The sequence below is a fragment of the Plantibacter sp. lyk4-40-MEA-4 genome (assembly GCF_030209415.1).
GTDB classification, from domain to species: domain Bacteria; phylum Actinomycetota; class Actinomycetes; order Actinomycetales; family Microbacteriaceae; genus Plantibacter; species Plantibacter flavus_A.
The window spans coordinates 109,638-166,236 of sequence record NZ_JARVSA010000001.1 but is presented as its reverse complement, the minus strand read 5'-3'; the positions used below and the strand labels follow the sequence as shown (position 1 = coordinate 166,236).

General features: G+C 67.2%; 50 protein-coding genes and 2 pseudogenes (1 of these 52 running past the window's edge). 32 read left to right on the top strand and 20 right to left on the bottom strand.

What is annotated here, in order from left to right; translation table 11 throughout:
• Positions 1–50: 50 nt before the first annotated feature.
• Complete coding sequence (locus tag QRN44_RS00825; RefSeq protein ID WP_285038053.1) at positions 51–1,484, bottom strand: NAD(P)/FAD-dependent oxidoreductase; 1,434 nt, start codon at positions 1,482–1,484, stop codon at positions 51–53.
• Positions 1,485–1,532: 48 nt separating this feature from the next.
• Positions 1,533–3,008: an APC family permease gene (locus QRN44_RS00820; RefSeq protein WP_175117931.1), complete on the bottom strand. Its 1,476-nt coding sequence runs from the start codon at positions 3,006–3,008 to the stop codon at positions 1,533–1,535.
• A gap of 243 nt (positions 3,009–3,251) precedes the next feature.
• Between QRN44_RS00820 and QRN44_RS00815 the strand changes: the two genes are divergently transcribed.
• From QRN44_RS00815 to QRN44_RS00800, 4 genes are all read left to right on the top strand, one after another.
• Complete coding sequence (locus tag QRN44_RS00815) at positions 3,252–4,709, top strand: aldehyde dehydrogenase family protein (protein WP_175117930.1); 1,458 nt, start codon at positions 3,252–3,254, stop codon at positions 4,707–4,709.
• Positions 4,710–4,896: 187 nt separating this feature from the next.
• On the top strand, positions 4,897–5,349 hold the full coding sequence (locus QRN44_RS00810; RefSeq protein ID WP_056013555.1) for an Lrp/AsnC family transcriptional regulator: 453 nt from the start codon (positions 4,897–4,899) through the stop codon (positions 5,347–5,349).
• Between the two features lie 54 nt (positions 5,350–5,403).
• Positions 5,404–5,754: a cupin domain-containing protein gene (locus QRN44_RS00805; protein WP_121292403.1), complete on the top strand. Its 351-nt coding sequence runs from the start codon at positions 5,404–5,406 to the stop codon at positions 5,752–5,754.
• A gap of 110 nt (positions 5,755–5,864) precedes the next feature.
• Complete coding sequence (locus QRN44_RS00800) at positions 5,865–7,133, top strand: GNAT family N-acetyltransferase (protein ID WP_285038052.1); 1,269 nt, start codon at positions 5,865–5,867, stop codon at positions 7,131–7,133.
• Positions 7,134–7,193: 60 nt separating this feature from the next.
• Here the strand turns inward: QRN44_RS00800 and QRN44_RS00795 are convergent, their stop codons facing one another.
• Complete coding sequence (locus QRN44_RS00795; RefSeq protein WP_285038051.1) at positions 7,194–7,439, bottom strand: hypothetical protein; 246 nt, start codon at positions 7,437–7,439, stop codon at positions 7,194–7,196.
• A 391-nt stretch (positions 7,440–7,830) separates the two neighbouring features.
• Between QRN44_RS00795 and QRN44_RS00790 the strand changes: the two genes are divergently transcribed.
• Complete coding sequence (locus tag QRN44_RS00790; protein WP_147427150.1) at positions 7,831–8,406, top strand: hypothetical protein; 576 nt, start codon at positions 7,831–7,833, stop codon at positions 8,404–8,406.
• Positions 8,407–8,433: 27 nt separating this feature from the next.
• Positions 8,434–9,186 carry an SDR family oxidoreductase gene (locus QRN44_RS00785; RefSeq protein ID WP_285038050.1) on the top strand — a complete coding sequence of 251 codons (753 nt, stop codon included), beginning with the start codon at positions 8,434–8,436 and terminating at the stop codon, positions 9,184–9,186.
• Between the two features lie 3 nt (positions 9,187–9,189).
• Here QRN44_RS00785 and QRN44_RS00780 read toward each other — a convergent pair whose 3' ends face one another.
• Together QRN44_RS00780 and map are read right to left on the bottom strand one after the other, a co-directional pair.
• Positions 9,190–9,690 carry a hypothetical protein gene (locus QRN44_RS00780; protein WP_285038049.1) on the bottom strand — a complete coding sequence of 167 codons (501 nt, stop codon included), beginning with the start codon at positions 9,688–9,690 and terminating at the stop codon, positions 9,190–9,192.
• A 61-nt stretch (positions 9,691–9,751) separates the two neighbouring features.
• A complete protein-coding gene (gene map, locus QRN44_RS00775) occupies positions 9,752–10,528 on the bottom strand; it encodes a type I methionyl aminopeptidase (RefSeq protein WP_285038048.1) in 777 nt (258 codons plus the stop codon).
• Between the two features lie 111 nt (positions 10,529–10,639).
• Between map and QRN44_RS00770 the strand changes: the two genes are divergently transcribed.
• The 4 genes from QRN44_RS00770 (at position 10,640) to QRN44_RS00755 (ending at position 13,375) form a co-directional block, all read left to right on the top strand.
• Positions 10,640–10,936 carry a helix-turn-helix domain-containing protein gene (locus QRN44_RS00770; protein WP_121292442.1) on the top strand — a complete coding sequence of 99 codons (297 nt, stop codon included), beginning with the start codon at positions 10,640–10,642 and terminating at the stop codon, positions 10,934–10,936.
• A 222-nt stretch (positions 10,937–11,158) separates the two neighbouring features.
• Positions 11,159–12,115: an alpha/beta fold hydrolase gene (locus QRN44_RS00765; protein ID WP_285038047.1), complete on the top strand. Its 957-nt coding sequence runs from the start codon at positions 11,159–11,161 to the stop codon at positions 12,113–12,115.
• Between the two features lie 411 nt (positions 12,116–12,526).
• Positions 12,527–13,006 carry a GNAT family N-acetyltransferase gene (locus QRN44_RS00760; RefSeq protein WP_285038046.1) on the top strand — a complete coding sequence of 160 codons (480 nt, stop codon included), beginning with the start codon at positions 12,527–12,529 and terminating at the stop codon, positions 13,004–13,006.
• A gap of 9 nt (positions 13,007–13,015) precedes the next feature.
• Positions 13,016–13,375: a hypothetical protein gene (locus QRN44_RS00755; protein ID WP_147427151.1), complete on the top strand. Its 360-nt coding sequence runs from the start codon at positions 13,016–13,018 to the stop codon at positions 13,373–13,375.
• A 116-nt stretch (positions 13,376–13,491) separates the two neighbouring features.
• Here QRN44_RS00755 and QRN44_RS00750 read toward each other — a convergent pair whose 3' ends face one another.
• Positions 13,492–14,139: an NADPH-dependent F420 reductase gene (locus tag QRN44_RS00750; RefSeq protein WP_285038045.1), complete on the bottom strand. Its 648-nt coding sequence runs from the start codon at positions 14,137–14,139 to the stop codon at positions 13,492–13,494.
• A 334-nt stretch (positions 14,140–14,473) separates the two neighbouring features.
• Complete coding sequence (locus tag QRN44_RS00745) at positions 14,474–15,583, bottom strand: DNA alkylation repair protein (RefSeq protein ID WP_285038044.1); 1,110 nt, start codon at positions 15,581–15,583, stop codon at positions 14,474–14,476.
• Positions 15,584–15,861: 278 nt separating this feature from the next.
• Here QRN44_RS00745 and QRN44_RS00740 point away from each other — a divergent pair, with 278 nt between their 5' ends.
• The 5 genes from QRN44_RS00740 to QRN44_RS00720 all read left to right on the top strand — a co-directional run bounded on the left by QRN44_RS00740 (position 15,862) and on the right by QRN44_RS00720 (position 20,333).
• Positions 15,862–16,686 carry a class I SAM-dependent methyltransferase gene (locus QRN44_RS00740; RefSeq protein WP_285038043.1) on the top strand — a complete coding sequence of 275 codons (825 nt, stop codon included), beginning with the start codon at positions 15,862–15,864 and terminating at the stop codon, positions 16,684–16,686.
• 51 nt (positions 16,687–16,737) lie between these two features.
• Positions 16,738–17,265, top strand: a complete 528-nt coding sequence (locus QRN44_RS00735) for a cytochrome C5 (RefSeq protein WP_285038042.1) — start codon at positions 16,738–16,740, stop codon at positions 17,263–17,265.
• Between the two features lie 373 nt (positions 17,266–17,638).
• Positions 17,639–18,568 (top strand): hypothetical protein, encoded by a 930-nt coding sequence (locus tag QRN44_RS00730; RefSeq protein WP_285038041.1) that lies wholly within the window; start codon positions 17,639–17,641, stop codon positions 18,566–18,568.
• Positions 18,569–18,763: 195 nt separating this feature from the next.
• Positions 18,764–19,321: an OsmC family protein gene (locus QRN44_RS00725; protein ID WP_285038040.1), complete on the top strand. Its 558-nt coding sequence runs from the start codon at positions 18,764–18,766 to the stop codon at positions 19,319–19,321.
• A gap of 115 nt (positions 19,322–19,436) precedes the next feature.
• Positions 19,437–20,333 carry a DUF4190 domain-containing protein gene (locus QRN44_RS00720; protein WP_191941896.1) on the top strand — a complete coding sequence of 299 codons (897 nt, stop codon included), beginning with the start codon at positions 19,437–19,439 and terminating at the stop codon, positions 20,331–20,333.
• 43 nt (positions 20,334–20,376) lie between these two features.
• Here the strand turns inward: QRN44_RS00720 and QRN44_RS00715 are convergent, their stop codons facing one another.
• On the bottom strand, positions 20,377–21,084 hold the full coding sequence (locus QRN44_RS00715) for an MmpS family transport accessory protein (RefSeq protein ID WP_285038039.1): 708 nt from the start codon (positions 21,082–21,084) through the stop codon (positions 20,377–20,379).
• Between the two features lie 168 nt (positions 21,085–21,252).
• Between QRN44_RS00715 and QRN44_RS00710 the strand changes: the two genes are divergently transcribed.
• The 3 genes from QRN44_RS00710 to QRN44_RS00700 all read left to right on the top strand — a co-directional run bounded on the left by QRN44_RS00710 (position 21,253) and on the right by QRN44_RS00700 (position 23,493).
• Positions 21,253–21,807 carry a suppressor of fused domain protein gene (locus tag QRN44_RS00710; protein WP_285038038.1) on the top strand — a complete coding sequence of 185 codons (555 nt, stop codon included), beginning with the start codon at positions 21,253–21,255 and terminating at the stop codon, positions 21,805–21,807.
• Positions 21,808–22,158: 351 nt separating this feature from the next.
• Positions 22,159–22,545, top strand: coding sequence for a hypothetical protein (locus QRN44_RS00705; protein WP_285038037.1), 387 nt, complete (start codon positions 22,159–22,161; stop codon positions 22,543–22,545).
• Entirely contained in the window at positions 22,546–23,493 is a 948-nt protein-coding gene (locus QRN44_RS00700; RefSeq protein ID WP_285038036.1) for an HAD family hydrolase, read from the top strand. It begins immediately after the preceding gene.
• 751 nt (positions 23,494–24,244) lie between these two features.
• Here the strand turns inward: QRN44_RS00700 and QRN44_RS00695 are convergent.
• Positions 24,245–25,180, bottom strand: a complete 936-nt coding sequence (locus QRN44_RS00695; RefSeq protein WP_285038035.1) for a sce7725 family protein — start codon at positions 25,178–25,180, stop codon at positions 24,245–24,247.
• Positions 25,181–25,229: 49 nt separating this feature from the next.
• Positions 25,230–26,102: a sce7726 family protein gene (locus tag QRN44_RS00690; protein WP_285038034.1), complete on the bottom strand. Its 873-nt coding sequence runs from the start codon at positions 26,100–26,102 to the stop codon at positions 25,230–25,232.
• A 236-nt stretch (positions 26,103–26,338) separates the two neighbouring features.
• Between QRN44_RS00690 and QRN44_RS00685 the strand changes: the two genes are divergently transcribed.
• Together QRN44_RS00685 and QRN44_RS00680 are read left to right on the top strand one after the other, a co-directional pair.
• Positions 26,339–26,659, top strand: coding sequence for a nucleotide pyrophosphohydrolase (locus tag QRN44_RS00685; RefSeq protein WP_121292477.1), 321 nt, complete (start codon positions 26,339–26,341; stop codon positions 26,657–26,659).
• 79 nt (positions 26,660–26,738) lie between these two features.
• Positions 26,739–28,451 carry a DNA/RNA helicase domain-containing protein gene (locus QRN44_RS00680; protein WP_350310083.1) on the top strand — a complete coding sequence of 571 codons (1,713 nt, stop codon included), beginning with the start codon at positions 26,739–26,741 and terminating at the stop codon, positions 28,449–28,451.
• A 30-nt stretch (positions 28,452–28,481) separates the two neighbouring features.
• Here the strand turns inward: QRN44_RS00680 and QRN44_RS00675 are convergent, their stop codons facing one another.
• On the bottom strand, positions 28,482–29,576 hold the full coding sequence (locus QRN44_RS00675; protein WP_285038032.1) for an SRA domain-containing endonuclease: 1,095 nt from the start codon (positions 29,574–29,576) through the stop codon (positions 28,482–28,484).
• 278 nt (positions 29,577–29,854) lie between these two features.
• On the opposite strand from QRN44_RS00675, the pseudogene QRN44_RS18585 reads away from it, so the two are divergent.
• Both QRN44_RS18585 and proA read left to right on the top strand, forming a co-directional pair.
• Positions 29,855–30,223: pseudogene (locus QRN44_RS18585) on the top strand (Swt1 family HEPN domain-containing protein); the annotation flags it as partial.
• Positions 30,224–30,442: 219 nt separating this feature from the next.
• A complete protein-coding gene (proA, locus tag QRN44_RS00670; protein ID WP_285038031.1) occupies positions 30,443–36,418 on the top strand; it encodes an anti-phage protein ProA in 5,976 nt (1,991 codons plus the stop codon).
• 56 nt (positions 36,419–36,474) lie between these two features.
• Here the strand turns inward: proA and QRN44_RS00665 are convergent, their stop codons facing one another.
• Together QRN44_RS00665 and QRN44_RS00660 are read right to left on the bottom strand one after the other, a co-directional pair.
• Positions 36,475–37,539, bottom strand: coding sequence for a restriction endonuclease (locus QRN44_RS00665; protein WP_285038030.1), 1,065 nt, complete (start codon positions 37,537–37,539; stop codon positions 36,475–36,477).
• A gap of 75 nt (positions 37,540–37,614) precedes the next feature.
• Complete coding sequence (locus QRN44_RS00660; RefSeq protein WP_285038029.1) at positions 37,615–38,868, bottom strand: hypothetical protein; 1,254 nt, start codon at positions 38,866–38,868, stop codon at positions 37,615–37,617.
• A gap of 594 nt (positions 38,869–39,462) precedes the next feature.
• Between QRN44_RS00660 and QRN44_RS00655 the strand changes: the two genes are divergently transcribed.
• Both QRN44_RS00655 and QRN44_RS00650 read left to right on the top strand, forming a co-directional pair.
• Positions 39,463–39,717, top strand: a complete 255-nt coding sequence (locus QRN44_RS00655; protein WP_285038028.1) for a hypothetical protein — start codon at positions 39,463–39,465, stop codon at positions 39,715–39,717.
• Between the two features lie 257 nt (positions 39,718–39,974).
• Positions 39,975–40,346 carry a hypothetical protein gene (locus QRN44_RS00650; protein ID WP_285038027.1) on the top strand — a complete coding sequence of 124 codons (372 nt, stop codon included), beginning with the start codon at positions 39,975–39,977 and terminating at the stop codon, positions 40,344–40,346.
• Here the strand turns inward: QRN44_RS00650 and QRN44_RS00645 are convergent.
• Complete coding sequence (locus QRN44_RS00645) at positions 40,318–40,767, bottom strand: VOC family protein (protein WP_285038166.1); 450 nt, start codon at positions 40,765–40,767, stop codon at positions 40,318–40,320. The genes QRN44_RS00650 and QRN44_RS00645 overlap by 29 nt on opposite strands.
• Before the next feature lie 24 nt (positions 40,768–40,791).
• Positions 40,792–41,637, bottom strand: a pseudogene (locus tag QRN44_RS00640) (LysR family transcriptional regulator); the annotation flags it as partial.
• Positions 41,638–41,797: 160 nt separating this feature from the next.
• Here QRN44_RS00640 and tdh point away from each other — a divergent pair.
• Together tdh and QRN44_RS00630 are read left to right on the top strand one after the other, a co-directional pair.
• Positions 41,798–42,910, top strand: a complete 1,113-nt coding sequence (tdh, locus tag QRN44_RS00635; protein ID WP_285038165.1) for an L-threonine 3-dehydrogenase — start codon at positions 41,798–41,800, stop codon at positions 42,908–42,910.
• Between the two features lie 49 nt (positions 42,911–42,959).
• Positions 42,960–44,129 (top strand): glycine C-acetyltransferase, encoded by a 1,170-nt coding sequence (locus tag QRN44_RS00630; RefSeq protein ID WP_285038026.1) that lies wholly within the window; start codon positions 42,960–42,962, stop codon positions 44,127–44,129.
• A gap of 98 nt (positions 44,130–44,227) precedes the next feature.
• On the opposite strand, the gene QRN44_RS00625 is transcribed toward QRN44_RS00630, so the two are convergent.
• Positions 44,228–45,406, bottom strand: coding sequence for a Fic family protein (locus tag QRN44_RS00625; protein ID WP_285038025.1), 1,179 nt, complete (start codon positions 45,404–45,406; stop codon positions 44,228–44,230).
• A gap of 152 nt (positions 45,407–45,558) precedes the next feature.
• Between QRN44_RS00625 and QRN44_RS00620 the strand changes: the two genes are divergently transcribed.
• From QRN44_RS00620 to QRN44_RS00610, 3 genes are all read left to right on the top strand, one after another.
• Positions 45,559–46,368, top strand: coding sequence for a MerR family DNA-binding transcriptional regulator (locus QRN44_RS00620; RefSeq protein ID WP_079003366.1), 810 nt, complete (start codon positions 45,559–45,561; stop codon positions 46,366–46,368).
• Positions 46,369–46,427: 59 nt separating this feature from the next.
• Entirely contained in the window at positions 46,428–47,750 is a 1,323-nt protein-coding gene (locus QRN44_RS00615) for a GNAT family N-acetyltransferase (protein ID WP_285038024.1), read from the top strand.
• A 76-nt stretch (positions 47,751–47,826) separates the two neighbouring features.
• Entirely contained in the window at positions 47,827–48,060 is a 234-nt protein-coding gene (locus QRN44_RS00610) for a hypothetical protein (RefSeq protein ID WP_285038023.1), read from the top strand.
• 132 nt (positions 48,061–48,192) lie between these two features.
• Here QRN44_RS00610 and QRN44_RS00605 read toward each other — a convergent pair whose 3' ends face one another.
• The gene (locus QRN44_RS00605) at positions 48,193–48,570 is read right to left on the bottom strand and encodes a bleomycin resistance protein (protein ID WP_121292508.1); all 378 of its coding nucleotides are present in this window, start codon (positions 48,568–48,570) and stop codon (positions 48,193–48,195) included.
• A gap of 38 nt (positions 48,571–48,608) precedes the next feature.
• Positions 48,609–49,445 (bottom strand): dienelactone hydrolase family protein, encoded by an 837-nt coding sequence (locus QRN44_RS00600; protein ID WP_285038022.1) that lies wholly within the window; start codon positions 49,443–49,445, stop codon positions 48,609–48,611.
• Positions 49,446–49,583: 138 nt separating this feature from the next.
• Between QRN44_RS00600 and QRN44_RS00595 the strand changes: the two genes are divergently transcribed.
• From QRN44_RS00595 to QRN44_RS00585, 3 genes are all read left to right on the top strand, one after another.
• A complete protein-coding gene (locus QRN44_RS00595; RefSeq protein WP_285038021.1) occupies positions 49,584–50,339 on the top strand; it encodes a hypothetical protein in 756 nt (251 codons plus the stop codon).
• Positions 50,340–50,485: 146 nt separating this feature from the next.
• Positions 50,486–53,578: a lamin tail domain-containing protein gene (locus QRN44_RS00590; RefSeq protein WP_285038020.1), complete on the top strand. Its 3,093-nt coding sequence runs from the start codon at positions 50,486–50,488 to the stop codon at positions 53,576–53,578.
• A gap of 407 nt (positions 53,579–53,985) precedes the next feature.
• The gene (locus tag QRN44_RS00585) at positions 53,986–54,792 is read left to right on the top strand and encodes a MerR family transcriptional regulator (RefSeq protein WP_285038019.1); all 807 of its coding nucleotides are present in this window, start codon (positions 53,986–53,988) and stop codon (positions 54,790–54,792) included.
• Positions 54,793–54,804: 12 nt separating this feature from the next.
• On the opposite strand, the gene QRN44_RS00580 is transcribed toward QRN44_RS00585, so the two are convergent.
• A complete protein-coding gene (locus QRN44_RS00580; RefSeq protein WP_285038018.1) occupies positions 54,805–55,689 on the bottom strand; it encodes a DUF2268 domain-containing putative Zn-dependent protease in 885 nt (294 codons plus the stop codon).
• A gap of 513 nt (positions 55,690–56,202) precedes the next feature.
• Positions 56,203–56,599: the 3' end of a DMT family transporter gene (locus QRN44_RS00575; protein ID WP_285038017.1), read on the bottom strand. It continues 530 nt past the right edge of the window; only the last 397 of its 927 coding nucleotides appear in the window; its start codon lies off the right edge, out of view; it ends in the stop codon at positions 56,203–56,205.

The window sequence follows — 56,599 nt, the reverse complement described above, 5'->3', positions numbered from 1 at the left end:
ACGCTCCGCCTGTCATGGGTTGGACGGCGGCTCCTGCGTCGGAACCCCGCTCAGGAGTCGAAGCCCAGCCCGACGGCGTCCATCGTGCGGAGCCAGAGCCCACGCTTGCCCTCGTTGCGGTCGGCCCGGGCCATCTCCGACAGCGAGATGCGCGCACCGATGAACGCGAGTGGGTCGGGCGGGAACGGCGTCGGCTTCTTCTGGACGAAGTCCATGGTCGTGCGCTCGGTCGGCGTCCCGGAGAGGAGGTCGAGCATGACGTTCGCGCCGTACCGGGTGGCTCCGACGCCGAGCCCGGTGAACCCGGCTGCGTGGGCGACCTTGCCGCCGTGCGCGGTCTCGAAGAAGGAGAAGAACCGCCCGCAGGTGTCGATCGCCCCGCCCCACTTGTGGGAGAAGCCGAGGTCGGCGAGCTGCGGGTAGGTGTGGGCGAAGTGGGCGGCGAGCTTGAGGAAGGACTCCTCGCGCTGGTCGAACCGCGGCTCGACGCGGCCGCCGTAGTTGTAGACGGCGTCGTAGCCGCCGTAGAGGATACGGGTCGACCCGTTCGCGTCGGTCGTGAGCCGCGAGTAGTGGAAGCGGTTGTCGAGGTCGGAGATGCCCTGCCGGCCCCTCCAACCCAGGCTCTCGAGCTGCTCGGCGGAGAGCGGGTTCGTCATGAGCGCGTAGTCGTAGACCGGCACCGTGTACTTCCGGGCGCTCGGGATGAGGGCCTTGAAGACGTTGGTGCCGAGGGCGACGTGCTTCGCGACGACCGAGCCGTGCGTCGTCGTGAGGGTGACCGACGTCGCGTCGGACCGGATCGAGCGGACGTGCGTGTACTCGTGGATCTCGACACCGAGGTCGAGGCAGACGCGTCGCAGCTCCCACGCCAGCTTCGCCGGGTTGACGAGCGCCGCACCGGTCGGCTCGAACAGGCCGGCCTGGAAGATCGGCGAGTGGACCTCCGCCTGCATCGCCTCGCGGTCGAGGAACCGGGCACCGTGCTCCTCGGCGCTCTCGCGCAACCAGTCGACGTGGTGCGGAGCCGTCGCCGCCTGCAGCAGCCCCGTCTCCTCCCAGTCGCAGTCCATGCCGTACCGGGTGATGGTCTCGCCGATCTCGCGCAGGTTCTCGCGCCCCAGCTCCTCCAGGCGGTCGAACTCGTGCGGCAGGCGACTCTTGCCGTTTGACGAACCGTGGGTGAGGCTCGGCTCGCAGAACCCGCCGTTGCGACCGGACGCCGCCCACGCGATGCGGCGGCCCTCGAGGAGCACGACCCGGCGGTCCGGGTCGCGCTCCTTCGCGAGCAGCGCCGTCCACAGGCCCGAGTACCCACCACCGACGATCGCCAGGTCCGTCTCGACGTCCGCCTCGAGGCGGGGGAGCGGAGCGGGCCGTGCCGGGTCGTCGAGCCAGTACGGCTCCGATTCGGCCGAGGCCAGCTGTTCCCGCAGGCGTGCGGTGTCGGCGAGCTCTTCAGCCAGTTCGTAGGTGGTTCTCATGATGGGTCCCCTGTGGTGCGTGGTTCGGTGCGGTCGCGTGGTGCGCGGTCAGTCGGTGCGGGCGGCGTCGGTGCGTTCGGCGTCGGCACGTGGGGTTCCCGTGGGCGCCCCGCCGGTCCCGAGCCCCGAATCGCGCTTGGTGCTCCGCTGCACGAACAGCCAGATCACGACGCCCAGTGCGAGCAGCCCGAGTGCGATACCGAGCTCGAGGAACCCGCCGTAGCCCGTGGTGGAGAACCCGGTGGCGCCGACGACGAGGATGATCGCGAGGAGCACCGAGAGCACGACCGACAGCGGCACGAAGAAGCGCGGCAGGCGGATCGGGCGGACGGCGTCGGGGCGGTCCTTGCGCAGCAGGAAGAAGCCGGAGACGGCGAAGAAATGCGTGAGGATGTAGCCGAGGTTGCCGGTCACGATGATCGCGAGCGGGTTCTGCAGCACGACGAGGATCACGACGTTCATGACGAGCATCACGTTGAGCGAGCGGAACGGCACACCGCGGCGGTTGAGCACGCCGAGTGACGGGACGGTGACGCGCTCCTTGCCCATGTTGAACAGCACGCGTGAGGCGTCGGCCACCGAGGTGGTCATGATGAGCAGCAGCGAGGCGATGAGGCAGAGCACCATGACGTCCGCAGCGCCGCCGACGAGCGAGGCGAAGCTCGCGACGAAGAAGGTCGCCGGGTTGTCGGCGATCGCCGCTTCACCCGCGTAGCCGCCGAGGGTCAGCGGGATGACGAAGAAGACACCCAGGCAGAAGAGGACGGAGGCCTTGATCGCCTTGGTCGTGTCCTTCACCGAGTCGCGGTACTCCGGGGCGAAGGTCGCGCAGACCTCGATGCCGAAGGTGGTCCACGCCATGATGTACAGCCAGACGATCGCGGTGTGCAGGCCCTCGATGCCCTCGAGCTTCCAGGTGAGGTCGAGCGGTGCCCAGTCGGCGCTGAACAGCGGGAAGACGATGAACACGAACAGCGGGATGAGCAGGATGCCCGCGGTGATGTAGACGAACGCCATCGTGACGCGGACGCCGATGACGTTGATGAGGTACATCACGCCGATGACGCCGAGCCCGATGAGGATCGGAAAGGTGATGGAGATCGGGCCGAGCTGGATCACCCAGTCCTCGTTCGGGAACCACTGCGCCTGGATGAGTGCACCGGTCACCGCGCCGTAGGTGGCGAGGTTGGTGCCCCAGGGGAGCCAGTAACCGACGCCCGTGATCGGTGCGACCCAGGGTGCGCGCGACTTCCACGCTTCAGCCGCGTAGTGCGCGATGCCGCCGGAGGAGTTCGGGAACATGGTGGCGAGCTCGGTGTAGATCCAGTTGACGCCCATCGCGAGGATCATGGAGATCGCCCACAGGACGGCGGCCCCCCAGCCGCCGAGGCCGGTGATGGAGGCGCCGAGGGTGGCGATGAGCGCGGCTGGCATGGTCATCGCCATGGCGAAGCCGTCGAACCAGCGCATCCGTTTCGGCAGGTGCGTGGTCTCGTCGGTGCTGGTGACGTGTTCGGTCGACATGGGCTCTTCTCGATTCGTGGGGGACGGGACGTCGCTGTCTCGCTGCTGGTGCACTCAATGTGCCGAAGAATTGTTGTGACGACAAGATCGTGTCGGTCTCGTTGTTGTAATCGTAACTTTGACGAAACAATACTGCTTGTTCGAGGAATCGCAAGGTCCTAGGCTGATCCCACATTCTCCCGACGACATCCGCACGACGCTGTTCGGCGTCGTCGGCCCAGCCACGACACCAGGAGGTCCGGAATGACCACGTTGCCGACACCCACTCGCACCCAGCTCTTCATCGCCGGCGAGTTCACCGACGGATCCAGCTCGGAGCGCTCGGAGGTGATCAGCCCCGTCACCGGTGACGTCATCGCGTCGATCCCCGTGGCCGGCACCGCCGAACTCGACGAGGCGGTGCGACGTGCGCACGAGGCGCAGCGGGAGTGGCGGAAGCTCGGCGTGTTCAAGCGCGCGGAGATCTGTCACCGGGTCGGCGACGCGATCAACGCCCGCGTCGAGGAGCTCGCCCGCCTGCAGACGCTGGAGCAGGGCAAACCGCTCGCCGAGTCGATCGCCGACATCGCCGAGGCCGCACAGCTCTTCCACCTCCACGCCGAGGACGCCCTCCGTCTCTACGGCGAGACGCTGCCGTCGAGCGACATCGACAAGCGCATGTTCACCTGGCGCGCGCCGGTCGGCGTCTGGGGCATCATCACGCCCTGGAACTTCCCGCTCCTCATGTTCAGCGAGTTCGTCGCCCCGGGCCTCGCGACCGGCAACGCCTGCATCGTCAAGCCGCCGAGCAACACGCCCCTCGCGGTCCTCGCGGCGATGGACTGCCTCGTCGAGGCGGGCGTCCCGGCCGGGCTCGTCAGCGTCCTCCCAGGTGACGGCGCCTTCGGTTCCGAGCTCGTGTCCCACGACGGCATCGACGCCATCGGCTTCATCGGCTCGTCCGCGACCGGCGCGAAGATCGTCCGCACCGCGGGCCTCAAGCGCTCCCTGATGGAGTGCTCCGGCAACGGCCCGATCGTCGTCCTCGAGGACGCGAACATCGAACGCGCCGCGAAAGCCGCCGTCGACTCCGCGTTCTACAGCGGCGGCCAGGTCTGCTGCGCGACCGAGCGGCTCATCGTCCACCACAACGTCCACGACACCTTCGTCGAGGCTGCCCTCGCCTATGCGAAGGCGACCGTACGACTCGGCAACCCGTTCGACGAGGGGATCAACCTCGGACCGCTCAACAACGAGGGCGTCGCCGCGAAGATGGACCGCCACCTCGACGAGGCCCGCTCGCTCGGCTTCGACATCCTGCTCGGCGGCGGTCGTGCCGCGGGCCACCCGACGGACCTCTACTACGACTTCACGATCGTCGACGGCGTCTCTGAGGACAGCCTGCTGTCGCGTGAGGAGTCGTTCGGTCCGGTCCTCCCCATCCTCACGGCCAAGGACGACGACGACATCCTCCGCATCGCCAACGCCGACGCGCTCGGCTTGCAGTCCGCGGTGTTCACCGAGAGCCTGTCGAAGGCCTACCGCTTCATGGAGGAGCTGGAGACCGGCCAGGTCATCGTCAACGACTCCAACGGCTGGTGGGACATCAACATGCCGTTCGGTGGCGCGGGTGGCAAGGGCACCGGCTGGGGTCGGATCGGCGGCATGTACACGCTGCACGACATGACCGACCTCCGCACCGGCGCGATCCACGTCCGCTAGTCGGACCGATCCGCCGATCGTCGACCTCCCTCGGTCTGCTCGATCGGCGTCGCCTCGGCTGACTGCCCGCGTTCGGGTCGGTCGGCCGGGGCTCGTGGCTCGGGTGGGGCGGACACCGCACCCGAGCCGCACGGCTTCCCTCGCTACGCTTGCCAGATGACCATCCGCCCGCTGCCGGAGGAGCCACATGAACGACCTTGACGACATCGACCGTCGGCTGATCGCGATCCTGCAGCAGGACGGACGGAAGGCGTTCTCCGAGATCGCCACCGAGACCGGGCTTCCGGCGTCGTCCGTCCGCTATCGGATCCAGCGACTCGAGGACACCGGGATCCTGCAGATCGTCGGCATCGCGAACCCGCTGTCGATCGGCTTCGACCACCTGGCGCTCATCGGCATCCGCTGCGAGCCGGGGATGGCGCGCGGGGTGTGCCAGGAGCTGTCGAAGCACGCGGAGACGAGCTACGTGGTGCTCACGAGCGGCGGCTTCGACGTGATGGTCGAGGCCGTGTGTCGTGACATGGACCACTACAAGACGTTCCTCCTCGACACCCTGCAGCCGACGCCCGGCGTGCGGTCGACCGAGACGTTCTTCGTGCTCGAAGCCCACAAGCTCGCCTACGGCTGGGGCGTCGGGTAGGCCGTCGGCCTGCGCCGACCCCGCTCGTCTCCGACCTGCTCAGAGAGGTACCTCATGACCGATCACCTGCTCGCCCCCAACGCGGTGCTCCAGGGCGCTGACATGGCGCTCGCCGACAACCCGCTCGCGCCCGAGGACGTCGTCTCGGGGTCGCCGCGGAGCGGGATCGTGTCGCTCGCGGCCGTCGGTGACACCGAGGTCGGCGTCTGGGAGTTGGGTGTCGGCGTCGTGCAGGACACCGAGATCGACGAGGTGTTCGTGGTCCTCTCGGGTGAGGCGACGGTCGACTTCGCCGACGGCACCCCGTCGCTGGAGCTCCGTGCCGGTTCCATCGGCCGGCTCGCCGCCGGCGCTCGCACCACCTGGACCGTCCGCGAGACCCTCCGCAAGGTCTACGTCGCCTGACCCGCCGGCGCGACAGCAGGACATCCGCCCGACAGCAGGACGCTTCGTGCCCGTCCGTCCTGCTCTCGCGCCGATCTCCTGCGTTCCGAGTACCCCAATAGGCTTGGCGCATGAACCTGCGCACCGTCGAGCTCGACCACACGGACCACGCCGCCCTCGACCTCTGGTGGGGTGCAGCGTCCCGCGGCTTCCTTTCGAAGCCCGACACCGACGTGGCGGTGCGTGCCGAGCGGCGTCAGCTCCTCGTCGGCAGCTCAATCCTCGGGGTCTACGACGACACCGCTGCCGAACCGCTCGTCCCCGTCGGCACGCTCGGTTCCTTCCCGACCGCCCTGTCGATCCCCGGCGGCTCGGTCCGTGCCCTGGCCATCACCGAGGTGACCGTCTCGACGTCCCATGAGCGTCGAGGCATCGCGCGATCGCTGATGGAGAACCGACTCCACCACGCCCAGGCCACCGGCGCCGCAGTCGTCGCCCTCACCGCGAGTGAGGCGACCATCTACGGTCGCTACGGCTTCGCCCCGGCGACCTGGGAGTTCACGCACGAGGTCGACCCCAAGCGCGTCGCTTGGCGGGGTGCGCCGCCCGCCGGCCGCGTCCACACGCTCGACCCGCGCTCGCTCGCCACCGTCGCACCCGCGCTGTTCGAGCGCTCGCGCGGCACCGGCGACATCGACCGCGGGGTCGCGTGGTGGAAGCAGGCCCTCCGCGAGGTGACGATCCGCCACTTCAGCCACGGTGAGGGTGACACGCTCGCCCTCCGCTACGACGACGCCGACGGCGAGCCGCAGGGCTATGCGCTCTACCGCGTCGGCGAGGAGTGGGGCACGATCGTCGTCGACGACCTCGTCGCCACCACCCCGGAAGCCCGCTACGCGCTCTGGCGGCACCTCACCGGGATCAGCCTCACCACGAAGGTCACCTTCCACCAGGCTCCGACGGTCGAAGCGATCCAGTGGCGACTCGTCGACCGCCGCGCCGTCAAGACCACCGCGCGAGCCGACTCGCTCTGGCTCCGCATCGTCGACGTGCCGACCGTGCTTGGCGCGCGCCGGTTCACCGTCCCCGGGGCATCCGAACCTCGCGAGCACCTGCTCGACGTCGAGGACGCCCTCGGCCTCGCCGGTGGTCGGTTCGCGCTCCGCATCGACGAGCACGGTGCCGCGGTCGCGGAACGCCTCGGCGATGTGCCGGAGTCGGCCGACGACACCGACGTTGTGCGTCTCACCATCAACGAGCTGTCGGCCGTCCTCCTCGGCGGCCCGCGCGTGTCGGCGCTCGCCGAAGCGGGGCTCATCACCGGGTCGTCCGATGCGGTGCGAGCGCTCGACCTCGCCTTCGCGACGGAGCAGGCGCCCTTCCTGCGGACGCACTTCTAGGGAGATCCCCGCGCCGACTCCTCTGGTCGCTCAGGGAGTGATCGCTCAGGGCGCGATCGCTCAGGGCGCGGTCGCGCTGAGGAAGATCGCCGCGGCGGGGAGTCCGAGCAGGACGAACCAGCCGGTGATGAACGCGCCGACCAGGCCGGTCGCGAGGATGAAACCACCGATGGTGGCGGCGAGGGTGCGGAGCAGCTGGCGTTGCTCGGCCGGGATGCTGCGGCGCAGGGTGCGGGGGAGTGCCGCGAGCTGCGGGCGTGCCGTGCGGATGGAGCCGGTGGTGGCGGGGTGCTGCAGGGTCGTCATCGGGGTCGGGTGGTTCCTGGTCGGGTTCGGTCGGGAGGTGCGCTCCGGGAACGCCTGATCGGTCGGGTTGAGATCTGTATCTCGGAGTGCAGATTTGTTATACACCGTGGTGAACGTGCCTGCAACTCGTCGATGCAGCATCGTCGGCGGCGCACAACGGTGACACCGCTCCACAGGCACCAGATCCGCGGTCGCCGTGTCATGCCCACCAACTGTCGAGCCGTCGAGTGGCTCCCGATCGATACCGTCGCTGCAGTATTGCGACGGCCATCGTCGCGGCAAGGCCAGGACAGGAGCAGGTGTGGACACGATCCCGGATGACACGGGCACCGATTCTCTCGGGGAAGCGCCGCCAGGAGGCCGTTCCAGCTCGCTCGGACGGCGTTCGATCGTGGCGATCGTCGTCGCGGTGGTCGCTCAGCTGAGCGTCTTCGCGCTACTGGTCGTCGCCTGCACGGCACAGGTCGGCGAGTCACGGGGTGATCGTGCTTCGCCGGTGGCAGAGGCGCCGACGATCGACCCGAGCGCTCCTCAGCGTGACGACGAGCTTCCCACCCGAGACGAGGTGTTCGCCGTGGCAGCAGACCTCCTCGGGCGGATGGTCGATACGGCGTCGGGCGGACAGCCGTTCGCGTTCTCGCCCCAGGCTTCGGAGGCGCCCTGCAGGAGTCTGGCGCCGTCCGGCCGCGCTACGAGGCTGGCGCGCATGGCCGTCGAGGTCGAACTGCCGGTCGGAACGAGTCGCGACGTGCTCGTCGACCTCATCAACGGGTACGCGCCGCCGCTCGAACTCGCGGCCGACTCGGACGAGTTCCGGTCGATGCTCATCGTGCCGTCGCACGGCGGGCTCGAGCTGTCGACGCAGCTCCGCGACGACGCCATCATCTTCGAACGAGAGCTGCGATCCGATGCCGACGTGCTGCGGATCACCGTCGAGAACGGCTGCTTCGTTCCGCCGATAGAGTGACAGCGGCCGAGCAAAGGGGAATGTCGCATGAAGATCGTCGTCGCAGGAGGCAGCGGGATGGTGGGGCGACACGTCGTCGCGGTGGCCGAGGAGCGCGGGCACCGGGTGGTCGCACTGTCGCGTGCCGCCGGTGTCGACCTCGCCACCGGAGCCGGGCTCGCGCAGCAGCTGGAGGCCTCGGATGTCGTCGTCGACGTCACGTCGACGGCCACCCAGTCCACCCAGCGGTCGCGCCAGTTCTTCGGCGCGGTCACCCGCAACCTGCTCGAGGCAGAGGGTGCCGCCGGCGTGCCCCACCACGTCGCACTCTCGATCGTCGGAAGCGACCGGGCGCCGTTCGGCTACTACGCGGGCAAAGCGCTGCAGGAGGAGCTCGTCAGCACCGGGCGTATCCCGTGGACGATCCTCCGGGCGACGCAGTTCCACGAGTTCGCGCAGCAGATGGTCGAGCGGTTCCGCTTCGGCCCCGTCACGATGGTTCCGACGATGACCTCGCAGCCCGTCGCCGCGCGCGAGGTCGCCGAGCGTCTGGTCGAGCTGGCGGAGGGGGAGCCGCAGGGGCGCCCCGCCGACCTCGCCGGGCCCGAGGAGTTGCGGATGGCCGCGATGGTGAAGGCCTACACTGCGGCGACGGGCGTCCGTGGTCCGGTGGTGGAGATCCCGCTGCCCGGCGGCTTCGGCAAGGCGATGCGCGACGGCACCACCCTCGCCGGCCCGGACGCGCAGCGCGGTGTGCAGACGTTCGCGCAGTGGATCGAGGGGCTCGGCGCGGCTCGCTGAGCGTCAGCTCCGCTGAGCCGCCCGGACGTCCTGCATGAGTCGAGGCGTGCGCCACTCGCCGACCCGCTGGAACCACGCGGACGGTGGGTAGGCGAGCCGGACGACGAAGTAGTTCACGTACTCGATGACGCCCAGCAGCCAGACGAGCGGGATCCCGATGGCCGCGAAGGGGTGGGCGGGGAACCAGACGATGATGCCGATGAGTCCGGAGAGCAGCAGTGCCGCGTCGAGCACGCGAAGGCCGCGATAGATGGCGGCGAGTCCGCGAGGCATCGTGCCCTGCCTGACCCATCGCCGGGCGAGCAGCCAGTAGACGCCGGCCTGCACGAGGATCACCAGCAGCGGTACGAGGGCCGACCAGAACGCGAGCGCATCGGTCGGCCGTTCGAGCAACGGCAGCACCGACACGGACGCGACCCAGATGAACACGACGGCAGCGAACAACTCACCGAGTCCGAGGCTCAGGTACCGGCGCCGGAGGACCGTGCCGCGATCGTCGGTCATGTCACCAGCCTAGACACGGTCTGTCACGTCGGTCGAGCGGGCTCGACGGGCCTTCAGATGCTCAGAACGAGACGGTCGGCAACGTCATGATCTCGGCGCCGTCCTCGGTGATCGCGATGGTGTGCTCGCTGTGGGCGGTGCGGCTGCCGGTCACGCTGCGGAGGGTCCAGCCGTCGGCGTCGGTGACGAGCTTGTCGGTGTCGGCCATGACCCACGGCTCGATCGCGAGGAGGAGGCCCGGGCGCAGCTTGTAGCCGCGGCCGGCGCGACCGTCGTTCGAGACGTGCGGGTCCTGGTGCATGGTCGTGCCGATGCCGTGGCCGCCGAACTCCATGTTGACCGGGTAACCGGCGGCACGCAGCACGGTGCCGATCGCGAAGGAGATGTCGCCGATCTTCGCACCCGGCTTGGCGGCGGCGATGCCGGCGGCGAGGGCCTCCTGGGTGGTCTCGATGAGCGCGAGGTCCTCGAGGGTCGCCGTGCCGACGACGAAGCTGATGGCCGAGTCGGCGGCTATGCCGTCGAGCAGGACGGCGAGGTCGAGGGTGAGGAGGTCGCCGTCGGCCAGCGTGTAGTCGCGGGGGAGGCCGTGCAGGACGGCGTCGTTCACGGCGGTGCAGATGTAGTGGCCGAAGGGGCCACGACCGAAGGAGGGGGCGTAGTCGACGTAGCAGGAGACGGCGCCGGCCTCGAGGATCATCGCTTTGGCCCAGCGGTCGATCTCGAGGAGGTTGGTGCCGACCGTCACCCGGTGCTTGAGCGTGTGGAGGATGTTCGCGACAAGCTCGCCGGTGCGACGTGCCTTCGCGACCTCGGTGGGGGTGAAGATCTCGATCATGCGGGGCCCTTCCATCGGCGTGCTGCGTTCGTGGTGCGGTGGTGTTCGTGCCGCGAACGGCGCTCGGCCAATAACTATACCGGTCAAACTATCCCGTACTACACTGGGCGCATGGTCCGCCTCCCGCTCACCCCCACCGATGTCGAACGCGGTCAGCGTCTCGGTGCGCTCCTCCGCGAGGCTCGTGGTGAGCGGTCGATGCTCGACATCGCCCTCGACGCCGGCCTCTCCCCGGAGACGCTGCGGAAGATCGAGTCGGGCCGGGTCGCGACGCCGGCGTTCTCCACCATCGCCGCGATCGCCGAGGTGCTCGGCCTCTCCCTCGATGAGGTCTGGGCCACGATCAGCCCGACCCGGCGGGACACTGCCCCGTCCGGCGAACGCCTGCGCGAGCGACTCGTCTCCTAGCTCTCCGGTCCGTCCGGTCCTCTGACGGATGTCCCGGTCCCTGAGCTTGTCGAAGGGCCAACGCAGTCCCGCGGCCGTCTCCGCCCGACGCACCACCCCGGTCCCTGAGCCTGTCGAAGGGCCAACGCAGTCCCGCGGCCGTCTCCGCCCGACGCACCACCCCGGTCCCTGAGCCTGTCGAAGGGCCTGCACGCCTGGCCCGAGCTGTGTAGCGTGGCACGGATGACCGAGGAGCAAGCCGACCCGCACACCACCGGTTTCGTCGACGTCGACTACGGTGCGTCGATCTATGTCGAGGAATCCGGCATCCCGGACGGCGTCCCTGCGCTCTGGCTGCACGGCGGCCCCGGCGGCTCGCTCGGCTCCGGCTGGTACCGCTCGCACTTCGACCTGTCGCGGTACCGCCTCATCGGCATCGATCAGCGCGGAAGTGGCCGCAGCACCCCGAACATCGTGGACGCGCGCGAGCAGCTCGACGAGCACACCACGCAGCGACTCATCGCCGACATCGAGGCGGTGCGCGTCGCCTCGGGTGTCGAGCGCTGGGTCGTGTCCGGGGTCTCGTGGGGGACGACGCTCGCCCTCGCCTACGCGCAGGAGCATCCCGACCGGGTGATCGCGCTGGCGCTCGTCGCGGTGACGACCACGAGTCGTGACGAGGTCGACTGGATCACCGAGGGCGTCGGCCGCGTCTTCCCCGAGGAGTGGGCACGGTTCGAAGCTGACAGCGGTCGGCGGGACGGCGAGCGGATCGTCGAGGCCTACGCGCGTCGTCTCCGCGAGGGCGACGCGGCCGAGCGCACCGACGCCGCGACCGCCTGGGACCGCTGGGAGAGTGCGCACGTGTCACTCGACCACCCGGAACGCGTCGGCCAGCTGTTCGACGACGCGACCGTGCGCGAGGCGTTCGCGACACTCGTCACCCACTACTGGAGTCACGACGGCTTCCTCACCGGCGACCGGGCGGTGCTGTCGCGGATGGACCGCATCGCGCACATCCCCGGCGCGTTGGTCCACGGCCGCCGGGACATCAGCGGACCGGCCGTGACCGCCTGGCTGCTCCATCAGCTGTGGCCGGCGAGCGAGCTGACGATCGTCGAGACGGAGGGCCACGGTGGCATCGAGGAGAGCGCCGTGCTGCGTGCGGCGCTGGACCGCTTCGCGGCGCTCGGTCCCTGAGCTGCCCCTTCCGCTCTCTGAGCCACCCCTTCCGGTCCCTGAGCTTGTCGAAGGGCGCCCGAGCACCTCGACATGCTCGACGTGCGGACCTCGGTCTCGAGCCACTCGGCTAGCGGCGGTCACAACCATCCCGCTCCCTGCCCTTCGACAGGCTCAGGATCCGCCTGTCGAAGGGCCCACGAGTCCGCCCCTCCCGCTCGGAGGCTTTCGCCCGGGCGGGCGTCCCTCGTGTGCACTTCGACAAGCTCAGTGACCGTCACTCGGTTCCGGGTCACTGGTGCCTCGGCGGTCCCTCCGCTCGAGACACCCTTCCGTTCCCTGCAGTTCGACAGGCTCAGGATCAGGCTGTCGAAGGGCGCCGCGGAGGGGCCGCCTCCCTTCCATGACAGCGGCCCATGCGACACTCGACCCATGGAACCCGAGGTCGAGATTCGCGTCGCGACGCCGGCCGATGCCGCCGGGTTGGCGGAGCTGAAGCTGCTGATGTCGCCACCGGCCGCCCCGCTCGCCGACTGGGAACGAGCGCTCTTCGCCCACGACCTCGTCTCGTGGATCGCGGTCGACCCCGATTCCCGGGTGTGCCTGGTCGCCGTCGTGGACGACCGCGTCGTCGGGATGGCATGGCTGGTCGTGTTCTCCCGCGCCCCCAACATCGGGGCCCTCCGCCGGCTGACGGGCGACGTGCAGAGCGTGTTCGTCCGCCCGGAGTTCCGTGGTCGCGGCATCGCGGGTCGCCTGATCGACGGACTGCTCGATGCCGCACGCGCTCGCGACATCGGCCGGGTCTCCGTCAGCGCGAACGAGGATGCCGCGCCGGTCTACCTCCGTGCCGGGTTCGAGCGGGCACCACTGCTCCTCGAGTGGCGGGCCGAGTCGGGCGGATCCCGCTAACCTCCAACGGTGGCTCAAGAACTGATCTGGTTGACCCTACTTGCGCTCGCGGTCGTGGTGGTCCTCACCGGCTGGATGAAGTACCTCCGCAAGCCGGCTTGGTCGGGCCGGGCGTTCGCCGTCCTCGTTCTGACGAACCTGCCGACCCTCGGACTCCTCGTGGTCGGTGCACTCGCGGTCGTCGAGCAGTGGCCGATCCTCCCTGCAATCGCTCCGCTCCTGCTGTTCGTCGGGGCTCTGCTCCAGGTCGTCCACGCGACTGAGGACGCTCGCAAGCTCGGCGTCAGGGAACGCGACGCTCTCGCCCTGTCCGGCTGGATCGCCGTGCTCTTCGGGGCGGGCTGGGCGGCAGTCGGCGCGCTCATCTGACGGGACGCGCTCATCCGAAGGTCGTTCGCCCACTCCTCGAGTACGACGAATCGCCCTGGTCCGCGAGCCGAGCGGTGGCTCGGAGCGGTCCAGGGCGATTCGCGACGCGGCGTGACCTACATGTCGCGGTAGCGCTTGGCCTCGGCGACGAGTTCGCGCAGCTTGTCGGCGTCGACGTCCGGGCCATAGCCGGGGGTGTCGCGCTGGATGCGCCATCCCTCGGAGAGCGCGCCGATGTCGAGGGGCTCGAACCCGAAGGAGTCGATGAGGGCGGCGACGGTGGCCTTCGCGTCGGCGTCGTCACCGGCGATGACGAGGGCCCGGCGGCTCGGGGTGCCGGACGGCTTGCCCTTGGTGGTGAGGTCCGCGGCGTAGATGTGGTTGAACGCCTTCACGACCTTCGACTCCGGGAGGTGCGCCTGGAGCATCTCGGCCGTGGTGGTGGTCTCGGCGTCGAGCTCGGCGATGTGTCCGTCGCGCTCGGGGTAGTAGTTGTTCGTGTCGATGACGACCTTGCCCGCGAGCGGTGCGACGGGGACGGTGTCGATCGCGTGCAGCGGGATGGTGACGATGACGATGTCGCCGCGCTCGGCCGCGTCGAGGGCGGTGCCGGCGGTGGCGTGCTCGCCGAGCTCCGAGACGAGGTCGGTGAGCGTCTCCGGTCCGCGCGAGTTGGACACGATGACGTCGTGACCCTGCGCCACCGTGAGGCGTGCGAGCTGAGAGCCGATGTTTCCTGAACCGATGATTCCGATGGTTGTCATGTTCAGGGGAACGGCGCGTGCGGGGTTGAGCATTCCTGTTCGGCTCGGATCCGGAGCCGCCGTTCAGGTTCGGACCGGCGCGACGGTTTGCCGAACGTCGTCCCTCGGTCGAGCGCCCTCCACGTTCGGCCGAGCGCCGTACCGTTCGGCCGAGCACCGGTCCCAGTTGCTGAGCATCCTGTCCGGTCACTGGGTAGCTCCTCGACGACAGAGCACCCTCCTCGGTCGCTGAGCGCCCGTCCGGTCGCCGAGCTCCTTTCCCGGTCACTGAGCTTGTCGAAGTGCGCCCTCCGACGAGCTCAATGACCGGGGCTCGGCCGTGGGGACGCCCGCCTCACTCCACCGGTGGCAGCAGCTCGAACGCCAGCGGCTCGGTCGCGACCCCGTTCACCTGCAGCGCGATCCCGTGCGCACCCGGGTGGTAGCGGCGGGTGGTGATCGCGCGGAAGGAGTGCTCCCGCGAGAGGAGGATGTGCTCGCCGGGGGCCAGCTCGGTCGTCGTCAGCTTGAACGTCTTCGTCGTCTGCGAGCCGTTCGCCTTCTGGTGGTGCACGACATAGTCGATCGCCAAGCGGGCCGTGTCGGTGCCGGTGTTGCGGACGGTCGCGACGAATCGGACCGTTCCGCCGAACGGGATGTGGGCGATATCGACCGCGAAGCCCTCTACCTCCGTCGTCGCTGCGCCGAAGCCGAGGGCCGCGAGCGCACCAGGGTTGCCGCGCTTCACGAGGGTGCGGAGCGCGTGGCGGACGAGCGCAGGAGTGTTGGCGTCGGGGTCGGCCAGCCAGCGGTTCGCGGTGGCGACGACGAGGTCGGGGTCGTCGCGGCTGAGGTCGTTGAGGTGGTTGGCGACGGACCGGCGAACGTATCCGCTCGGGTCGCGGTAGAGGGCGTCGAGGATCGAGACGGTGATGCCCTGGTTCGCGACGATCTCCCGAACGCGCACCGCCCACGGCAGGTAGGGGCGGGTGCCTTCGCTGGCGAGGCGGCGGATGTGCTCGTTGTCGGAGGTGGTCCAGTCGAGGACGATGGCGAGCGCGCGGTCGAGGTCGTGGCGGAGGAGAGTGCGGATGGCGAACTCGGCGCTGAGGCGTTCGGTGAGTTCGGCGAGGAGTCGCATCGCGTCGTCGAAGGCATCGGGGGTGCCCTCCTCGACCGCGCGGGCTGCGACCGCACTGGTGACCGGCCAGATCAGCCAGCCGGTGAATGCGGGGTCCGCGGACTGGGCGGTGCGGATGATCCCGGCGAGCGTCGCGTAGTCGCCGGGAACGTCCTCGAGCAGGGCGTCGCGCAGGAGGTCCGCGCGCTCGCGGAGCGCGAGACCGTCGAGGTGCTCGGCAGCGTGGGCCGTGGCATCGAACGGGTTGCCCGGCGCGGCCTCCTGGAGCGAGCGGGTGAGGGTGCGGGCGACGGCGGTGCCGAGGAGCTCGTCTGCGAAGGGCATACGGCGATCATGGCGTGTGCCGCTGACAGGTGGGGTGCTGATGCCGTGCTGAGGCGCCTGAAAATGTTCCGAATCCGCGCAATCTGTGACAGATCTGGGCGACTCAACGTGCTGGGGCGTCGCAGCCTGTGCCGAGTCGCCCGAATGTGTTCCAAACCCGCCCGATTCACAACACGTTCGGGCAACTCAGCGGGGTAGGACGTCGCGGCACTCGGCACTTCCGGCGCCATCAACGAGGCCGGGTCGACACCGAACCGGCCCAGTGTCAGACTCGGAACGTGACGATCGGCGACCGACAACAGCACTCCCAGCAGCTCAGCGGCGGGCTCCACGGAGCCGATCACGACCTCCTCGAACGCCTCAACGCGGCACATGCCGAAGCGCAGATGGTCGGATGGGACTTCTCGCGGCTGGATGGCGCACTCATCTCCGACAGTCCGTGGTGGGACTTCGAAGCGGACTGCCTGCACGCGCTGCGTGACTCACGCATCGGAGCGGTGGATCTGGGAACAGGCGGCGGAGAGCGGTTGTCCGCGCTCCTGGAGTCGCTCTCTCAAGAGTCCGCACGCCCGCCCCTGGTCATCGCTACTGAAGGATGGCCGCCCAACGTCCCGGTCGCGCGAGCGCGACTCGCGCCCCAGCGTGTAGAGGTCCTGCAGTACGACTCGGATGCCAGCGACGTCCTCGGCCTCCCCGATCAGAGCCAGGATCTGGTGATGTCTCGGCACGAGTCCTACGACGCGGCCGAGGTCGCACGCGTCTTGGCCCCCGGCGGTAGGTTTCTGACCCAACAGGTGGACGGCTTCGACGCGCCCGAGATCCATGAATGGTTCGGGAGCGAGTACGCCCACCCCGATGTCACCATGGAAGCCCACGCGGAGGCCCTGCGGGAGGTGGGGATGCGGATCGACCAGGTCGACCGTTGGGAGGGATCGATGCAGTTCAAGGATGCTGTCGCTCTCGTCACCTACATCGGCCTCGTCCCGTGGGACGCTCCCTCCTTCTCCGCGCAAGCGCATGCTCAGCGGCTCTCCGAGTTGAACGGTGCAGCCCCCATCACCGTGACGCAGCGCCGGTTCCGGATCTACGCCACCAAGGAGTAGCGGCGGCCAGCGTTCCGCCTCCGTTCACCCGGTCGCGATAGCCTGGCGCGCATGACTGCATCGCTGACTGCCCTGGCCGAAGAACTGACGCGTCGGGGCCTCGTCGCCTCGCCGGAGGTCGAGGACACCTTCGTCTACGGGCTCGCCCGCTTCGACGCGATCGACGCCGAGGTCATGCTCAACGTCGACCCCGAACCAGAGGAGCAGGAGGGCGAGCCGGAGCCTGCGGCGCTCGCCGACTTGGCGCAGCGGGTCCTGTCGACGCCCACGGCGGAGTGGAAGGTGCTGCTCGACCGGGTGGCGTCGGAGATCGAGGATGCCGTCGAGTCGGACGAGGTCATCGAGCCCGCCGACCTGCGTGACGACCTCGTGCTGCGCTCGGTGATCGTCTTCATCGACGCGGTGCTGCTCTCGTTCGACGCGCCGAAGCAGTTCCCCGACAGCTCGGTGCTCGTGCAGCTCGACGCGGACCTCGCGTTCGAGGCCGTCGAGGTCGAGCCCGACGACGACGACGAAGAGGGCGTCGAGTCGATCAAGTTCTCGACCGTCGAGGAGCTCGTGCGTCGCCTCTCGATGTGAGGTGACATCCCCGAGCGGCCTCTCTGCGGGTCCCTGAGCTTGTTGAAAGGAACGCAGGAGCGCGTCGACTGGCGTCGTTCGGTAACCGGGGTTCTGGGCGGTGCTCGGTCTGGCGGGCCTTTAGCCTGATCTTCATCTCGAACTATTGGGGCGGTTACCGGGAGTCCTGCCCGAGGAAAAGAATATTCCTCGAGCTGAATCTGCCTGGTCCACTCATCAAGGTGTTCCTCTCAGCAGTCACCGCAGGTGACTGCGCAACACGCCCGCGATGAGTCACAAGGGCAATACTGCTCGGCGTGTTCAAGACCGCTGGGTCAACCTTCACCTCGTAAGCCGGCAAGGTGGACAGAGTGTTTCGCCCTACGCTTGGCGTATGGACAACGGCGACGTTTACGAAGATCGACTGGCCCAGCTGTTGCATGCGTTCGCGAATGCGGACCACCTGACGAACGCCACGCGAGAGGTTGTACTCGACGTACTTCACTCGATCGAATCGATTCATCAGCTATGGCCCGAGATGCTCGCCGGAGACGAATATGCGTCCGCATTCTGGCGCTCGGCCGAGCCTGTGCTGGCGATGTTTCCGGAAGCGTTGCGAAGGGGCGACATTGCAGTCCTTGACTGGGCGGCTTCTCTCGTGTTGGATCTCGGCGAAGCACTGGGCCGGCGGGTGTCGGTTCGGAACCTCTCCGATGACCTCTTGGAGCGTACTCGCGAACAGATGCGGCTCGCAGATAGGTCTCTGCAACGCATTGCTATGTTGCAGACGGATCTGAGATTGACTGAGAGTGGCCGCGTGCTAAACGAGATCGAAGACGTCGCAGATGCGGCGAGAACGGCCGCGGGGACAATCGCCGGCGGAAACCTCTCGCAGTATTTTGGTGAGTACGCGAAGACTGAAAAACGGACTGCCGATCTCTTCCGCGTACTCACAGTACTCTTGATCGGCGCCGGAATCACCGTCTCGCTCTTCATCCCGCACGGTGCGGTGGGCGATTGGGTGGCACTCGCGTATCGCTTGCTGATCGTTGGTGGAATTGCTGGACTGGCTGCATATATTGGGCGCCAGGCTGGTCAGCACCGACGAACCGCGAACTGGGCGAAAGCTCTGCAGGTACAGCTTCTGGCGTTTGCAGCCTTCATTGCGCCAATTCAGGACGAAGAGTCCAAGAACGCGATCTATGGAGCCTTTGCGGCGCGCGTTTTCGGCGCACCACCGGAGCGCCCGACGGCCAAGGATGGTTCAGATCTTGGCGCAGGCCAAGTTGTCGATCTGATGACGGCATTTGTGAAAAAGTCCTAGCGGGTGCCAGGACTCTTCCGTCTGCGAGATGCTTGCCCAGCCGGTTAAGCGCGCACCATCGTCATATAACGAGCCCCGAGTCTGTCGAGGGGCCCGATCCCGCGGCGTAAGTCCGGCACTCACGGCCGCACGTCCATGACGAATCGTGACACCGCCCTCTGGCCACGAGCAGCCTGTGCCGCCGACACTGTCCGCATGACTCTCCTCTCGAACGACCTCGCTACCGTCCCCGACGTCTCTGCAACCGAGCGCGCGGACCGCCTCGCTGCCGCGGGCGCCTCCTGGTCCGAGCGGATCGCCTCCGCGCCATCGAGCGCGGCGCTCACTTACCGCGTCTCCGGCTCCGGCGAGGGCTCGGTCGCGAGTGCGATCACCGCGGGTAAGCACCGCTTCCTCGTCGACGAGCCTGCCGTGCTGGCCGGGGACGATGTGGCGGCGAGCCCGGTCGAGTTCGCGCTCGGGGCGCTCATCTCCTGCCAGATCGTGGTCTACCGGTTGTATGCGAGCGCGTTGGGCATCCAGGTCGACGACATCCGTGTCGAAGCGGAGGGCGACCTCGACGTGCGCAACCTCTTCGGCATCACTGACGAGGTTCGCGCGGGGTTCTCGACGATCCGGCTGAACATCAACATCACCGGCCCCGAGACCGAGGACCGCTACCAGGAGCTGCGCGCCGCGGTCGATGCGCACTGCCCGGTGCTCGACCTGTTTCAGAACCCGACGCCGGTGGAGATCACCGTCTCGAAGGGCTGATCGATCTGCGCGTCGGAGACAGTTTCGCTTCAGGGGTGGGAGTTTCCCCCTGTCGTCAAGGACTAGCTCCATCCAGGGGCCGAGCAAGGTGGTCAACCACCTCTAAGCTCGGCGTATGAGCACACCAGAGTCTGCGGGGGCGACTCCGAATGAGGTTCCCCCATACACGCCGAACCCGCATGGGCAGTCACAGTATGGTGGGCAGCAGCAGCCGTATGCCCCGAACCCGCAGGCTCAACATCCGTACGGAGGATATCCGCCGGGTCAGAAGCCAAAGCCCTCCAGCGGTCTCGCTCTGACAGCCTTCATTCTGGGCATCGCAGCCTTTCTCCTTCCCTGGGTTCCGGTCCTGGGGGTCATGCTTGGGCTGGCCGCAGTTGTTGTGGGTATCGTTGCGCTGGTCAAGAAGCAGACTCGATGGATGGCCCTTGTGGGCACCATTCTTGGCAGCCTTGGGCTCATTACGGCGTTGATCATCACCCTTGCCTTCAGCTCATTCATGGCTGGGTTCGACAGCACTCAAGCGAAGGCCCCTGACAGTTCCACCAGTGCCAGCGAAACTCCTGACGCAGAGGCACCAGCGATCACCGAAGAGCCGACGGCGGTTCCGCCGCCTGCGCCGGCGGCACCGGATCTGTCTACGTTCGCTCCTACGGACGAACGCACGTTTGCGCTCATCGCTAAGGACCCAGACGCCTACATCGGCACCAACCTCATCGTCTTCGGGTCCATCACTCAGCTCGACTCTGCCACTGGTCGCTGCAACATGCTGGTCAGCGCTGGAGCGGCTCAGACCGAATTCTCTTACGACTACGGTCAGAACACTCTGGCGACCTCAGGCGACGGGGAATCCGACTGCCCAATTTTCGATCCGCTTGTTGAGGGAGACCATGTGAAAATGTGGGTGACGATTCTGGGCAGTTATAGCTACGACACTCAGATTGGTGGGAACACTACCGTCCCACTGTTCGAAGTGCTCCAAGCCGAGCTGCTTCCGGCCCAAGAGTACTAATAGCGATCTGTCTGCTGATCTGGAGGCGCATTCGTAGCCCGCGCTACTTGTTTTCCGACACCCCATCGGCACCCGACGCGGAGCACGACACCGTCGCGTACGCGCCCGTCGACGTCTGCTCGGCGACCACGTCGCCGTCGACGGTGATCTTGCAGCTGACGGACCCGGTGTCCTCCGCGCCGTTCTGCGCCTGGAGGGAGTAGGAGGCGAAGTCGTACTGCTGACCGGCCTTGACGGTCAGCTCCTTGATGAAGGGGAGCGCCTGGCCGGAGGACTGCTCGGTGCTGCTGCTGCCGGCCGAGTACGTGGAGTAGGTGATGGAGGCGTCGGTGGCGGTCCCGTTGACCTCGTAGACGATCGAGATCTCCCTGTTGGCGGCTTCGGACGACTTCGCCTCGGCGGTCTTGACGGCGTCGCTGATGAGTCCGGCGAACCCGGCCGTGTAGGTGATCGCGAGGATGATGCTCAGGACGATCGCGACGGCCGAGATGATCGTGCCGGCGACGGCGAAGCCCTTCGTCCGGTTTTTCAGGCACAGCGCGATGATGCCGAGCACGAGTCCGACGAGTCCGACGAACCCGGCGACGTAGTTGAGGATCGGGATGAACGCACCGATGAGCGCGAACCCACCGACGATGAGGGCGGCGATGCCGAGTCCGTTGCCGCGCTTGCCGGTCTTCACCGGAGCCGGGCCGGGCACCGGCAGCGGGTAGGGCTGGTTCTGGGCGGGCGGCTGATTCGAATACGACATGCGCGTGGTGCCTCTCTACTGCGTTGGTTCCACCGTACCGAGGGCAGGCGTTCAGGGGCAGGGGTGGACGGAACGCTGGTGACGGCTGGGTCGTGCGGACGACGCACGGCGAGGGCTCTGCTTCACGCCGGTCTGCCGGACGTCCGCACGCTTCGTTAGGCTCGGCCCATGAGCAGCGATGTCCCTCTCGTCCCGGGCGATGACGCCTTCCCGCTTCACATCTTCGACGCCCTCGGCGTGGAACCGGTGGTGTTCAAGGACCGCATCGGCGGGTCGGTGATGGTCATCGAGAAGCGGCCGGAGAACGGCCCGGTGACGATCCTCACCTCCGGGGTGTCACGGCTCGCGACCGACTCCGGTGAGCGGATCGAGCTCGCGGTGGAGGTCGTCGACGGTCAGCAGGGTGCCGCGATGGTCGCGCTTCGCATCGTGATCAACGAGATCGCGACCAACCGCCGGGTGCCCCCGGTGCTCGCGCCGTGGCGCAATGGCACGCCGTTCCTCACCGGGACGGCGATCTCCGCGCTCCTGGTGACGCCGTCGCGCTGGGGAGCGTCGTTCGACGAGATCCGGAACGAGGCCGGCCAGGTGGTCGGGCACGTGCGGACACTGCGTCTACTCACGGACGGCGAGGCCGCGGTCGCGGGGGAGCGTGGGTGGGATGTGCTCGTTGCCGAGGTGGGGTCGCTGGATGCGTTGTTGGACGTTGAGCGATCTGACTGAGCAGGAGATTCGAAGGAGGCTAGAGATATGTTCCCTTGCCGAACGGCTATCCGCGACCCGTCCGTCTTCCTCTTCCTGAGCCTGTCCAAGGGCTGAAATGAACACACTTGTAAGTGCCCCGAGAGTCGATCCTGTGCACTTTGCTCAGTCCGAGCGAATTTTCCCTGACCGTCTTCCCAATGGGGTTCGCCATTTCGTCGACGGCTGTTACTGGTCGTCGGAGGATCTGTCGTCTATTACGCTTAGCCCGTGCATACCCACCTGACAGCGTGCTGCTCGGGGGGCGACCACGTCAGCGCCGTCTGTGCGAGTCTCGTGACAGATTCATGCCCGGAGCCATATGGTTAGCTCATGTCGATGATCACGTCTCAATATCTTACCGCCGGGGATGAATCGCTTGAGCGCTGGAGGGTCTCGGGGCGTGAAGCATCAATAGTTGCTTGGTCAAACCTCGTCGGCTCGCTTGGCAGAGACGAGCTCCATGGTGCGGGAGTCGATGAGGCTGTTGTGGTCCCTGCTTCGGACACCATTGAGTTGGTCATAGGTTCGACCTGCGATTGGTCGAGCGTTGCTGACGGCGTCGTGGCATTGCAAGAAGTTGGATGGAGCGTCACAGTGTTGACCGCTCTCCACTCACTCGGTGCGGCCCATCACGTCCTGGCCGGAACCGACGTACATCTGCAGGGCTGTTGGCGGAATGATACTGGCTGGTCGTTCACTCCCGCGGAGATAGCATAGATGCCGCCGCCGCTGAACTCACAGAATGTCATCGCGTTTATCTGGGACTTTGACAAGACCTTGACGCCTGGATACATGCAGCAACCAATATTCGAAGCTTACGGGGTGAATGCCTCGACCTTCTGGCAGGAGGTGAACGCGCTTGTCGAACACTACCAAGGACGAGAACTACAAGTGTCGAAGGACACCGCCTATCTTGGCCACATGTTGACTTACATTGACGGAGGGCCCTTTGACGGACTGACAAACGCACGGCTCAGGGAGTTGGGAGCAGGTGTCCCACTGGCTCCAGGTATGCCGGAGTTTATGGACCGTATGCGGTCGATTGTCGCGAACGATGAACGATTCGCCCATCACGAACTGAAGGTCGAGCACTACATTGTATCGACCGGGCTGCGGCAGATGATTGAGGGTAATCCGATTCGCCGCTATGTAGACGGAGTCTGGGCTTGTGAATTACTTTCCGACCCGCCCGCCGCTGGGTATTTGCAAACTTTGGAGCGCCTGGAGCTCAATGACAAACTGACGCAAGTCGGGTATGCCCTAGATAACACGACCAAGACGCGTGCTGTCTTCGAGATCAATAAGGGGTCGAACGTCGAGCCCTCTCTAGATGTAAATGCGCGGATGGATCCGGATGAGCGGCGGGTTCCCTTGCAGCACATGATTTACGTTGCTGACGGTCCAAGCGATGTGCCAGTCTTCTCCGTTGTGGGCGGCAGCGGAGGACGGACCCTTGGCGTATGGACGGACTCGGCCAACTACGCGAACGTGAAGCAGCTTCAGGACGATGGGCGAGTCAACAGTATTGCAAAGGCAGATTTCTCTGAAGGTAGCGAAGCTGATATGTGGCTAACGGCGACACTACGGTCAATCGCCAAACGCATCTGCGACACAAGAGACAGACGCCTCGCTAGTATCGCCGCCCCTGGGGGGCACGTGGTCTGAGCTGGCGAAACTAGTGAGTGAGAATACGCATCACGAGTCCGGAACGGAGAAGCGACGCCCCTCTCGTCCGTGGCGATGAAGTCTTCCCTCTGGACATATTCGAGGCCCTCGGTTCGGACGCGGTTGTGTTCGAGGTTGCGTCGGAGCGTCGGGGATGGTGATCGAGAAGGGTCCCGAGGATGGGTCGGCGACGGTGCTCACCCCCGCGGCGTTCCGGCGCATGAACGTCACCCGGGCCCGGATCGAGCTCGCCGCGGACATCGTCGATGTCAATAGGGTGCCGCGATGCTCGCGCCGTGCATACCGATCAACGAGATCGCGACCGACTGACGGGTGCCACCGGCGCTCGGACCGTGATGCGACGGCACACGTTTCCTCAACAGGACGGCGATCTCGCTGCCAGTGGCGCCGTCGCGCTGATGGGCGTTCGACAACAACCGGCGCAATGTCGGACACGTCATCGGGCACGTACGCACCCCGTGGTTACTTACTGACGTTCGAGTCGCGGTGGCGGGAATCGTGGGTGGGATGCCCTCGCCGCGGAGGTGCGGTAGATGGGTGCGTTGCTGGATGTGGAGCGGGAGGTGACGTTTGCTGATGCGCGAGAACACCGAATCGACGATCGCGGTGATTGTTGCAGAACTGGCATGTTGCCAACATGACTGAAGCTTCGCCACAGGGAGTTGACGCGGCTAGCGTGGTCAGTTGCTGCTGCCGCAGCGACGACTCTATGCGGGGATCTTCTGGAGAGTCAGACGCCTAGGATCTTTCCCACTGTGTAGATGTGGTGAGAGATCTGCTGTCTCTTGTTTTCAGAGAGATTGGTGTAGTTTCCTGATGTTCGCTGTGCCTCGTAGCTCTTGACGCCAGGCGATTCTTCGAAGCGAGCTGGCGTAGCTATCTTCTGACTGTGTAGATCATCCAGAACTTCACGGAATTTGGTGGCCTGGGGGTCGGTTTGCTCTTGAGTCCGCGAGATGAAGTGCTGGATCCAAAGGTCTGGACCATTGGAGAATGAGAGATGCACAGCAATGGCGCCAACGGGGCCACCGCCGTCCTTGTATGTGCCGGGCAGCATCGTGAAATCAGCAAATCCACCACGTCCGCTCGTGGCCCAGGTGGCATGGTTATTCGTCAACCACTCTTCGCCTGAGTAATCCTTATTTCGGACTTCGCTACGAAAGTTATCGCTCACGTCGACAGTCCTGTTTGCGCCGAGCGTTGAAATATAGTTGACTGCGCTCGCCGTAGGCAAAAAGAACACGACGCAATCCACGCCGCTAAGTGTCTTAGCAAGGTCCATTGCATTCAACTTATTCGTAGAGAGGATAACGCCAATCTTTCGTGACGGATAAGCGGCCACAAAATCAGATATTTCCTTCATTGTAGTCCCGGCATCTTCTTTGAAGGTGGGGCGAACCAGGGTGGGATCTGCAAGGGTGGCACCAAAATCGCCGAGCCAGGTCGTGGCAGCGCCTGTGCTTGCCAACTTGCCCTGGTGTGGATTAACGATGATGTAGGCCGCGGCGCTCTTCGCCTTGAGCTCGCTCAGTGCTGCGACTAGCTTCGCGGCAGGTTCCACGGGTTCGATAATCGGGAAGATTAGCTGGGGTGTCCCAACATGACCTGCGACGTCTGCTATTGCCTTCAGTTCGGCTTGACGGCTATACAGGTATGGAAAATACATGAAGCTCCCTTGCTTGGTTGCTTCATCATGCCGTCAAAGCGGTGCTGCGTCAAACACTGTCGAGAATGGCGGAGATGGGCAGCTTCAGTCGGTTGGACAACCTGTTGGATCCAATGACTGAAAGTTCAGTTGCGTAAGCAAGGCTTCGAAGGCTAGATGGAAATCCAGGATCGCTAAGCAGTGCACGGGCGCTCGTGCTCCGGAGCTTTAGTGCTTGGACCACAGCTTCGTGCGCTTGTAGGAGTGGCAGGGCGCGAAAGTGTGCGTACGCCACGTCCCTTGCGTGACCTGATGGGCTCTTCTGCGGGTCCCCACCGGTCGCTCTCATCACCGACAACGCCTCACCGGTCCGCAGGAGCCTGAAGATGTCGGTGTGGCGCAACGTGGCTAGGTTCGACGGAGCTGGCCGAATAACGGACAGATTGCCTCGTGGCCGCAGAGTGATGATGCCGGCCTCTTCGGGCACATTCTTCTTCGCTGTACTCGCGCGGCGCTCCGAGACAACCACGTAGACGTACTCCGCGTGCCGGATATAGTCGCGTACTTGAGCTTGAAGGCGTGCGAAGGAGTCTAGGTCTGTCTTGACCTCGTATACGGTCGAAGTTCCGTTCAAGACGAGGACATCGGCCACCGAAGCGGACATGGGCTGCTCGATTAGTGCAGATGCGGTGGTCAGAGAGTGCCTACCGAGGACGATCTTCGAGACGATCTGGTTCTTGTAGGAGTACTCGCTCTGGTAGCTCGCGAGGAGGCGAGAGTGTGCGTCATTGAAGGCCTGACCGAGAGGTTTGGCATCTGACTCATGCGGCTCGAGTAGGCGCTCCACGCGAGCGGCCACTGGCCCGAAGTTCTCGCTGGCGAGGGCCTTCATCACCGCTGGTGAGAACGTCGCTGCCAGCGCGGGCGGATTCGAGATGGGCACGGCGAGAGTCTAGGACACAGGCCAACTGCGGCAGCCAGGGCGGCGCCGGGGTTGCGTGATTCTGGCGCCGAAGGGAACGTTTCTGGCGCGTGGGAGCGCAGCTGGGGGTCGAAGGTGGCGTGCCGCGGAGCCCGGCCAGCGTGTTATGGAGATTGCGTTCCAGAGTGTCGAGGCAGTACTCGGCACCGTGAACGCTCGAGCCACGGCTTATGGAGTACCGCTGATAGATTGACCGGATGGCGGACCCCTCACTGCGCGACGAGCTCGCCGATTTCGTGGCCGAGCGTGATTGGGCACAGTTCCATACGCCGGAGAACCTTGCTAAGAGCATCTCGATCGAGGCAGCCGAGCTACTTGAATGCTTCCAGTGGGGGGCGGATGCCGACACCGGTCGCGTGCGCGACGAATTGGCCGATGTCCTCACCTATTGCTTGTTGTTGACGGATCGGCTCGGTCTCGATGCGGAGACGATCGTCCGCGACAAGCTCGCACGGACGCGGGAAAAATACCCGGTGGAGAAGGCGCGGGGGCGGTCTGTGAAGTATGACGAACTCTGAGATCACGAGTCTCGACTTCACATCGACCGAGGTCAAGCTCTGGGCGGCGGGTGATCGCCGATTCAGCGATTGGCCGGTCGTGTATCTGTTGGATGGGCCGGTCGGATCGTCCAACGTTTCTTCGGCCCCGCGACGGAAGCGGGCCGGTGTCGCCGCCGAGCGTGATGTCTACGTCGGTGAGTCCCTCAACGTCGCTGCGCGCATGCGTCAGCACTTCGAGTCCACAGCGAAGGAACATCTTACCGGTCTTCGTGTGATCGTGGATGAGACCTTCAACAAGTCGGTCTGTCTCGATCTCGAATCCTTCCTGATCCGCATGCTCGCCGGGGACGGCGCCTACCAGGTGCTCAATCGAAATGACGGCATCGTCGACGCCAACTATTTCGATCGCGACCGTTACCGCGAGTCCTTCGAGGACGTCTTCGATCGACTCAGGGCGGATGGTGTCTTCACTCGATCCCTTCCCGAGATCGAGAACAGCGACCTCTTCAAGCTGTCGCCGTTCAAAGCGCTCACACCTGATCAGACCATCGCTGTCGAAGGCGTACTCGAGGGGCTCTTCGAAGACCTCACCCGGTCGCAACGAAGCACGACCGTCGTTCAGGGCGATCCCGGAACCGGCAAGACGGTCGTCGCGATCTACCTGCTGAAACTGATCGCTGACATCCGAGGCTCAGCTGCCCTCGACGAACCTGACGATGACACGCTCTTCTCGTCGTTTTTCACCGAGCGTCACCGTGGGCTGCTGCAGGGTTTCAAGGTCGGGATCGTCGTCCCGCAGCAGTCATTGCGCGCTTCGATCAAGCAGGTGTTCCGCAAGACGCCTGGCCTACACCCGGACATGGTCATGACCGCATTCGATGTCGGGGTATCCGACGAGGAATTCGATCTCCTCGTCGTCGATGAGGCGCACCGGCTCAATCGGCGAGCGAACCAACCATCCGCGGCACAGAACAAGCAGTTCCGCGAAATCACGACCAGGTTGTTCGGCGAAGACGACACGTCGAAGACACAACTCGACTGGATCATCGCGAAGAGCGCGCACCAGATCTTCCTGCTCGACGCCGGACAGAGTGTTCGTCCCGCGGATGTCCCAGCTGAGCACCTGCACCAGCTGGTCGCCAGAGCGCAGTCTGCTGATCGATACGCCGGCCTCGCCTCGCAGATGCGCGTGCGCGCGGGGTCGGGCTACGTGGACTACGTCCGAAACGTCCTTGGAAACCAGGTGGAGATCGAGCTGGCGCCGGACTTCGGCGAGTACGACCTCAGGTTGTTCGACGACCTCGCTGAGATGCGGGAGGAGATCCGCAAGCGGGACGCCGAGTTCGGGCTCGCGCGAATGGTCGCGGGCTACGCCTGGGAGTGGAAGACGAAGAACGACAAGGACGCGTACGACATCGTCATCGACGATGTCTCCATGCGCTGGAACGGCACGCAGACCGACTGGATCGCGTCGCCGAAGGCGCTCGAGGAGGTCGGCTCGATCCACACCGTTCAGGGATACGACCTGAACTACGCAGGAGTGATCATCGGGCCAGATCTGCGGTACGACGTTGAGGCGAATCGCATCGTCTTCCATCGAGAGTCCTACTTCGACAAGAAGGGCAAGGAGAACAACCCGGCTCTCGGCCTGACCTACTCGGACGACGATCTTCTGCGCTACGTCACGAACATTTACACGGTGCTGCTGACTCGCGGTATCCGCGGGACCTACGTATATGTGAGCGATCCCGCGCTGCGGGCGCACCTCGGTAGCGTCCTGCCATCGCAGTTCGCGGAGGGATCTCGTTAGCCGCCACTGAGGTTGCGGTGGCCCGGCGCGTTAGTCGGCGGGTTCCAGTGTGTGGAACGAGTCGCCACTGCGGACGACAACGGTGATGTCCAGAGTCGCCATAAGCTCCAGGAGCTCTTGCTCCGGGCGGCCAGGTAAAAGGACGACTGGGGTCACGGTAAATCCCGCGCGTCGCGCGATATGCGCGTAGTCAAGCACCTGGCCTATTGCGGTCCTCACATAGGCGCGTCCTGAGGACTTCTTCGCCTCGACGATCCAGCCGTTCGACTCGACGTAGAGATCAGGCACGACCGTGGACGATGCCGTGGGAAGCGTGAGCCGCTTGATGACGTGATCTTGGCTCTCGAGCCAACGACCGAAATCGGCCTGTAGCTCGAATTCGACTCGCGAAATCAGTCGTTCTCCGGTGGTGACCAGCTCATCCTGGGCGACAACGATGTCGGAGTGATCCGGCGCCGTCCACTCGGTGATCGTGGTACTTGCCGAGCGCTCACCGCGATAAGGAGGGAGGAGCGTGGTGTCGGCATCAAGGGGTACCAGATTGAAGATGATCCCTAACCGCTGAGCGCCCTTCACGTCGGGGATAGTTTCTGTTCGATAGACGGGCTCACCCGTTGTGAACGCGCCGACGTAGGTTGCCATCGTCCCGCTCGTCTGAAACAGACGGATGGTCTTGCCAGCAGCAGCTGCATCACGCAGAGCCTTGTTCCCGCGGAGAAACTCGTGGTGTCCTTCTTGCCCCTCGCCCGTGTAGGAGTAGGAGCCGTCCTCGCGGAGCCCTTCGAATTGGTCGTAGCCGAACTTCGAGCCCTCTTTCGGGTCGGTGAAGATCAGAATGTCGGGGATGCTCTTCGGAGTGGAGATGCCGCCCTGCTGCTGACCACGGAAGGCATTGTGGATCTCGCGGCGACGGACAGTGTCGCCGATCTCGAGCGTCCACTGACGTCCCTTGTCGGCCTCGCTTGCGGCAAAACGTGAACGCACGGCGTCCGCTTGCCCATCGTTGAGTTCCCATCGCGTCGTCCCGGTTGGAAGCGTGCCGTACAGCTCCCGGAGGACGTCGCGAATGCGTTTCTGATCCACCTGGAGCTCGAGGGAGAGGCTTGCAGGTGTGATGAGCGGCATGAGCCGACACTATCGGCCATGTGTTGCTTATCGGGTGAATGGCCAACTCTTGTTGGGCCAGTGACCGTCCGTTGCGATGGGTCGGGAAGGTCGCGAGGCAGCGGTGTCCCCAGTGTTCGTTAGGGTTCGTACAGGCGCGCCCGGCAGGCTTCCTGGGGTCGTGGCGACAACATCTCACTGTCGCGACAGACACCACAGGGTGTAGTTCTGTCGCGGCCATCTGATGGTCGAGGTCCGCGCCCGAGTCAAACGCACCACCCCAATGAAAGGCCGCACACGTGGACGCTTCTGAACTCAACTCCGCCGTCGGCCAGGGGCTCGAGCAGCTCGGGTTGGGGCTTCGGCCCATCGTCGAGGGTGCGTTTGGCGAGGCGGTTCCTGGGGTCGAGTGGACTCGGATCATCGAGGAGAAGGACCGCACGGCCGGGATCGGGCACGGGCGGTACTCGGCGACCGACGTGTCGCTGATGCTCAGGGCGATGACCGAGCGTATCGGGGAGCTGGGGTACCCGTTCGACCGCGTGCTGTCGCGAAGCGCTCGCGGGTACGCGAGCGAGCTTCGGGAGGTTCGGAATGCCTGGGCCCACAACGCTGGGTTCACGGAGCAGTCGGCGTATCGGGCGTTGGATTCAATGCAGTTGTTGTTGGAGAGCGTCGGGGCGGCGGAGCAGGCTGCGGTTGTGGGGGAGTTGAAGGGGCGGGTGTTGGGCCCTTCGACAAGCTCAGGGACCGAGGGGGTTGCGTTGGGCGAGGCGGGGAGCGTTGGCGAGATGGGCCCTTCGACAGGCTCAGGGACCGAAAGGGGTGCGTTGACAGGAGAGGCCCGCGATCGCGAAGCGGACGATCAGCAGAGCACCGAAGGTTCCTTGTCGGAAGCGCCCGTCTCCATCCGCGTCAGCGCGACGCCGACGCTCAGCTACGCGATGGCGCACTGCAGCATCGCGGTGATCGACGAGATCGTCCTCGAGAACCACGGCGGGGAACGCCGGGCGGCGTCCGTCGAGATCGACGTCGTCACCGCCGACGGCGCCCTCGCCGACACCAAGGTGCTCCTCGCCGACCTCGGCGAAGACCGCACCACCCTCCTCCGCAGCCCCGAGGTGCTCCTCGACCCACGCCGCATGCTCCTCGTCGAAGAACAGCGCCCCGGCGTCATCCGCGTCACCGCGCGCGACGCCGCTGGCACCCAGCTCGGCATGGTCGAGAGCCCCGTCACCGTGCTCGCGTCCAACCAGTGGATCGCCGCACCCGTGCAGCTCGGCCTCGAGCTCCTCGCCGCCCACGTGCAACCCAACGCCCTCGTCGTCAGCGAGCTCATGCTCGAAGTCTCCGACCTCCTCGAGAAGCAGACCGGCAACAGCTCCCTCGCCACCTACCAACTCGACGACCCCGCCCGCATCGACGCCATCGTCGCCGCCGTCTGGGACGCCGCCCGCGCCCGCGACATCCGCTACGCCGAACCACCCGCCAGCTGGGGCCAGAGCGGCCAGAAGGTCCGCACCCCCGAGGAAGTCCTCACCAGCCACCTCGGCACCTGCCTCGACACCACCATCCTGCTCGCGTCCGTGCTCGAAGCCATCGGCATCCACCCCCTCCTCTGGCTCCTCAACGACCACATCTTCCTCGGCTACTGGCGCGTCCAGACCACCCTCGACGTCGTCGCCAGCACCGACGTCTCCGAAGCCGTCAACTCCCTCGAACTCGGCCGCATCGGCGTCGTCGAGACCACCATGCTCACCGGCGCCTCCGCTACCTTCGCCGAGGCCTCTCGCCGCCCCCACACCGAGCACCTCGCCGGCTCACTCGACGACTTCATCGGCGTCACCGACGTCGTCCAGGCCCGCCTCCGCAAGATCTACCCACTGCCGAGCCGCCGGATCAACGCCGAGGGCGAACCCGTCGTCACCCTCTACCAGGCACCCGAAGCCCGCGCCCTCACGCAGGACGCCCCGGCCACCGCCGAGTCGACCGCCGCCGGCCACGGCCCCGACGTCCCCAAACGCGTCTCCACCTGGAAGAACGCCCTCCTCGACCTCAGCCTTCGCAACAAGCTCATCAACTACACCGACCGTTCCGGCTTCGAGCTCGCCGTCCCCGGCCCCGCGCTCGGCCGCCTCGAGGACAGCATCAACCACGGCACCCCGCTCACCCTCGTCGCCTCCGACAGCGTCGCGACGATCGACCAGCAGCGCGGCATCCGCTTCGGCCGCGACCTCGACGAGAGCGACCGCATCACCTTCCTCGACGACAAGAAGAGCGCTTTCATCGACGTCACCGAGGCCGCCTACCCGACGAAGCTCCGCGCGCTCGCCTACAAGGCCAAGACGATCGTCGAGGAGACCGGCGCCAACAACCTCTACCTCGCGTTCGGCATGCTGAGCTGGCGCTTCGGCGACCGCGACCTCCGCTCGCCCCTCGTGCTCGTGCCCGTCACGCTCACGACCACGAGCCGAGGCTCGTCCTACCGCCTCACCCTCGACGAGTCGGGCTCGTCGACGCCCAACTACTGCCTGCTCGAGAAGCTGCGCCTGAGCTTCGGCCTCGAGATCCCCGGACTCGCCAACCCCGTCGAGGACGGCTCCGGCATCGACCTCCCGGCCGCGTTCACCGCCGTGCGCCAGGCGATCCTCGACGCCGGCCTGCCGTTCCGTGTGGAAGAGACGGTGTCGCTGTCGATCCTCCAGTTCGCGAAGTACCGGCTGTGGAAGGACCTCGACGAGAACTGGGAGACGCTCGCCTCCAACAGCCTCGTCGAACACCTCATCAACTCGCCGCTCGAGGCCTACGCCGACCCGACGCCCGCACAGACCGACACCGACCTCGACCGTCTCGGCCTCGACTGCCCGGTCGCCGCCGACTCCTCCCAGCTCGACGCCGTCGCCGAGGCGGTCGCCGGCCGCACCTTCGTGCTCGAAGGCCCTCCCGGCACCGGCAAGTCGCAGACCATCACCAACCTCCTCGCCCGCTCGCTCGCCGAGGGCAAGAAGGTCCTGTTCGTCGCCGAGAAGCGTGCAGCGCTCAACGTCGTCAAGCAGCGACTCGAAGACGTCGGACTCGGCGCCTTCTCGCTCGACCTCCACGACAAGGGCGCCAGGCCCAACGTCGTCCGTGCGCAGATCAAGACCGGCCTCGACCTCCGCACCAAGGCCGACATCGACGCGCTGAGCACCAACCGCGAGCTGTCCGAGTCCGGCCTCCGCACCCTCACCCGCTACGCCGACCGCCTCCACGAGGTCAACGCCGCCGGCTTCTCGCTCTACTCCGCGCGGAGTCGCCTGCTCGCGATGGACCACGACCTCGTCCCGATGGCGATCCCCGAGCAGCTCGTCTCCGCCGGAACGTCCGAGGCCTTCGAGCAGCTGCGGCAGGTGTTCCGCGACCTCCCCGAGCGCTCCGACCTCGCTCGCCCGAGCACGACCCACCCGTGGGCGTTCCTCGACGGCCCGTCCGCCCCCGGTCTCGACGCCGCGACCGTGCAGCAGGCCGCCCAATCGATGGACGCTGCTCTTGCGACGACGCTCGACGCCGGCCTCCCGATGGACGCGCTGCGCCTCGCGTCGCGACCCGACCTCCTCGGACTCTGGGCGACCGCCGTCACCGCACCGCGCCTGCCGATCGGCGCACTCATGGCGGGAACGCGGCCCGAGGACTTCTCCCGGCTCGACGACGCCCTCGCCGCCGCCGAACAGCTCCGCGACGCCCAGGCCGAGTGGCGCTCGACGTTCACGCCGGCCATCCTCGACCGCGACATCGCCGGCCCGCTCCACGCCGCCGAGCAGGCTGCCGCATCGAGCTTCTTCGGTCGCAAGAAGCGGCTCCGGGCCGCGCTCGCGCAGCTGAGCGATGTGCTCGCCGTCGACGCGACCTCGTTCAAGGTCAAGCAGCTCGTGCCGCAGCTCACCGACGCGAAGGCGGCCCATGACCGCCTCGTCCAGCTGCGCGGTACGCTCCGGTCCACCGCGCTCCCGCTCGTGGGCGACCGCTGGAACCCGCTCGTCGAGCCGACCCAGCCCGTCCGCGAACTGCTCGGCTGGTACCGCTGGCTGTCGGAGGGCTTCCGGCTCCCCGGCTCGCCCGACGACGCGTTCATCACCGCGGTCCGCGACCACTACGCCACGACCCAGCCGTCGCAGCAAGCGGCCCAGGCGCTGACGACGCTCGCGAGCACCTGGAGCGACTCCCTGCGCACCGCAGCCGTCAGCACCGAGCGCCTGTCGGCGTGGTCGGGTGGCGAGGGCTTCCTGCAGGCCTGGTGGTCGACGCGCGACGCCCGCCGCCTCGACGCCGCCGAGCCTGTCGTCCTCGAACGCTGGCTCGACCTCGTGCGGGTCATCGAACCGCTCCGCGCGCACGGGCTCGACGACGTCCGCGCCGCGATCCTCGCCGGTCGCATCGAGACCGAGGACGCGACGCTCGCCTTCGAGAAGGGCCTCGCGCAGGCGTCGATCGACGAGCGCGAGCGCACCACCACGCTCGACGCCTTCGACGCCACCGCCCACAACCGCAGCGTCACCCGCTTCACCACGAGCGTGAAGGCCGTGCGTGAGGAGCTGCCGCGGGCGATCCCGGCGTCGGTGCTCGGGCTGCGGACGTTCAGCTCCCAGTCGGAGAGCGGTCAGGTCGGTGGGCTGCGTCGCCAGATCGACCGTCAGCGCGGCGGCATGAGCGTCCGTGCGCTGCTCGAGAACTTCGGCGAGCTCATCACGCAGATCATGCCGTGCACGCTCGCGAGCCCGGAGTCGGTCGCGCGGTTCTTCCCCGCTGCTGCGGAGTTGTTCGACATCGTCGTGTTCGATGAGGCGTCGCAGATCCGGGTCGCCGATGCGATCGGCGCGATGGGGCGTTCGCGCTCGGTCGTGGTCGTGGGCGACAGCAAGCAGATGCCGCCGACGACGTTCGCCGAGGCGGGTGCGACGATCGACGATGACGCCGACTTCGCGAGCGAGGTGCTGCAGGACGAGGAGTCGATCCTGTCCGAGTGCGTGCAGGCGCGGGTGCCGAGCAAGTGGCTGTCGTGGCACTACCGCAGCCAGGACGAGTCGCTCATCGCGTTCTCGAACCACCACTACTACGACAGCCAGTTGTCGTCGTTCCCGGCGCCGTTCGCGGGCGCGGGCGACGGTGGGGTCGCGGGTCACGGGCTGGCATTTGTCCGGCTCGAAGGGCAGTTCGAGCGGGGTGGCCGCGGCAAGTCGCTGCGGACCAACCCGGTGGAGGCGCAGGCGATCGTCGAGGAGATCTCGCGTCGCTTCGAGGCATCGCCGGAGGAGACGCCGTCGCTCGGGGTCATCACCTTCAACGCCCAGCAGCGGACGTTGATCGAGGATCTGCTTCGTGACAGCACCGACCCGCGGATCGCGCTGGCTCTCGATGAGCAGGACGGACTGTTCGTCAAGAACCTGGAGAACGTGCAGGGCGACGAGCGTGACACGATCCTGTTCTCGATCGCGTTCAGCGCGAACGAGAAGGGCGTGATCCCGTTGAACTTCGGGCCGCTCACGCGCGCCGGTGGCGAGCGACGGTTGAACGTCGCGGTGACGCGGGCGCGGCGACAGGTGGTGTTGTTCGCGAGCTTCGACCCGTCGGAGCTACGGGCGGAGCAGACGTCGTCGATCGGCATCAAGCACCTGAAGGCGTACCTGGAGCTGGCGCAGCGCGGGAGTGAGGCGGCCGGCGAGGACGGGCGTCGTCAGGCGATCATCGACCGCCACCGCGACGAGATCGCCGACGAGCTCCGCTACGCCGGGCACGCGGTGCGGACGGACGTTGGGCTGTCGGACTTCCGCGTGGACATCAGCATCGCGACCGAGGCGGAGCCCGATCGACCGCTGGTGGCGGTGCTGCTTGACGGCGCGTCGTGGCGTGAGCGTCGGACGGTCGCGGACCGCGACGGACTGCCGGTCGAGGTGCTGCGCGGCCTGATGCGGTGGCCGGGCGTCGAGCGCGTGTGGCTGCCGGAGTGGTTGCACCACCGCGAGGAGGTGCTGGACCGGCTGGTCGCGGCGGTGGAGGCTGCGGCTGAGCGGGCTGCTGCGGGGAGTGCGGTGGCGGAGGTCGCGGCTGGTGCGGAGTCGGATGCGGCTGATGCGTCGGCTAGCGATGAGGCCGATGTCGCTCCCGAGGATTCGGATGCGCCCGCGCCGGTTCGCAGCGCCCGAGTGCGGGAGTGGTCGGAGCGGCTGGCGTCGCTCGAGACGCTGTCGGAGTTCCGCGACCGCAAGGTCGGTGCGGCGCAGCCTGTCGAGGCGGCGCCGGTGGCGGACAGGTCCGCGCGGCACCCGGAGCTCTCGGAGTACCAGCCCTGGGATGCACCCACGCTGGGTGGGATCGAAGTGCTCGACCGGTTGCCGGGGCGCCAGTCGGTCGTCGCGGTGCAGGGCGCGATCCGTGCTGCGGTTGAGGCCGAGGGGCCGATCCATGTGACGCGTCTGGCGAAGCTGGTCGCGGGTGCGTTCGGTCTCGACCGGGTGGCGGGTTCGCGGGCGAAGTCCATCCTCGACAAGGTCCCGGCCGAATTACTGGGCCGCTCCGACGAACCGTTCGCCTGGCCGACGTCGATCGACCCACTCACGTGGCGCGGTGCGCGTCAGTCGACGGCCGAAGCGGCTCGTGCGATCGAGCACATCTCCCTGGTGGAGATCGCGAACGCGATGGCGATCGCAGCGGAGGAGTCCGCCGGCCTCTCGCCCGACGAACTGCGCCGCGAGACCCTCGCGATCTTCGGTGGCAAGCGCGTCACCACCGCGATCGGAGCCCGCCTCGACGATGCGTTGGAGTTCGGGCTGGACTCGGGACGCCTGGCGCGGAGCGGGGAACACACCGTCGTGGTTGGGCCCTTTTAGCCCGGTCATCGGGAGCACAAGCCGCTGCGGTTTCGCCGGGTATCGCCAGCAGTCGTTCAGTCAGACGTGTCGGCGAGCATCCAGACCGTGCGGAGCGGAATGCGAGCCTGAATGTCCTCGGGGAGTTGAGGGTACAGGCGCAGAACTGCGTCGACCACATCATTGTCATCCCAGAGCCGGAGCTTGAATCTCTGGCGTTGCACGGAGTCTTTGGCAGCGCGCGAAAGGCCACCCCAAGCTACAAGGAGCCCTTGGTCAGCAGCCTGATCGTGGACGACACCAAGAAGGTCACGCACGACCGGATCCCCTACTTGGCCACCCGACTTGACCTGCACGATGATCCGCGGGCTGTCCATCCCAAGAAGCCCACGACCAGCGACAATGTCTATGCCGTTATCCGCACCGGGGGCTGACTGGGACGTTACAAATCCCTCCGCCTTCAGGAGTTCCGCGACGAGCAGGGCAAGATCGTGGCCAGCGAACTCTTGGGCGATTCGCGCGGTGATTTGGCTCTGTGCAACCTCGGCAATGTCTGGTCTCAGCTCTGGCTCGTCGACGTCATCCTCGAGCATCACAGCGTCTCCGGCGTGGTGCGCGAGCATCGGAGCAGACATGTACGGGATCTGTCCGGGATCCTCGCCGTTGTCGAGAATCCCTTGGAGACGAGCGATTGCATGGTTCTTCGTGGGAGCGAAAATCGACAAAGCTGACCCCAGTGTGTACAGCAAATCCTGCTTGATCGCAGAGCGCGGGACGTCAGTGCGTTCCCAAGAGACGCCTACGACGTGACGTCTGTTCGGGTCCGGTTCCTCAGAAAGATAGTGATAGCCACTGGTCACCCGCCCGATGGCGATTTGTTTGGTCGTCTTCAGGGGCATGACAAGAATGTCGTCAACCTTGATCCGGGAGCGGAGTGCCCAGGTTTGGCCGGTGTAGTTCGCAAGCGCTGCTGGGCCGAACTCGTTGTAGGTGGCTCGGACTATCTGGCCCACGTCTTCCCTGGAACGGCAACCGGAGAGATCTGGTAGTTCCTGCCATCCGCCGCCCGACGAGTCATTCGCTATTGCCCAGGCATCGCGCTCGCCGTGCTTGCCCGCTCGAATAACCCACGCTGCAACCATTCCAACCCCCGATTGATGATTGCCTCGATCTTAATGCGCTAACGAAGATGCTCGGAGCACAAACGTCAAGGATGCCTAGAACTCCTTCGATGGAGGTTTTTCGTCGCCGCCACGTCGACGGAGCATCCGCTCGGACATGCCGCCCAGCAGCGTCCCCGCCGCGACGCGAGCGCGGTCGACTCCTTCATTCCCGAGGCGGACCGCTGCGCCGACACCGGCGGCGCCGGTTTCGAGAGCGCTGTCGCGAACGTCGGCAGCCGCCTCGCCCCAACGCTTCGCCTGTAGTGCCTCATGGTCGCTCTCGATTCCCAACCGGCCTTCAAATTCCACGATGCCCGCGGACACGTGGTTGCTTGAACGCACGACCTTCCGTGCCGAGAACGGATTCAGCAGGACCTTGCCATTCGCGAGTGCTGCAGCGGCGTTGATTCTGGCGAGCAGAGCTTCCGTCGTCTTCGCGATTCGATTCAATCGGTTTTGCCGGGCAGCTTGGAGCCCCACGCGATGGGAGTCGAGCTCCGCCGGTGACGCATCAAGCACCCGGTCGAGCTCGAGGATCGCGATGCCGTCCTGCAGTTGAAAGCATCGCGCCAGTACGGCTAGCCATTCGCCTACCGATGTCTCAGCAGTCTTCGTCAGGACAGCGAGGTCATCGACATCGCGCTCCCGCTCCAGCTTCTCCGCAATGGCATCGAGTTGCAGCAGTGCATACGCCTGAGTTCGAGCGACGATGCCCGACGAGTTCTGGATCTTCGACCAGCCGGTCTCGGAGACGCGCCCGGAGTGCTCTCGGATGGTCATTGCCTCCTCGACCATGAGGTCGACACCTATCATGTCGGCGAGGACGGAGTCTCTCTGCCCGCGGAGCAGATCGTCGACCTTTGCATCGATCACCGCGAGGTAGTCGGTGATCTCGTTCATCGCCTGCTGCATCGCGATCTGCGCCATGATTCCAGCGGCACCGGCGAGCATTGCAGGGTTGGTGAGCGAAACGCCCGAGCCTTTGACGAACTGCAGAATTCCCTTGATCCTGCCGTTCTCGGTCACGACGGCCCGGCTGAGGTGTGCAGCAGACCCCTTCATCGCAGTGAACTGGTTGAGGGCTTGCGCGGATTCCCTCGTGAGTTTCACCCAGCGGCCGGAGTTCGCAGCGATCTCTGCACCTGCTTGCACCGTGGCAGCTGCGGTGCCGAGAGCTGGACTCAGCCTCTGCAGTCCAAGGTCCTTGGATGCCAAGCCCTGCGCGTTCAGGAATCGCTCCACGGCTGATTGATCCCCGATGACGGCGTAGCCATTGTCATCGCCGATGAGTTCGATCTCGCTGCTCATGATCAAACCGCCCAAGTAGCGATGTCGCGAAGCACGGCGGCGGACGCGCGGACGTAGCCGACGGGCGTGGCAGAGGGCGGGGTGGTTGAGCTCATGGGAACGGTCCTTGCATCGGGTCAACGCGACCCGCAGCGGCATCGGATCTTCGACGGCAGGGGACGGACCCGCGAACCGGGCCAAGCACAGTCTGGCGGGGGAGGGTCGGGGGTCATCAGTCCCAGAATGGGTCACGCGCCCGAGTTGTGGGAGGGTAGCGCAAGGCGGATCGACGAGCCCGGCATGTCCGCCCGGCATCGACCACCCCGGCTTGACCCGATGGAGAGCGACCTCCGCATGTCTGAACCGCTACCCGAAACGGATCCCAGGGGGGACCTACCCGCGCCGGCAAGGTTCACCCGAACGACGGCGGGACGATTGCTGATCACGTGCTCGATCATCGCGGCGATCGGCGCGATCGTCGTCGTCAGCGTTGTCGTCGACGGATCGCGTCCTCCAGTAGCCGTGCAATCGGACAGCCAATCGTCGATGCAGTCGCCGCCAGCCGACGCTCCTTCGCTTCAAGCTGCAGATGATCCGATAGAATAAGCACGCGAGGTGGTTGGCGGCTCGTACTCCTACGAACGAGTGCAGCAGGCGACTGCCGCGGCGCTGGTCGCAACCGGTACGCCGGTCACGACCGACGACTTCTCCAGAGCCTGGAGTTCGGTCCTCGCTGTCACCGACAAGCTCGGTGTCGAGCCGGTGGAGGTCATGTTGTGCGTGCCAGAGCTCGCTTCCTCCGAATCGCGCCTCACCTTTCCAGAGGTCGCTGCGCTCTGTGCCAGTGAGATCTATCTCGGCAAGAGGTGACGGGGCGACCGACCACCGACGCCGAGCGGACCCGCTGGCGTTGGCGTCCTCGCGAGCTGGCCCTGCGTCGCGTCGTCCTGAGGCGTGCGATCAGCGGCAGAGCAGCTCCTCTCACAGGTAACGCGTGTGGCTTATGTCACCAGTGCATTGACGTCACTTCACGCTGCGCCTAGCTTCGATGAGATGCTCGGCATCGGCCGATCCGCAGTGAGGGGAGGAGTCTGGTGGGTAAGCCCTGGTACATCTTCACGGCCGCCGTGGCAGGCGCCATCGTGCTCACGTGGTTGGTCCAGACGGTTCTCTGGCAGGAGGTCCCGCAGCCGATTGTGGCCGCTGCTTACGCAGTGATTGTCATGTCGTCGGGCCTGGGGTCCAAGATGCTCCGGGAGCACCTCCTCGCGAAGGGTCGGGTCGACGAGTCGGATGGTCTTGAGCGGGACCTATCCGTCACCGCCCGGGCCGGGAGCTTCAACGATCTCCTGCTCGTCTGCCTCGGGCTCGGCGGAATCTTCCTGCTCAGCGGCAACACGGCGGCCGGACTCGGCTGCGTCGGCCTGGTCATCATCGCGATCGTCAGCGTCGAGACGCGGGTGACGCTACTCAGGCGACGTCAACCCGCGCATCGCTGATCGCAGGTCCAGCGACCACCTCGACCTTGAACCCCGCCTCGTTCTCGAGCCAGCCCGCGTAGTGCTGCTCGCCACCGGCGTGCGGATAGCGGTCCTGGTACAGCGGCCGCCAGCCGTGTTCGGGGCCCGCCGCCATGATCGCATCGACGGCCTCCCGCGTGCCGCCGTGGAACGCGAGATGATTCACGCCCGGCCGTCGCCGATCGTGCGACTCCGCGCTGAGGTTCGGCGACGCCGTCAGCGTGATGTAGGTGTCGCCGGCCTCCCAGGACTCGCCGCCCGGCCACTCGCTCTCCGCGACGAACCCGACACGGGACAGCAGCCAGGCCCAGCTCGCGCGCTCCGCCTCGACGTCCGCGAGCCACACCTCGACGTGATGCAGCCCGGGACCGACCGGCGCCGACGGACGATCCCGCTGCAGCGCATCAGCTCCGTCCTGCAATCGCTCCAGCGTCCCCGCCACCGCCACCCGCGCGAGCGCATGCGGTCGCGCGAGCACGTCGATGTTGCGCGCGATCCGCACGTCCGCGAGCGGCACCAGCACCAGCCGCGGGTCTGCCCGCGGCGCCGTGTACCTCGGGAACAACGCCAGCAGCTGCCCGCCCACGATGAGCGACGCCGCCAGGTGGTAGTCGTTCACCCGATGCGCGCGATGGAACCGCACGCCCGCCGTCGCCTCGACCACCCCGAGCGCGACATCTGGCGCGAAGCCTGCGTGCGCTGCGATCCACGACTCGTCCGCCAATTCCACCGCGGACACCGATGACCGCCCGGCCAGCGGATGGTCCACCGACATCGCCACGTCGAACGGCTCGCTCAACAGCGTCGTCACCGACAGTTGCTCCGAAGCCCACGGCTCGTCGTGGTCCATTCGGTGCGCGACGACGAGGTCGTACTGGTCGACGAGCTCGGCGAACTCGGGTTGCGCGACATCGTGCTCCCCGAACACCAGCGACGGGCCACCCTCAGCGTCCTCCAGCAATCCCGGCAGCAACGCCTGCCCGGCACTCTGGAACGCCGCCACCCGCACCCGCGCGCCCGCGTCGTCACCGTACTCACGCACCGTCTCGGCCGCACGGTCGATCAGCGTGTGCACGGTCCCCGCCATCTCGGCCAGCGCCATGCCGGCCTCGGTCAGGCGGATCTCGCGCCCCACCCGATACGTCAGCGCGACACCGAGCTCGCGATGCAGCGCGGCCAGCTGCTGCGAGATCGCCGGTGCCGTCACATGCAGGTGCCGTGCGACGGCCGCGATCGTGCCGCGCTCGGCCAGTTCGCGCATGATCCGCATCTGAGAGAGATTCATCAGCTCAAGCTAACTGGTCGCGTGGAAACCCTCAATATTCATGACGGATCGATCTGACTACGTTGGTCACCAGGACAGCGCGAAGACGCCCGTCCGCGTCAGCCGATACCACCGGCCGCCGCCGCTCCCGCAGGAAGGAACGCCGTTGCTCGCCCTCTGGAAACGACCCGACACCGCCGGTTTCGAACTCGTCGAGCGTGCGATGCCGGCCATGGGCTCCGACGACGTCCTCATCCGCGTCCACCGCACCGGCATCTGCGGCACCGACCTCCACATCGAGTCGTGGGACCCGTGGGCGGCAGGCGCGGTCGACGCCCCGCTCGTCCCCGGCCACGAGTTCTCCGGCGAAGTCGTCGAGGTCGGCAGCCGCGTCGAGGGGATCCCGGTCGGCGCAGCGGTCTCCGGCGAGGGCCACCTCGTCTGCGGAACGTGCCGTAACTGCCGCTCCGGCCGCCGCCACCTCTGCCGTCACACCCGCGGCCTGGGCGTCAACCTCGACGGCGCCTTCGCCGAGTACGTCGTCCTGCCGGCCACCAACGTGTGGGTCCACGGCGACCAGGTCACCCCCGACCTCGGCGCACTCTTCGACCCCCTCGGCAACGCCGTCCACACGGCACTCAGCTTCCCGATCCTCGGCGAGGACGTCCTCATCACCGGCTGCGGACCCATCGGCCTCATGGCCATCGCCGTCTGCCGAGTGGCCGGTGCGCGCAACATCGTCGCGACCGACGTCGTCGCCGACCGTCTTGAGAAGGCGCTCGCCGTCGGAGCCGACCGCGTGGTCGACGTCTCGAGAGAGCGGGTCGCCGACGCCCAGGCCGAGCTCGGCATGCTCGAGGGCTTCGACATCGGCCTCGAGATGTCCGGTCAGGCCGCTGCCGCGAGCGAGCTCATCGAGAACCTCAACACCGGCGGCAAGGTCGCGCTCCTCGGTCTGCCCTCGACGAACATCGAGATCGATTGGACCAAGGTCATCACCCGCATGATCACCATCAAGGGCATCTACGGCCGCGAGATGTTCGACACCTGGCACCACGCGAGCGCCATGGTCGACCACAGCCCCGAGCTCCGCAACGCCCTCGAGTCACTCGTCACCGCCCGCTTCCCGCTCGCCTCCTGGCAGGGCGCCTTCGACACATCGCGCGGGGGAGCGGCCGGCAAGGTGCTCATCGACTGGACCGACACCCGCGACGTCGTCATCACCGGCGTCGTCGACGAACAGGCACCGGTCACCGCCCACGCCGCGACCGCCGCCTGAGCGACCGCCAGACGCAGCTCAACCGCCCACTCGACCCCGAGGAGACGACATGTACGGCATCATCAAGAACCAACTGCGCGACCAGCTCGACGCCATCGAGGCCGACGACCTCACGAAGCGGGAGTTCGCGATCACGTCCCGCCAGGGTAGCCACGTGACGATCGACGGTCGCCAGGTGCGGAACTTCTGCGCCAACAACTACCTCGGCCTCGCCAACGAGCCCTCCATCGTCGACGCGGCCAAGCAGGCGCTCGACGAGTGGGGCTACGGGCTCGCGAGCGTCCGCTTCATCTGCGGCACCCAGCAGATCCACCGAGACCTCGAGGAGGAGCTGAGCGCCTTCCTCGGCACGGAGGACACCATCCTGTTCTCCTCCTGCTTCGACGCGAACGGGGCCGTCTTCGGTGCGCTGTTCGGGGAGCACGACGCGATCATTTCCGATGCGCTCAACCACGCGTCGCTCATCGACGGCATCCGCCTGAGCAAGGCCCGCCGCCTGCGCTATCGCAACCGCAACATGGCCGACCTCGAGCAGCAGCTCATGAACGCCGCCGACGCTCGTCGCACCGTGATTGTCACCGACGGCGTGTTCTCGATGGACGGCTTCTACGCGCCCTTGGACGAGATCTGCGACCTCGCCGACCGCTACGGCGCGCTCGTCCTCGTCGACGACTCGCACGCCGTCGGCTTCGTCGGCTCGGGCGGTCGCGGGACGCCCGAGCTGTTCGGCGTGCAGGACCGCGTCGACATCCTCACCGGCACCCTCGGCAAGGCGCTCGGCGGTGCGTCGGGCGGGTATGTGAGCGCGAAGCAGGAGATCGTCGACGTGCTGCGGCAGTCGGGCCGGCCGTACCTGTTCTCGAACAGCCTGGCGCCGTCGCTCGTCGCCGGGGCGCGTCGAGCCGTCGAGCTCGCGGCGGAGGGCGACGAGCTGCGCGAGGGACTGTTCCGCAAGGCGGACCTGTTCCGTGCTCGCATGACCGCGGAGGGCTTCCGTCTGCTCGACGGCTCGCACCCGATCATCCCGGTGATGTTCGACGACGAGCAGCAGGCGGTCCAGGTCGCGGCACGGATGCTCGAGCGGGGTATCTACGTGATCCCGTTCAGCTTCCCGGTGGTGCCCCGCGGAGAGGCTCGCATCCGCGTGCAGATCAGTGCCGCGCACAGCGAGCAGGACATCGAGGACTGCGTCGCTGCGTTCGTTGCGGCGCGGGGGTAGGTGCGACGGCTACTCGGCGGGGTGATCGGCGTCGCTGAAGGCGGGCGACGTTCGACCTCAAGCGTGACTTCGCCATCGACCCGCTGAGGGGGCTCCCGTCAACCGCGTCGCATGCTGCGCGCAGCGAACCCGTCGAGCGCTGCCAGCACGGGAGGCGCAGTCCAGAGACGGTTCCGCTGTCGCGACGAGCCGACCGTGAGGATGCCACGGTCGACGAGGGTGTCGAGGGTGTTGAAGACCGTGCGATCTGAGGCGTCGAGATGTTCGCGCACGAGCCGACTGTTCATCACCGGATGTTCCAGTGCCAGTGCCGTGATGCGATGCGCGGCCGAATCGGCGCGGACGTCGCGCAAGGCCTCCTGCCATGCCGTCCGGATGGTCTCGATCTCCTCCACCAGCGTCCGGCCGTTGGCGATCGCGAGGAACGCACCATCGGCGAACACGCGGACGATCGGCTCGACGTCGCCCTGCCGATAGCTGGTGAGTGCAGCGAAGTAGTCGTCACGCTGCTGCAGGATGCCGGCTGAGATGGGCACAGTGACCCCGCTGGTCAGCCCGACGCGCCGGAGGGCGGCCTGCACCAGCGCTCGACCGGTGCGCCCATTGCCGTCGGGGAACGGGTGGATGGTCTCGAACTGCGCATGTGCGACCGCGATGGCTGCGAGCGGGAGCGGTGCCGGTCGGAGGGAGTAGGCGATGAAGTCGTCCATCGCTGCCGGTACACGCTCGTGGTGCGGCGGGACGAAATCGGCCTCGTGCGGGCTGTAGTTTCCGCCCCCGATCCAGACCTGTTCGTCGCGATACCGGCCGGTGATCTCCGGTGCCGATGTGCCGAGAAGCTGCTCCTGCATGGCGATGATCGTCGTGTTGGAGAGCTCGTCCGATGCCGCGAGTGCCGCCTCGAGAGCTCGGACATTGGCGACGATGAGCGGCGCGTTCCCGGTGTCGCGCTCATCCAACTCGGCCTCGGCGATCGCCTTCGCGCTGCTCGTCAGGTTCTCGATCTGCGAGCTCGACGCCGATTCGCTCCGCAGCAGGATCGACGAGAAGGGTGCGGTGACGTGACCGACCTCGCTGTCGAAACGGATGATCCGTTCCTGCGCTTCGCCCAGCAGCTCCACGAGATCGTCCGACAGACGGATGTCGAGATCGGCGATCTGTGGCGGGACCGCGGCGTCGTATGGCTGTGCGAGGAGTAGTCGCTGGCGCTTCGGCAACGCGTCGGGGGCGATGCGCGACTGCCAGGGCCGCTGCTCATACGCGACGGCTGTCGTCATCATCCCCTCCTGAATCGGCCCAAGTTGCAGTCACGAGGGCTCTTAGTGAAGTTTAGGTGCTTATCCTTCACTAAGGAACCTGTTAGGTGCAACTTCACGGCCGCTCGGACCGGAGTTGACCCTCCCGTAGGGGGAGACGGGATGCTTGAAACATGTTGCACATCGGAGAGTTCGCAGGCATGACCGGGTTGAGCGTGAAGGCGCTCCGCCACTACGACGAGAAGGGCGTGCTGGTTCCAGCCGAGGTCGATCCCGACTCCGGCTACCGCCGCTACGGCGAGGAGCAGGTGCGTTCCGGCGTGATCGTGAAGGCACTCCGCGACGCCGGCGTCCCGCTCGCCGCCGTAGGCGTGACCGTCGCCGGCGCGGATCCGTCGACCGCGATCGACGTGCACCACCGCCTCGTCCTGGAGCAGCGGGAGCAGGAGGACCACGCCTTCGCGCAGGCCCGCGCGGTCGTCGCGTCGCTCGCGGCACCGGTCGAGATCGTCGAACGCTCCCTCCCTCCCCAGCCCTATGTCGGTCGGGTGCTCACCGTGCCGCGCGGCGACGAGGACTCGGTGACCGATGACGACGCGAACGAGCAGTTCTCGCAGCTCTACGTCGCCGTGCAGGAGGCCGGCGTCGGGCCGACGGGGCCGTTCTGGACCGCGCTCCGACCGGGTGAGCAGGGGGCGGTCGAGATCGTCTGCTGCTGGCCGACCTCGTCGCAGCTCGAACCGACGTGGGGTGGTGACGAGACCACGGTCGACGTACTGCCCGAGCGGGCCGAACTCGCTGCGGTCTGGCGACCCGAACCGGGCGTCGAGCTTCCGGAGGGATCGACGCACCCCGCGGTGGTCGCCCTGTTCGATGCGATCGCGGAGCGGGGGATCACGATGCCGACCACCGAGCTCCGGCAGCGGGTGCTGGGCCAGACCGCCGACGAGTACACGGTCGAGGTGTCGATCACCCTGCCGTGAGGTCGCGGTCCCAACGCGCTTCCCGGGGGCGTGTCAGGCCGGGTCGTTAGGGTGGACTCGTGGCCAACAGCAAAGATTTCGACGCCCGTTACGAGCTCCGTGAGTTCCCGTTCGCGAACGGGGCCGACGGCGAACCGACGCCCGAGAGCCTCGCGGCGCTCGACGCCATCGGGTTCGGCTTCCACGAGCCCACCCCGAAGCCGGAGGCGCGCAAGCGCAAGGTGAACGACCTCATCGCCGACGAAGCGGTGCTGCTCGGCGCCTACGTCCGCAAGCCGCAGCCCGGTTCGGTCGACGAGACCTGGCCCGCCGGCACCTTCTCCTGGTTCCCGAAAGCGCTCAGCTGGGGCGACGGCACCAGCATCGACACGCAGGCGATCTCCGACGTCACGGTCCGCCCGACCGAACGACGCCGCGGCATCCTGCGCCGCATGATGACGCAGGCTCTGGAGCGCGGCGTCGCCGACGGCTATGCGATCGCGGCCCTCACCGCCAGCGAGGGCACGATCTACCGTCGCTTCGGGTTCGGCTCCGCGATCCGTGAGCGCAACGTCGTCGTGAAGCGAGCGAAGGCGCTGCCGTTCCTCGCGCCGACGAGCGGCATCGTGTCGGTCGTCACCCCCGAGTACCTGGTCGACGGCGTCGCGCGTCAGGTGTTCGACCGCTTCGACGAGCGCTCGATCGGGTCCATGGTCCGCAACACCGGATCGTGGCCACTGGTCCTCGGCACCCTGGGCCGCGACGGCGAACCGGCGAAGGACACCCGCGCCGCAGTACACCGTCCCGCCGACGGCGAGGAGGTCGACGGCTACGTCACGTGGCGCATGGTCGAGCAGCCCGGCGGACAGACCGGCATCGAGATCATCGACCTCGTCTACGCGACCGACGCGGCCTACCTGTCGCTGTGGGAGTTCCTGCTCTCCATCGACCTCAACGACGTCGTGAAGTACAACCGTGCCCGGCTCGACGACCCGATCGTCTCGGCCCTCGGCGACAACCGCGCCTACGACATCGAGCACGAAGAGGACCACGTGTGGCTGCGCGTCCTTGATCTTCCGGCCGTCCTCGCCTCGCGTCCGTTCGCGGTCGACGGCACGTTGACGATCGCCGTCACCGACGCGCTCGGTTACGCGGCGGGCACCTTCCGCCTCGAGGTGACCGGTGGCCGCGGCACGGCTACGAAGCTGAGCGACGAGACCGACGCTGCCGGCGCCGACCTCGCGCTCGACGTCGCCGACCTCGGTTCGCTCCTGCTCGGCGCGGTCTCCCCGGTGTCGCTCGCCGCAGCCGGGGTGCTGCAGGCGGCCGACCCAGCAGCGCCGCTCCTGCTGCGGTCGATGCTCCAGACGCCGCGCGCGCCGCACGGGATCACCTTCTTCTAGGGGCGGTCCCGAAGCCTCGCCGAGATTCGGTCACTCGATATGGTCATCAGGTGACGACGAGTACAAGAGGGAAGGCGTGAACGTCGCGCGCTTCATCCTCGGAGGCGTGATGATGATCCTGCTTGGTGGTGCCACGCTCGTTTTCCGGCAGCAGTTCGCCCGCATGAGCGATCGCGAGACCACCCGGATCTACGGAAGGGCCTGGCTGCGTCTCCGTGGGAGGAAGGCTCCCCGGCCCAGTTCGATGATCATCCCCGGTCTCGCCATCATCGCCATCGGGATCGCGAACATGGTGCAGTCGTTCCCCTGAACCGTCAGGGCATGCTGGCCCGATAGCTTCATCACGGATGATCGGTCCAGGAGTCCCAGTAATCGCCATCGGCTTCTGGAACATCGCCCACCCCCTTGCCTGAGCGTGCTGGGCGGGCCCGTGGGTCGCAGGTCAGGTGCGCTGCTCGATCAGGCTGAGCTGCGTGCCGTCGGGATCGATCAGGAATCCGGCCCGGAGTCCCCAGTCCTGCATCCGGACCGGGTGGAGTCGCGGCGCGCCGACGGTCGCCTCGACGACTCCCGATCGCTGGACCGCGTCGTAGAGTTCGTCGACGTCAGCCACACGCAGGCAGCACATGAAGCTGCTCGACGCGGGGTCGAGGTCGGGCGCCGGGAAGAACTCGAGCTGCAGGCCGCCGCGGACGAGGATCAGCCAGCCGTCGTCTCGGAACGCGCGCTCGAAGCCGAACGCCGAATAGAACATCTCCGTCGCGTCGAAGTTGCGAGACGGCAGGTTCGGTGTCGCGCGGTCGTGTCGTGTCGAGGTCATGGAGTCGATGATCGCAGCGTGTCAGCCGGCTGGGAAGGTCAATCCGACGTGGTCGGTGTCGCGAGGCGTTCGCGGAGGAAGGCGACCACGCGCTTGCGTGCTTCGAACGCCGGGTGACCGTCGTGCTCGCGGACCTCGCCGGTGAGGACCGAGTGCGCGGTCTTCGCGAAGCCGGCTGCGTTGCCGGGGGAGGAGTCGAGTTCGATGACCTCGAACGCGTCGCCGAGCTTGGCCGCGATGGTGGCGAAGCGCTCTCGCGGGACGGCCCGGTCCTCACTGAAGCGGAGGCCGAGTGCGCAGACCGAGCCCTGAGCCGCACGGGCTGCGACGGCGTCGAACTCGGCGGCGGACATCCCGGGGTCGATGCGGCGGGCACGGCTGACGGGGAACGGCGTGGACGGCTGGCTCATGACGGAGGCGAGGACGTGCTCGTCGACGGCCGCCGCGAGCGCGAAACCGCCGGTGAAGCACATACCGATGACGCCGACGCCAGGACCAGGCGTGCGGGCCGCAAGGTCGGCGGCCAGTGCCCGGACGTGGTCGGCGACGGGTCGGTGGGCACCGGTCGCGAACGCCTTGAACTCGGCGGAGACGCAGACCTTGCTGACGCTGGCGAGCGTGTAGCCGACGGTCCCATCGTGGCCAGGGGTTCCGAACGGCGATGGGATCGCGACGGTGAAGCCCTCCGCGACGAGATGCTCTGCCAGCCCGAGGACCTCGGGCGTGAGTCCGGGCAGCTCGGGGATGAGGACGACGCCCGGCCCGGACCCCTTCTCGAAGCGGTCGTGCGTGACGCCGCCGCCGGTGAACGGGGTCCGCACCCAGCCGGTGAGGTCTGCGCGCGGAGCGGTGTCGGTGGTCGCATCGTCGGTCATGGGGTGAGCGTAGTCCTGAGGCTGCTCTGCAAACGCAATTGAGGGTCGCGTGCGCTCATATGCGGGTTCGAAGCCATTGGATAGCGACGCCACGAACGGGGGATGTCGCCTTCGCGCCGTCGTCAGTACGATCGACGAATGCCCTACGAACCCGTAATTCCCGAAGGGCAACACCTTGGTTTTTCGAGAACGGAGGAGGGAGCCTACGTTGGCCATCTGTTCTCTGACGACGCAAACGAACTTATGGGTCACGCCGTCTGGCGCGAGGTTGAGGACGTCGAGTACGACGTCGAGTACGACGTCGACTCGTCGTACGCAGATCCCTGGCAGCCGGAGCCGCAGCGCGAGTTGACTCCGGAAGAGCGGGCTGCGGCAGAGGCGCTGGCGGCTGCGATCCTCATCGGTATCCTTGCGGCGGTCGAAGCAGCACGACCACACATCATGCGCTGGTGGACCGAGATGGTGGTTCCGAAGGCAAAGTCGGGCTGGAAGGCGATGCGGTCGGCTGCGGCTCGATCGCGCCTGACATCAAAGCGTCAATCGGTGAACGACCAGATGGAGTTTTCTCACGACGACGCCTCGCCCCCCGAGCCTCGTTCGAGCGTCGTCATCGTCGACCCTGCCTTCAGTATGAGCATTGGTGAATGGGAGAGCCGTTTCCGCGCGATGGTGAGTGCCGGACGTTTCAGAGACGAGCAGGCTCGAATCCTGTCCCGGGCGCGCATCGTCGCAGTCGGAGCGGAACTGGATAGCACGAAGGACTCGCAGGCGATGACCCCTCCGCAGTTCGCTAGCCGTGTCATGCGCATGATCGAGGCAAATCCTGCCCTCCTCAACGACGAAACTACTGCTGAGTTCGTGAGGGTCGTTTCGCGACAACAACCTGGGAGTTAGGTTCCGGCGAGGAGACGAAACCCGACCACCGCGCCGCCTGGGAAGCCACCTGTCGTTCACCTCCCGGTCACCGCAGCTCCTCCACCCGGCCACCCCGCGCCGATGGGATGGGACACGATCCCCGTCCCTTCGTGCCCTGGAGACCCATGCCCCGCCTCAACCGTGTGTTGACGATGACCGCCGCGTGCGCCATCGGTGCGACCGCCCTCATCGCGACGCCAGCCGCCGCCATCGCCGCCCCAGCGCCGGGGCTCCAGATCAACGAGGTCGAGTCCTCCGGGGGCGTCCCCGGCGACTGGATCGAGTTCACGAACACCGCGTCGACCGCGGTCACGCTCGACGGCTGGGTCGTGAAGGACAACAAGGACGACAGCAACTACGCGTTCCCGGCCGGCACCGTCGTCGACCCCGGTGCGTTCCTTGTCGTCGACGAGGACCAGCTCGGGTTCGGCCTCGGCAAGGAGGACTCGGTCCGCCTGTTCGACCCGACCGCCGCGATCGCCGACGAGTACTCGTGGACCGCACACGCTCCGGTCACCTACGGCGTCACCGCCGACCGCGCCGGCTGGGCCGAGACCACCGAGTCGACGAAGGGCGTCGCGAACGTCTTCACCGCACCCGAGGTTCCCGAGACCGACGGTGCGATCCGCATCAACGAGATCGACTCCCAGCCGTCCGACTGGGTCGAGTTCTTCAACCCCGGCACGACGGCCATCGACATCTCGCGCTACGAGATCCGCGACAACTCCGACGACCACCGCTGGCAGTTCCTGCCCGGCACATCGATCGCCCCCGGCGAGTTCCTCGTGGTCGACGAGGCGACGATCGGCCTGGTCGGCGGCACCGAGACGCAGGGCGCGTTCCGTGACCCGATCGGCATCGGCAGCGCCGACGAGATCCGCCTGTTCGACGCGACCGGCACCCTCATCGACCGCTCGGGAACGTGGAGCGGCCACGCGGCAATCGACGGTGACTTCATCGCCGCGACGCTCGCCCGCTGCCCCGACGGTGAAGGCGACTTCACGCTCGCACGTATCACCAAGGGTGCCGCGAACGACTGCGTCCTCCCGAACGTCGCGATCAACGAGGTCGAGTCGAACAACGACGCGACCGACTGGGTCGAGATCGTCAACCTCGAGGCGACCGCGCTGGACATCTCCGGCTGGACGCTCATGGACAACGACCCGGTGGGCCACGCCGCCGACACGACCCCGCTGCCCGCGGGCACGATCCTCGAGCCCGGCGCGTACTTCGTCTTCGACCAGAACGTGAACTTCGCGTTCGGGCTCGGCAACGGCGACACCACCACCGTGCGGAACGCCGCCGGCGCGACGGTCGCCGAGTACAGCTACTCGGCTCACGCGGACGGCGTCTTCGCGCGCTGCCCCGACGGCACCGGCGAGCTCGTCGACACGGCCGTCTCCACCAAGGGACTGCGGAACGCGTGCGGCAACCCGGTGCGTATCAACGAGGTCGAGTCCGATGGCGGATCGCCCGACGACTGGATCGAGCTCGTCAACCCAACGACCACGGCGCTCGACGTCTCCGGCATCGTCGTGAAGGATGACGACGACACCCACGCCTACGCCATCCCCACCGGCACGAGCATCGCGGCCGGCGGCTATCTCGTCATCGAGCGCGCAGCCCTCGGCTTCGGTCTCGGCGGCGGCGACACCGTCCGCCTCTTCGAGGGCGACGCCCTGCTCGACTCGACCACCTGGGGCGAGGGACACCCGGCGAACACCTGGGGACGCTGCCCCGACGCGACCGGCGCCTTCGCTGCGACGGCCGAGGCCACCAAGGGCACGGCCAACGTCTGCGCCGGTGAGATCCCGGTCGGTCCGTGGCCCGGTTCGCCCGACGTGACGGTGCTCGACACCACGCCGATGTTCCTCGAGGACAGCTCTGGACTCGACACCCAGGTCACCGCCGACGGCGCGTTCCTCTGGGCGGTCGACAACGGCACCGGCTCGTTCTGGAAGCTCGCGATCGCCGCAGACGGATCGGTCTCGTTCGTCGACGGTTGGGAGAACGGCAAGCGCGCCCGCTTCCAGAAGGACGCGTCGAACCCCTCCGCTGCCGGCCCCGACACCGAGGGCATCACCGTCGACGGCGCAGGTTCCGTCTACGTCGGTGTCGAGCGCGACAACAGTGTGAAGGGCACGACCCTCAACGCCGTGCTCAAGGTCGACCCGAACGCGCCCGGCCCCGACGTCGTCGCCTCCCAGGAGTGGGACCTCACGGCCCTGCTGCCGACGGTCGGCGCGAACCTCGGTGTCGAGGCCGTCGAGTGGGTGGCCGACGGCGACCTCGCCGGCAAGCTCTTCGACGACAACACGAAGGCGACGTACGACCCGGCGAACTACGCGGGCCACGGTGACGGACTGTTCTTCGTCGGCGTCGAGGACACCGGAGACGTCTACGCGTTCGCACTGAACGCCGACGGCTCGGCCACGCTGATCTCGACGATCGACCCGGGCCTCCCGGCGGTCATGGCGCTCGACTACGACACGACCCTCGGCGTGCTGTGGGCCGTGTGCGACGACGGCTGCGCGGGCACCGGTGCTCAGATCACGCTGAACGGGACCGAGCAGCCCGGGATCGCTCAGGTCGAGCGTCCGGCGGGACTGCCCAACCTCAACAACGAGGGCTTCGCGACCGCGCCGGCCTCCCTGTCGGTCGACGGTGAGCGTCCCGTGTACTGGTTCGCCGACGGCTACGCTTCCGAGGCCCTGCGTCTCGGGTCGCTGCCCGGAACGACCACGCCGCCCGTGACGCCGCCGACCGGTGGGGTCACGCCGCTGCCCGGGACGAGCCTCACCGAGGCCAACCGTGGTGTCATCACGCTGGCGGACACGGTGCGGCGGGGCGAGACCGTGACGGTCGGCCTCGAGGACCGCTTCGCCGCGACAGCGGTCGAGGTGTGGCTGTACTCGACGCCGGCGCGGATCGCCACCGGCACGACGAACGCCGCCGGTGACCTGCTGGCCACGATCCCGGCCGACGCGACGCTGGGCGACCACCGGGTCGCGGTCTACGCGGCGGACGGCTCGCTCATCGGTTGGACCGAGGTGCGGATCGTCGCGGCCGACGGGACGAGCGTCGACGGCGCGGCGTCGGGTGGGGCGCTCGCGACGACCGGGACGGAGCTGCCGTTCGGCACGATCGGTGCGGGAGTCCTGCTGGTCCTTCTCGGTGGAGTCCTCGTCGCGATGCGTGCGCGTCGCCGGGCGGCCTGATCGTCTGAACGTCCGACGGCCCCGGGAGCACACAGCTTCCGGGGCCGTTCGCGTCACCGGTCGGGCCTGGTGCCAGCGCGGTGCGCTGACGTGAGCGCGGGTCTGGCGCGTGGGCGCGGGTCTCCGGAGGGGTGCGCTCGCGCGGGTGGGGTGCGCTCAAGCCGGGAGATGCACACTCGCGCCGAGGGGGCACACTCACGCCAGCGCACCGCGCTGGCGAGTTCGGTACAGGTGTCAGCGCGGTGCGCTGGGAGTGAGCGCGGGCCCAGAGCGTGAGCGCGGGTCTCCGGAGGGGCGCGCTCGCGCGGGTGGGCCGTGCCCACGCCGGGTCGGGTGCATTCGCGTCAGCGCACCGCGCTGGAAGCAGACAGAGGACGGAGATCAGGACCGGGTGCGATGCTGGGGGGATGGACGAGCACGGGAGGGCCGAGGGTGGTGAGACCGTCGGTCGGGCGGCGGCCGAGATCGGGGTGAGTGTGCGGACGCTGCACCACTGGGACGAGATCGGCGTCGCGCAGCCGTCCGGAAGGAACCGGAGCGGCTACCGCTCGTACCTGCCCGTCGACATCGCCCGCCTCCGCCGCGTCGTGCTCCTCCGCGACCTCGGTGTCCCGCTCGCTCGCATCCCCACCCTCCTCAGCGCTCCGGCCGCCGAACGACGGGCGGAGCTCACACAGCGTCGACGCGAACTCGGCGACACCATCGAACGACTCGAAGCCGTAGCCCGGTCCGTCGACCGCCTGCTCGAAGCCGACGAGGTCGGCGTGCTCGTCCCCGAGGAGGAGCGTCAGGCGGTGTTCGGCGACGACTGGAACCCCACGATGGTTGAAACCGCCCGCGCCCGCTGGGGCGACTCCGCGCAGTGGGCCGAGTACGCCGAGCGGTCCGCGACCCGCACGTCGGACGACTGGCGTGCGCTGGTCGGACCCATGCGCGACCTGGTCGACGAACTCGCCGAGGCCAAGCGCGCCGGTGTCGTCGCCGGGAGCGAGACGGCGAACACCCTCGCCGAACGGCATCGCGTCGCCCTCGGCGAGTACTTCCACTGCACGCCGTCCATGCACGTGATCATCGGTCGTCTCGCGCTCACCGAGCCCGGCATGGCCGACACCTACGACCGGATCGAGCCCGGCCTCGCCGCGTGGCTCTCACAGGTCATCGACGCGAACGCCCGCGGCCACGGCGTGGACCCGGAGACCGCCGTCTGGGAGTGAGTCCGAACCGCCTCAGCCCAGCTCGCGGAGTGCCGCCTCGATGATCGTCGCGCTCGGGACGTACAGCGCTTCGGCGGCGGTCGACCCGGTCGCCGCCAGGTACGCGTCGACGAGACGGTTGCCCGCTGCATACCCGGCACCCATCGGCAGACCGACCGGCTCGCCCCCGTATCGCAACGCGGCCTCGTCACCGTGCACCCATGAGACGAAGTGCTGCATCCCTCCGACGTCGAGACCCTCGACGACCCGGTCGAACACCGCGTCGTCGTCGAGGTGCGCGACACCGATCGGCGTGTAGCCGGACGGCCCGTGCAGCTGCCGGGCGAACGCGTCCGCGAGCCCCTCCGACACCACCTGCTCGCCGACCACGACGGTCGCCGGATCCCACACCACCCCACCCGGCGCGTACCGCAGGTTGTGGTTGAGCTCGTGGACGGCCGCCGCCTCGAGGCGGGCGAGGTTCTCCTCCGTCGGCCAGAGGATGAGGGAGATGAACCCGGTCGCGCTGCCGTTACCGATGAACCCGCGGATCGACTCCATGAAGTAGGTGTCGTCCGGGTCGCCGAGGACGAGCAGGACGGTGATGTCGGGGACCACGAGGGTCGGCACCGCCGCCAGCTGGGTGGCGACCGCCGCGTCGAGCGCCCGTGAGATCCGTCCCCACGCGTCCGCCGCGACGAGCCGGCCGAGGGCGTCGCCGACCCGATCCCGACTCCGATCGATCGGGAATCCCGAGCCCATCGAGTGCATGGCGAGCAGGTCGACCTCGCCCGGGAAGTACCGGTACATGTCGGCGACGGGCTCGAGCATGGCGCGGAGTCGCGCGGGTCGTTCGGCCTCCGGCGCGTCGAGGACGGAACGCATGCCGGTGGCGGTGTCGAGGATCGTGATCGTCATGGTGACGACGCTAAAGCCTCACGCCGCGTGAGGGTCAAGCTTCCAAGTAGCCCATCCTCGCGCCAGCGCGGTGCGCTGACGCGAGTGTGGCCTGCCCGGCGTGGCCGCTGCACAACCGGCGTGGCCGCTGCGCAACCGGCGTGACCGCGCCCCGCGCGCGTGAGCGCGACCCTCCGGAGACCCGCGCTCGCGCGTCAGGCCCGCGGTCGCGTCAGCGCACCGCGTTGGCCCAAGGCGACGGCGGGTGGAGGAGCGGGCTACCGGGAGCGCAACACCTCGAGCGCCTGGGGCGAGAGCGGTGCACACTCGCGCCTAGTGGGGCGCGCTCACGCCAGCGCACCGCGCTGGCGGGTTCGGTACCGGTGTCAGCGCGGTGCGCTGGGAGTGAGCGCGGGCCCAGAGCGTGAGCGCGGGTCTCCGGAGGGGCGCGCTCGCGCGGGTGGGCCGCGCCCACGCCGGGTCGGGTGCATTCACGTCAGCGCACCGCGCTGGCACCAACCGGGTGGGGAGGTGTCAGCGTGCGGTCGCCCGCGCGCCGTCGCGGAGAGCCGGAGGGACGGCCTCACCGCGACGCTCGTCGCTGTAGACCATGAGCGTCGAGCCGATGAGCGCCAGCACGATCGCGATGGTGCCGAAGATGCTCGGCAGGGTCTGGTAGACGACGAGCGAGACGAGGATGGTGAGCACCGGCGCGAGCGCGTTGGTCGTCGGCGCCACGACGGCCGCCTTCCCGCGGCTGAGCGCCATCACGAGGAACAGCGCCCCGACCGCGTTCAACAGCTGCGTGCCCGCCGTCAGCACCGGCGCCTGCCACGGCGCGTCGAGCGGGAGCCCGCCCATCGCGATGATCGCGAACGGCGTGAGGATGAGGCCGCTGATCGCCATCCACGAGAAGGTCGTCGCATCGTTC

Excerpts from the sequence above, each read along its gene's own strand:
- QRN44_RS00825 (WP_285038053.1), bottom strand. The coding sequence starts at position 1,484 with ATGAGAACCACCTACGAACTGGCTGAAGAGCTCGCCGACACCGCACGC.
- QRN44_RS00820 (WP_175117931.1), bottom strand. The coding sequence starts at position 3,008 with ATGTCGACCGAACACGTCACCAGCACCGACGAGACCACGCACCTGCCG.
- QRN44_RS00815 (WP_175117930.1), top strand. The coding sequence starts at position 3,252 with ATGACCACGTTGCCGACACCCACTCGCACCCAGCTCTTCATCGCCGGC.
- QRN44_RS00810 (WP_056013555.1), top strand. The coding sequence starts at position 4,897 with ATGAACGACCTTGACGACATCGACCGTCGGCTGATCGCGATCCTGCAG.
- QRN44_RS00805 (WP_121292403.1), top strand. The coding sequence starts at position 5,404 with ATGACCGATCACCTGCTCGCCCCCAACGCGGTGCTCCAGGGCGCTGAC.
- QRN44_RS00800 (WP_285038052.1), top strand. The coding sequence starts at position 5,865 with ATGAACCTGCGCACCGTCGAGCTCGACCACACGGACCACGCCGCCCTC.
- QRN44_RS00795 (WP_285038051.1), bottom strand. The coding sequence starts at position 7,439 with ATGACGACCCTGCAGCACCCCGCCACCACCGGCTCCATCCGCACGGCA.
- QRN44_RS00785 (WP_285038050.1), top strand. The coding sequence starts at position 8,434 with ATGAAGATCGTCGTCGCAGGAGGCAGCGGGATGGTGGGGCGACACGTC.
- QRN44_RS00780 (WP_285038049.1), bottom strand. The coding sequence starts at position 9,690 with ATGACCGACGATCGCGGCACGGTCCTCCGGCGCCGGTACCTGAGCCTC.
- map (WP_285038048.1), bottom strand. The coding sequence starts at position 10,528 with ATGATCGAGATCTTCACCCCCACCGAGGTCGCGAAGGCACGTCGCACC.
- QRN44_RS00770 (WP_121292442.1), top strand. The coding sequence starts at position 10,640 with ATGGTCCGCCTCCCGCTCACCCCCACCGATGTCGAACGCGGTCAGCGT.
- QRN44_RS00765 (WP_285038047.1), top strand. The coding sequence starts at position 11,159 with ATGACCGAGGAGCAAGCCGACCCGCACACCACCGGTTTCGTCGACGTC.
- QRN44_RS00760 (WP_285038046.1), top strand. The coding sequence starts at position 12,527 with ATGGAACCCGAGGTCGAGATTCGCGTCGCGACGCCGGCCGATGCCGCC.
- QRN44_RS00750 (WP_285038045.1), bottom strand. The coding sequence starts at position 14,139 with ATGACAACCATCGGAATCATCGGTTCAGGAAACATCGGCTCTCAGCTC.
- QRN44_RS00745 (WP_285038044.1), bottom strand. The coding sequence starts at position 15,583 with ATGCCCTTCGCAGACGAGCTCCTCGGCACCGCCGTCGCCCGCACCCTC.
- QRN44_RS00735 (WP_285038042.1), top strand. The coding sequence starts at position 16,738 with ATGACTGCATCGCTGACTGCCCTGGCCGAAGAACTGACGCGTCGGGGC.
- QRN44_RS00730 (WP_285038041.1), top strand. The coding sequence starts at position 17,639 with ATGGACAACGGCGACGTTTACGAAGATCGACTGGCCCAGCTGTTGCAT.
- QRN44_RS00725 (WP_285038040.1), top strand. The coding sequence starts at position 18,764 with ATGACTCTCCTCTCGAACGACCTCGCTACCGTCCCCGACGTCTCTGCA.
- QRN44_RS00720 (WP_191941896.1), top strand. The coding sequence starts at position 19,437 with ATGAGCACACCAGAGTCTGCGGGGGCGACTCCGAATGAGGTTCCCCCA.
- QRN44_RS00715 (WP_285038039.1), bottom strand. The coding sequence starts at position 21,084 with ATGTCGTATTCGAATCAGCCGCCCGCCCAGAACCAGCCCTACCCGCTG.
- QRN44_RS00710 (WP_285038038.1), top strand. The coding sequence starts at position 21,253 with ATGAGCAGCGATGTCCCTCTCGTCCCGGGCGATGACGCCTTCCCGCTT.
- QRN44_RS00705 (WP_285038037.1), top strand. The coding sequence starts at position 22,159 with ATGTCGATGATCACGTCTCAATATCTTACCGCCGGGGATGAATCGCTT.
- QRN44_RS00700 (WP_285038036.1), top strand. The coding sequence starts at position 22,546 with ATGCCGCCGCCGCTGAACTCACAGAATGTCATCGCGTTTATCTGGGAC.
- QRN44_RS00695 (WP_285038035.1), bottom strand. The coding sequence starts at position 25,180 with ATGTATTTTCCATACCTGTATAGCCGTCAAGCCGAACTGAAGGCAATA.
- QRN44_RS00685 (WP_121292477.1), top strand. The coding sequence starts at position 26,339 with ATGGCGGACCCCTCACTGCGCGACGAGCTCGCCGATTTCGTGGCCGAG.
- QRN44_RS00675 (WP_285038032.1), bottom strand. The coding sequence starts at position 29,576 with ATGCCGCTCATCACACCTGCAAGCCTCTCCCTCGAGCTCCAGGTGGAT.
- QRN44_RS00665 (WP_285038030.1), bottom strand. The coding sequence starts at position 37,539 with ATGGTTGCAGCGTGGGTTATTCGAGCGGGCAAGCACGGCGAGCGCGAT.
- QRN44_RS00660 (WP_285038029.1), bottom strand. The coding sequence starts at position 38,868 with ATGAGCAGCGAGATCGAACTCATCGGCGATGACAATGGCTACGCCGTC.
- QRN44_RS00630 (WP_285038026.1), top strand. The coding sequence starts at position 42,960 with ATGTACGGCATCATCAAGAACCAACTGCGCGACCAGCTCGACGCCATC.
- QRN44_RS00625 (WP_285038025.1), bottom strand. The coding sequence starts at position 45,406 with ATGACGACAGCCGTCGCGTATGAGCAGCGGCCCTGGCAGTCGCGCATC.
- QRN44_RS00620 (WP_079003366.1), top strand. The coding sequence starts at position 45,559 with ATGTTGCACATCGGAGAGTTCGCAGGCATGACCGGGTTGAGCGTGAAG.
- QRN44_RS00605 (WP_121292508.1), bottom strand. The coding sequence starts at position 48,570 with ATGACCTCGACACGACACGACCGCGCGACACCGAACCTGCCGTCTCGC.
- QRN44_RS00600 (WP_285038022.1), bottom strand. The coding sequence starts at position 49,445 with ATGACCGACGATGCGACCACCGACACCGCTCCGCGCGCAGACCTCACC.
- QRN44_RS00595 (WP_285038021.1), top strand. The coding sequence starts at position 49,584 with ATGCCCTACGAACCCGTAATTCCCGAAGGGCAACACCTTGGTTTTTCG.
- QRN44_RS00590 (WP_285038020.1), top strand. The coding sequence starts at position 50,486 with ATGCCCCGCCTCAACCGTGTGTTGACGATGACCGCCGCGTGCGCCATC.
- QRN44_RS00585 (WP_285038019.1), top strand. The coding sequence starts at position 53,986 with ATGGACGAGCACGGGAGGGCCGAGGGTGGTGAGACCGTCGGTCGGGCG.
- QRN44_RS00580 (WP_285038018.1), bottom strand. The coding sequence starts at position 55,689 with ATGACGATCACGATCCTCGACACCGCCACCGGCATGCGTTCCGTCCTC.